Source organism: Micromonospora sp. LOL_023 (genome assembly GCF_048060115.1).
Taxonomy (GTDB): Bacteria; Actinomycetota; Actinomycetes; order Mycobacteriales; family Micromonosporaceae; genus Micromonospora_E.
On sequence record NZ_JBHMIM010000018.1, the window covers coordinates 1 to 56,391 of the forward strand.

49 protein-coding genes, 3 pseudogenes and 3 riboswitches (1 of these 55 only partly in view) are annotated in these 56,391 nt (G+C 68.8%); of the genes and pseudogenes, 22 read left to right on the forward strand and 30 right to left on the reverse strand.

What is annotated here, in order from left to right:
* Positions 1 to 147 precede the first annotated feature (147 nt).
* Both ACFHVL_RS12065 and ACFHVL_RS12070 read left to right on the forward strand, forming a co-directional pair.
* Positions 148 to 465 (forward strand): hypothetical protein, encoded by a 318-nt coding sequence (locus tag ACFHVL_RS12065; protein WP_416627728.1) that lies wholly within the window; start codon positions 148 to 150, stop codon positions 463 to 465.
* Positions 466 to 479: 14 nt separating this feature from the next.
* A complete protein-coding gene (locus ACFHVL_RS12070) occupies positions 480 to 1,574 on the forward strand; it encodes a hypothetical protein (RefSeq protein WP_416627729.1) in 1,095 nt (364 codons plus the stop codon).
* Here ACFHVL_RS12070 and ACFHVL_RS12075 read toward each other — a convergent pair.
* Entirely contained in the window at positions 1,571 to 2,608 is a 1,038-nt protein-coding gene (locus ACFHVL_RS12075) for a hypothetical protein (RefSeq protein ID WP_416627730.1), read from the reverse strand. The genes ACFHVL_RS12070 and ACFHVL_RS12075 overlap by 4 nt on opposite strands.
* Positions 2,609 to 3,256: 648 nt before the next feature.
* Between ACFHVL_RS12075 and ACFHVL_RS12080 the strand changes: the two genes are divergently transcribed.
* The 3 genes from ACFHVL_RS12080 to ACFHVL_RS12090 are packed head-to-tail and all read left to right on the forward strand — an operon-like array spanning position 3,257 to position 5,284.
* Positions 3,257 to 4,489, forward strand: a complete 1,233-nt coding sequence (locus ACFHVL_RS12080; protein WP_416627731.1) for an ISAs1 family transposase — start codon at positions 3,257 to 3,259, stop codon at positions 4,487 to 4,489.
* A 38-nt stretch (positions 4,490 to 4,527) separates the two neighbouring features.
* On the forward strand, positions 4,528 to 4,689 hold the full coding sequence (locus ACFHVL_RS12085; RefSeq protein WP_416627732.1) for a hypothetical protein: 162 nt from the start codon (positions 4,528 to 4,530) through the stop codon (positions 4,687 to 4,689).
* Positions 4,682 to 5,284 carry a DUF5984 family protein gene (locus ACFHVL_RS12090; RefSeq protein ID WP_416627733.1) on the forward strand — a complete coding sequence of 201 codons (603 nt, stop codon included), beginning with the start codon at positions 4,682 to 4,684 and terminating at the stop codon, positions 5,282 to 5,284. Before ACFHVL_RS12085 ends, ACFHVL_RS12090 begins: the two co-directional genes overlap by 8 nt.
* Positions 5,285 to 5,480: 196 nt before the next feature.
* On the opposite strand, the gene ACFHVL_RS12095 is transcribed toward ACFHVL_RS12090, so the two are convergent.
* Both ACFHVL_RS12095 and ACFHVL_RS12100 read right to left on the reverse strand, forming a co-directional pair.
* Positions 5,481 to 5,957, reverse strand: a complete 477-nt coding sequence (locus ACFHVL_RS12095) for a hypothetical protein (protein WP_416627734.1) — start codon at positions 5,955 to 5,957, stop codon at positions 5,481 to 5,483.
* 36 nt (positions 5,958 to 5,993) lie between these two features.
* A complete protein-coding gene (locus tag ACFHVL_RS12100) occupies positions 5,994 to 7,034 on the reverse strand; it encodes a prenyltransferase/squalene oxidase repeat-containing protein (protein WP_416627735.1) in 1,041 nt (346 codons plus the stop codon).
* Positions 7,035 to 7,119: 85 nt separating this feature from the next.
* A riboswitch (cobalamin riboswitch) is annotated at positions 7,120 to 7,262 on the reverse strand.
* A gap of 151 nt (positions 7,263 to 7,413) precedes the next feature.
* Positions 7,414 to 7,569: riboswitch (cobalamin riboswitch) on the forward strand.
* A 92-nt stretch (positions 7,570 to 7,661) separates the two neighbouring features.
* Here ACFHVL_RS12100 and ACFHVL_RS12105 point away from each other — a divergent pair.
* The 5 genes from ACFHVL_RS12105 to ACFHVL_RS12125 are packed head-to-tail and all read left to right on the forward strand — an operon-like array spanning position 7,662 to position 13,682.
* The gene (locus ACFHVL_RS12105) at positions 7,662 to 9,110 is read left to right on the forward strand and encodes an LPXTG cell wall anchor domain-containing protein (RefSeq protein WP_416627736.1); all 1,449 of its coding nucleotides are present in this window, start codon (positions 7,662 to 7,664) and stop codon (positions 9,108 to 9,110) included.
* Entirely contained in the window at positions 9,107 to 10,087 is a 981-nt protein-coding gene (locus ACFHVL_RS12110) for a hypothetical protein (protein ID WP_416627737.1), read from the forward strand. The genes ACFHVL_RS12105 and ACFHVL_RS12110 overlap by 4 nt, the downstream gene beginning before the upstream one ends.
* On the forward strand, positions 10,088 to 11,233 hold the full coding sequence (locus tag ACFHVL_RS12115) for an energy-coupling factor transporter transmembrane component T (RefSeq protein ID WP_416627738.1): 1,146 nt from the start codon (positions 10,088 to 10,090) through the stop codon (positions 11,231 to 11,233).
* Positions 11,230 to 12,843, forward strand: coding sequence for an ABC transporter ATP-binding protein (locus tag ACFHVL_RS12120; protein WP_416627739.1), 1,614 nt, complete (start codon positions 11,230 to 11,232; stop codon positions 12,841 to 12,843). Before ACFHVL_RS12115 ends, ACFHVL_RS12120 begins: the two co-directional genes overlap by 4 nt.
* On the forward strand, positions 12,840 to 13,682 hold the full coding sequence (locus tag ACFHVL_RS12125; protein WP_416627740.1) for an ECF transporter S component: 843 nt from the start codon (positions 12,840 to 12,842) through the stop codon (positions 13,680 to 13,682). The genes ACFHVL_RS12120 and ACFHVL_RS12125 overlap by 4 nt, the downstream gene beginning before the upstream one ends.
* 167 nt (positions 13,683 to 13,849) lie before the next feature.
* Here the strand turns inward: ACFHVL_RS12125 and ACFHVL_RS12130 are convergent.
* Positions 13,850 to 14,200 (reverse strand): annotated as a pseudogene (locus tag ACFHVL_RS12130) (alanine--tRNA ligase-related protein); the annotation flags it as partial.
* Between the two features lie 244 nt (positions 14,201 to 14,444).
* On the opposite strand from ACFHVL_RS12130, the gene def reads away from it, so the two are divergent.
* On the forward strand, positions 14,445 to 15,014 hold the full coding sequence (gene def, locus ACFHVL_RS12135) for a peptide deformylase (protein WP_416627741.1): 570 nt from the start codon (positions 14,445 to 14,447) through the stop codon (positions 15,012 to 15,014).
* A 3-nt stretch (positions 15,015 to 15,017) separates the two neighbouring features.
* Positions 15,018 to 16,070: a tRNA (adenosine(37)-N6)-threonylcarbamoyltransferase complex transferase subunit TsaD gene (gene tsaD / locus ACFHVL_RS12140; protein WP_416627742.1), complete on the forward strand. Its 1,053-nt coding sequence runs from the start codon at positions 15,018 to 15,020 to the stop codon at positions 16,068 to 16,070.
* A gap of 160 nt (positions 16,071 to 16,230) precedes the next feature.
* On the opposite strand, the gene metE is transcribed toward tsaD, so the two are convergent.
* The 4 genes from metE to ACFHVL_RS12160 form a co-directional block, all read right to left on the reverse strand.
* Positions 16,231 to 18,468, reverse strand: coding sequence for a 5-methyltetrahydropteroyltriglutamate--homocysteine S-methyltransferase (gene metE, locus ACFHVL_RS12145; protein WP_416627743.1), 2,238 nt, complete (start codon positions 18,466 to 18,468; stop codon positions 16,231 to 16,233).
* 117 nt (positions 18,469 to 18,585) lie between these two features.
* A riboswitch (cobalamin riboswitch) is annotated at positions 18,586 to 18,801 on the reverse strand.
* A gap of 742 nt (positions 18,802 to 19,543) precedes the next feature.
* Positions 19,544 to 19,948 (reverse strand): recombinase family protein, encoded by a 405-nt coding sequence (locus ACFHVL_RS12150; RefSeq protein WP_416627744.1) that lies wholly within the window; start codon positions 19,946 to 19,948, stop codon positions 19,544 to 19,546.
* A gap of 6 nt (positions 19,949 to 19,954) precedes the next feature.
* Entirely contained in the window at positions 19,955 to 20,494 is a 540-nt protein-coding gene (locus tag ACFHVL_RS12155) for a recombinase family protein (RefSeq protein ID WP_416627745.1), read from the reverse strand.
* A 215-nt stretch (positions 20,495 to 20,709) separates the two neighbouring features.
* On the reverse strand, positions 20,710 to 20,892 hold the full coding sequence (locus tag ACFHVL_RS12160; protein ID WP_416627746.1) for a hypothetical protein: 183 nt from the start codon (positions 20,890 to 20,892) through the stop codon (positions 20,710 to 20,712).
* Between the two features lie 84 nt (positions 20,893 to 20,976).
* Here ACFHVL_RS12160 and ACFHVL_RS12165 point away from each other — a divergent pair, with 84 nt between their 5' ends.
* Positions 20,977 to 21,102: a hypothetical protein gene (locus ACFHVL_RS12165; RefSeq protein ID WP_416627747.1), complete on the forward strand. Its 126-nt coding sequence runs from the start codon at positions 20,977 to 20,979 to the stop codon at positions 21,100 to 21,102.
* A gap of 202 nt (positions 21,103 to 21,304) precedes the next feature.
* On the opposite strand, the gene ACFHVL_RS12170 is transcribed toward ACFHVL_RS12165, so the two are convergent.
* Genes ACFHVL_RS12170 through ACFHVL_RS12190 form a run of 5 tightly spaced genes read right to left on the reverse strand, consistent with a single transcriptional unit; the run spans position 21,305 to position 27,772 of the window.
* A complete protein-coding gene (locus tag ACFHVL_RS12170; RefSeq protein ID WP_416627748.1) occupies positions 21,305 to 22,756 on the reverse strand; it encodes an ABC transporter ATP-binding protein in 1,452 nt (483 codons plus the stop codon).
* Positions 22,753 to 23,490, reverse strand: coding sequence for an energy-coupling factor transporter transmembrane component T (locus ACFHVL_RS12175; RefSeq protein WP_416627749.1), 738 nt, complete (start codon positions 23,488 to 23,490; stop codon positions 22,753 to 22,755). Before ACFHVL_RS12175 ends, ACFHVL_RS12170 begins: the two co-directional genes overlap by 4 nt.
* Before the next feature lie 36 nt (positions 23,491 to 23,526).
* Entirely contained in the window at positions 23,527 to 24,180 is a 654-nt protein-coding gene (locus tag ACFHVL_RS12180) for an MptD family putative ECF transporter S component (protein WP_416627750.1), read from the reverse strand.
* Positions 24,177 to 25,946, reverse strand: coding sequence for an ABC transporter ATP-binding protein (locus ACFHVL_RS12185; protein WP_416627751.1), 1,770 nt, complete (start codon positions 25,944 to 25,946; stop codon positions 24,177 to 24,179). The genes ACFHVL_RS12180 and ACFHVL_RS12185 overlap by 4 nt, the downstream gene beginning before the upstream one ends.
* Positions 25,946 to 27,772 (reverse strand): ABC transporter ATP-binding protein, encoded by a 1,827-nt coding sequence (locus ACFHVL_RS12190; RefSeq protein WP_416627752.1) that lies wholly within the window; start codon positions 27,770 to 27,772, stop codon positions 25,946 to 25,948. The genes ACFHVL_RS12185 and ACFHVL_RS12190 overlap by 1 nt, the downstream gene beginning before the upstream one ends.
* A 190-nt stretch (positions 27,773 to 27,962) precedes the next feature.
* On the opposite strand from ACFHVL_RS12190, the gene ACFHVL_RS12195 reads away from it, so the two are divergent.
* Positions 27,963 to 28,652 carry a TetR/AcrR family transcriptional regulator gene (locus ACFHVL_RS12195; RefSeq protein ID WP_416627753.1) on the forward strand — a complete coding sequence of 230 codons (690 nt, stop codon included), beginning with the start codon at positions 27,963 to 27,965 and terminating at the stop codon, positions 28,650 to 28,652.
* A gap of 259 nt (positions 28,653 to 28,911) precedes the next feature.
* On the opposite strand, the gene ACFHVL_RS12200 is transcribed toward ACFHVL_RS12195, so the two are convergent.
* The 4 genes from ACFHVL_RS12200 to ACFHVL_RS12215 all read right to left on the reverse strand — a co-directional run bounded on the left by ACFHVL_RS12200 (position 28,912) and on the right by ACFHVL_RS12215 (position 33,436).
* Entirely contained in the window at positions 28,912 to 30,138 is a 1,227-nt protein-coding gene (locus ACFHVL_RS12200) for an MFS transporter (RefSeq protein WP_416627754.1), read from the reverse strand.
* Positions 30,139 to 30,412: 274 nt separating this feature from the next.
* The gene (locus ACFHVL_RS12205) at positions 30,413 to 31,222 is read right to left on the reverse strand and encodes an ABC transporter ATP-binding protein (RefSeq protein ID WP_416627755.1); all 810 of its coding nucleotides are present in this window, start codon (positions 31,220 to 31,222) and stop codon (positions 30,413 to 30,415) included.
* Positions 31,222 to 32,313 (reverse strand): FecCD family ABC transporter permease, encoded by a 1,092-nt coding sequence (locus ACFHVL_RS12210; RefSeq protein WP_416627756.1) that lies wholly within the window; start codon positions 32,311 to 32,313, stop codon positions 31,222 to 31,224. Before ACFHVL_RS12210 ends, ACFHVL_RS12205 begins: the two co-directional genes overlap by 1 nt.
* Before the next feature lie 19 nt (positions 32,314 to 32,332).
* Positions 32,333 to 33,436, reverse strand: coding sequence for an ABC transporter substrate-binding protein (locus ACFHVL_RS12215; RefSeq protein WP_416627757.1), 1,104 nt, complete (start codon positions 33,434 to 33,436; stop codon positions 32,333 to 32,335).
* A gap of 109 nt (positions 33,437 to 33,545) precedes the next feature.
* On the opposite strand from ACFHVL_RS12215, the gene ACFHVL_RS12220 reads away from it, so the two are divergent.
* The 7 genes from ACFHVL_RS12220 (at position 33,546) to ACFHVL_RS12250 (ending at position 43,194) form a co-directional block, all read left to right on the forward strand.
* Positions 33,546 to 34,910, forward strand: a complete 1,365-nt coding sequence (locus ACFHVL_RS12220; protein ID WP_416627758.1) for an alanine racemase — start codon at positions 33,546 to 33,548, stop codon at positions 34,908 to 34,910.
* A 30-nt stretch (positions 34,911 to 34,940) separates the two neighbouring features.
* Positions 34,941 to 35,918, forward strand: a complete 978-nt coding sequence (locus ACFHVL_RS12225) for a hypothetical protein (protein ID WP_416627759.1) — start codon at positions 34,941 to 34,943, stop codon at positions 35,916 to 35,918.
* A gap of 43 nt (positions 35,919 to 35,961) precedes the next feature.
* Positions 35,962 to 37,098 (forward strand): histidinol-phosphate transaminase, encoded by a 1,137-nt coding sequence (gene hisC / locus ACFHVL_RS12230; protein ID WP_416627760.1) that lies wholly within the window; start codon positions 35,962 to 35,964, stop codon positions 37,096 to 37,098.
* 2 nt (positions 37,099 to 37,100) lie between these two features.
* Positions 37,101 to 38,129, forward strand: a complete 1,029-nt coding sequence (locus ACFHVL_RS12235; RefSeq protein ID WP_416627761.1) for a PLP-dependent cysteine synthase family protein — start codon at positions 37,101 to 37,103, stop codon at positions 38,127 to 38,129.
* Between the two features lie 173 nt (positions 38,130 to 38,302).
* Positions 38,303 to 40,039, forward strand: coding sequence for an ABC transporter ATP-binding protein (locus ACFHVL_RS12240; RefSeq protein ID WP_416627762.1), 1,737 nt, complete (start codon positions 38,303 to 38,305; stop codon positions 40,037 to 40,039).
* A gap of 113 nt (positions 40,040 to 40,152) precedes the next feature.
* Positions 40,153 to 41,856, forward strand: a complete 1,704-nt coding sequence (locus ACFHVL_RS12245; protein WP_416627811.1) for an ABC transporter ATP-binding protein — start codon at positions 40,153 to 40,155, stop codon at positions 41,854 to 41,856.
* A 168-nt stretch (positions 41,857 to 42,024) separates the two neighbouring features.
* Positions 42,025 to 43,194 carry an ATP-grasp domain-containing protein gene (locus tag ACFHVL_RS12250; protein ID WP_416627763.1) on the forward strand — a complete coding sequence of 390 codons (1,170 nt, stop codon included), beginning with the start codon at positions 42,025 to 42,027 and terminating at the stop codon, positions 43,192 to 43,194.
* A gap of 16 nt (positions 43,195 to 43,210) precedes the next feature.
* Here the strand turns inward: ACFHVL_RS12250 and ACFHVL_RS12255 are convergent.
* The 5 genes and pseudogenes from ACFHVL_RS12255 to ACFHVL_RS12275 all read right to left on the reverse strand — a co-directional run.
* Positions 43,211 to 43,474 (reverse strand): annotated as a pseudogene (locus tag ACFHVL_RS12255) (IS701 family transposase); the annotation flags it as partial.
* Positions 43,475 to 43,630: 156 nt separating this feature from the next.
* Positions 43,631 to 44,707: an integrase core domain-containing protein gene (locus ACFHVL_RS12260; protein ID WP_416627764.1), complete on the reverse strand. Its 1,077-nt coding sequence runs from the start codon at positions 44,705 to 44,707 to the stop codon at positions 43,631 to 43,633.
* 802 nt (positions 44,708 to 45,509) lie between these two features.
* On the reverse strand, positions 45,510 to 45,779 hold the full coding sequence (locus tag ACFHVL_RS12265) for an IS3 family transposase (protein WP_416627812.1): 270 nt from the start codon (positions 45,777 to 45,779) through the stop codon (positions 45,510 to 45,512).
* A 142-nt stretch (positions 45,780 to 45,921) separates the two neighbouring features.
* Positions 45,922 to 46,008: pseudogene (locus tag ACFHVL_RS12270) on the reverse strand (hypothetical protein); the annotation flags it as partial.
* A 267-nt stretch (positions 46,009 to 46,275) separates the two neighbouring features.
* The gene (locus ACFHVL_RS12275) at positions 46,276 to 47,769 is read right to left on the reverse strand and encodes a fibronectin type III domain-containing protein (RefSeq protein WP_416627765.1); all 1,494 of its coding nucleotides are present in this window, start codon (positions 47,767 to 47,769) and stop codon (positions 46,276 to 46,278) included.
* A 416-nt stretch (positions 47,770 to 48,185) separates the two neighbouring features.
* Here ACFHVL_RS12275 and ACFHVL_RS12280 point away from each other — a divergent pair, with 416 nt between their 5' ends.
* Positions 48,186 to 48,572 (forward strand): nuclear transport factor 2 family protein, encoded by a 387-nt coding sequence (locus tag ACFHVL_RS12280; RefSeq protein WP_416627766.1) that lies wholly within the window; start codon positions 48,186 to 48,188, stop codon positions 48,570 to 48,572.
* 60 nt (positions 48,573 to 48,632) lie between these two features.
* Here the strand turns inward: ACFHVL_RS12280 and ACFHVL_RS12285 are convergent, their stop codons facing one another.
* The 8 genes from ACFHVL_RS12285 to ACFHVL_RS12320 all read right to left on the reverse strand — a co-directional run.
* Entirely contained in the window at positions 48,633 to 49,892 is a 1,260-nt protein-coding gene (locus tag ACFHVL_RS12285; RefSeq protein WP_416627767.1) for an MFS transporter, read from the reverse strand.
* A 9-nt stretch (positions 49,893 to 49,901) separates the two neighbouring features.
* Positions 49,902 to 51,014, reverse strand: a complete 1,113-nt coding sequence (locus ACFHVL_RS12290) for a 4'-phosphopantetheinyl transferase family protein (protein WP_416627768.1) — start codon at positions 51,012 to 51,014, stop codon at positions 49,902 to 49,904.
* Positions 50,998 to 52,152, reverse strand: coding sequence for an acyl-CoA dehydrogenase family protein (locus ACFHVL_RS12295; RefSeq protein ID WP_416627769.1), 1,155 nt, complete (start codon positions 52,150 to 52,152; stop codon positions 50,998 to 51,000). Before ACFHVL_RS12295 ends, ACFHVL_RS12290 begins: the two co-directional genes overlap by 17 nt.
* Positions 52,149 to 52,793, reverse strand: coding sequence for a hypothetical protein (locus ACFHVL_RS12300; protein ID WP_416627770.1), 645 nt, complete (start codon positions 52,791 to 52,793; stop codon positions 52,149 to 52,151). The genes ACFHVL_RS12295 and ACFHVL_RS12300 overlap by 4 nt, the downstream gene beginning before the upstream one ends.
* Positions 52,790 to 53,731 (reverse strand): hypothetical protein, encoded by a 942-nt coding sequence (locus tag ACFHVL_RS12305; protein WP_416627771.1) that lies wholly within the window; start codon positions 53,729 to 53,731, stop codon positions 52,790 to 52,792. The genes ACFHVL_RS12300 and ACFHVL_RS12305 overlap by 4 nt, the downstream gene beginning before the upstream one ends.
* Before the next feature lie 3 nt (positions 53,732 to 53,734).
* Positions 53,735 to 54,001: an acyl carrier protein gene (locus ACFHVL_RS12310; protein WP_416627772.1), complete on the reverse strand. Its 267-nt coding sequence runs from the start codon at positions 53,999 to 54,001 to the stop codon at positions 53,735 to 53,737.
* Positions 54,002 to 54,078: 77 nt separating this feature from the next.
* A complete protein-coding gene (locus ACFHVL_RS12315; RefSeq protein WP_416627773.1) occupies positions 54,079 to 55,350 on the reverse strand; it encodes an alanine racemase in 1,272 nt (423 codons plus the stop codon).
* Between the two features lie 57 nt (positions 55,351 to 55,407).
* On the reverse strand, positions 55,408 to 56,391 hold the 3' portion of the coding sequence (locus ACFHVL_RS12320; protein WP_416627774.1) for an ATP-grasp domain-containing protein. Its footprint extends 393 nt past the window's final position; only the last 984 of its 1,377 coding nucleotides appear in the window; its start codon lies off the right edge, out of view — the gene reads right to left on this strand; the stop codon is at positions 55,408 to 55,410.

The window sequence follows — 56,391 nt, forward strand, 5'->3', positions numbered from 1 at the left end:
GATGAACTTCGAGGCTAGTCACCCGAAAGATCATCAGGAGTCGCGCTCGTTCCGCAACTCGCCTCGTGTCCGGTTCTCAACACGGACAGAACCTCTCAAGCCGGAACAACGCCGGGGCCGTGACTCGGGGATCGCCTTCCGGATCGGATGGTCCAGGACTGGACGGTCGAACTGAACTGCGGCCATCTGGGTGCCGATCACTTCATCCCCGTCGAGTGTCGCGATGGCCCGGCGGCGTACCGGGCGGCACATCCCACACGCCACGGGCTGCGGTGCATCGATGAGGTGTGCCACCAGCGTCAGGTGCACGGCGTACGGCGGCTCGGCGTGCTGGGGAAGATCCGGATACCGGCGCAGTCGTCACCACCGCCCCACCCTGTCGCCATGGCCGCACGGGACCTACGGCGCCGGCTGAGCAAGCAGGAGCGGCAGGACCTCATCCGTCAACTACAAGAGGACGAATAGCAGGACATGCCACCGTGGAGATCACACCAGAAGAGGTCATCAAACGGGTACGCGCCGCAGGTGGCCGGCTCTCGTTAGACGGTGTCGACGAGGAAGAACTCGCTGCGTGGCGACACGCCTCGAAGGTCGCCTATCTACGGCTGCTACGAGCAGGCCATGAACGGCTACATCGGTCGAGCGGACCGGGCTCGGTGCACCTGTACCTGGAGCAGATCGACGAGGAACCCCCAGAGCCGGATCCGGAGGAACTTGCCGCCCGGATGCGCGAATCGGCGCCCGAACCGGTGCTGCCGCGCACAGCCGAGTTCCTCGGTCGGACGGTGCCTGTGCCGTCGAAGGTAACCAACCCACACCCTCTGGTGGAACAACTGGTCAACGGGCTACATGCCTCCGACCGCCGAATCTACGGCCCGGACTACTCGTGGCGCGTCCCGCGCCGACGGTACCCGCTACTCAAGATGCGCCGCATCTGGCAGGCCCTCATCAACGAAGCCCAGTTCCGCGGCTACTCCGTCCACTTCGAGCCGGAGCGCGACTACTACGACAACGGCAAGCTCGTTGTGCGCATCGGCTGGGACGACTTCCCCCTCGCGCTGTACGGAGAACGCGGTAAGCCGCTGACCTTGCGGATGGCCGAACGACATCCTCACCGTCGACGCGGATACGAGACCTGGACCGACTCCGACAACGATCCGTTGCACAAGAATCTCGGCGAGGTGTTCACCTTCATCGAACGGTGGGCAGACCTGCTCCTCCAGCGGCGCGAGGCCGAACGCCGCAGCGAGATGGAGGCCCTCCGCCGCCGGGAACAAGCCGAGGCCGAAGCCCGCCGCGAGTTCGCCGAAGACCGCCGACGGCAGGTGATCGCGCAGCGGCTGGCGGAGGTCCAGTTCGCCGAGGACGCTCGCGCGTACGGCGCAGCCCTGCAGGCCGCAGCCGACCAACTCGACCATCCCCGCGCCGAACAGGTACGCGCCTGGGCGCAATGGGTTTCCGAGCACGCCGACCGCATCGACCCACGCCGGACCCTGGCAGGCATGCCCAAGACGCCCAAGCCGACGCACGACGAACTGCGGCAGTACCTGCCCAAGGGAGGCTACTGGTACTAGCCGTGGTACCAGCGCCGATTCGGATGCCATGGCATCGGCGACGCCTGCAAGGGCTCGGGAGCCCGATGCGTCAGGGTCGCCCGTGGGCCGTCGCGGTCGTCCTCGTCGGGAGAGGGTTGAGGGGGTAGGCCCGGCGGGTCGGCGAGCGGATCGATGTCCGCCGCATACTCGCGCGCCCATACCAGCCACGGGTCCCCAGCCGGCATACCCGCCGTCTCCAATTGGTCACAGTGGCCACGGATGTCCCGTGCAAGCCGCCATGCGGCGACCTCGGCGCGCAGCGCCTTGTCGCGTCGCTTGGTGATCCGCCGTAGCCGCTTGTCCTCCAGACGCTGCCGCTCCGCGCGCTGCTGAGCTTCCCGCTCGACGCGTATGGCTGCAGCGCGGAGCTCGATCTCCGCCAGCACGGCAGGTAGCTCGTCCTCAACCCGGCGCCGGGCGTGGTCGGTCCACCGTGCCGGTTCGCCGCCGGCGGCTTCGATCTGCAGGACCAGGCGCAGTGACCACCTTGCGCCGGTTTCCTCCGCGATCCGCACGCCGTATCCCTCGCCGTCCACCTCGACGATGGCCAGCACGTCCTCAAGGCCGGACTTCACCCGATGGCCTCTTGCTTGGGCCGCGTCCACGAGCGCTTGGATGATTGTCAGCGTACGGGTTCGGTTCCCTGGGGATGCGGGTAGCCGGTGCGGCATGTCGCGGAGCCGGTTCACCACCGGATGTGGATCGATCAGCTCTTCAGGGACCTGAATGGGCGATGGCTGCGCGATGCCCTGGTACTGGCGGAAGGGGTGCTCACCACGACGCAGCTCCATGGTCAGATCGCCGCTGTCCCGACCTCGATGGAGCAGGTGCCAGCCGGACGGGACCTCACCGGATTGCTTGACGGCGTGCAGAAACCGGCGCCATGCCGACCGCACCGTGTCCGATGGGTCAGCGACCTGGACTGATCCGCCGCCCTGTTCTAAAAGATCAAGGAACTCGGCACCGGTGGCCGGTGGCTTCTGGGTAGCGGGCAGTCGCAGCACTTCGGCCATCGTCACGAACCTGGGACCCGACGTCAAGACCTTCTCGGCAACTATCATTCGAGCGGAGCCACACGCAGCGCCGCGGGCGCCACCCTGCGAAGGCATAGGAACCAAGGTCCTGGCAGAGCCAGCCAGGCATCGGCCGCCAAGAATATCCTCGGTACTTCACCGGCACGGAGCACGCAGTGCTGCTGACGAACGATCTGGCCCGTAAGCCCGTCCGGCTCTGCTGGCCAGTCAACGGTCCCAATCGGCCTCCCCCGAACGATCTGCGACAGCCGGCGAGCAGCGTTGCGCACTCATCCCATTGTCTCGGCTGTCGCGACACGCTGACCGTCGAGTTCGTCAGGTACAGCGGTACCTGGTACCAACGTGGAGCCTGGGTACGGACTGCCGCCCGACCGCCGCGCGGTGCCGTGCCCCCCGTCTCACGCCATCAACGGCGGTTACTCTGGGGAGTGGCTTGTGACCGAGCAGGATCATCTGCCGACGGACAAACCGTCATCCCCAGGGCTGTTGCGTAGTCGGTTGAGGGGCTCTTGAGCTGGGGTTTTCGATGGGATTCGGCGAGTTCCGGGGTCCGTGTAGGACGGGTGCGGCCCGCTGGTGATCATGAGTTTGCGAAGACCATGACCCAGAAGAGGACCGCACCCGCTGATGTCATCATCACTGACCGAGATCGTGTTGCCACATCGACCCCCCAACCTGCCGTCACCAGTCGTGGTGACCGATCGTGACCGCCGTAGCTTGTTCGTGGCCCTGGAGGCCATCAACGACCCACGGGATCCACGAGGCCGGAGATACCCGCTGGTCAGCGTGCTTGCGGCGGCGGTGTGCGCGGTACTGGCCGGGGCGTGCACGTTCGCCGCCGTCCACGACTGGGTGCGTTTCCAGGACCGTCCCGTGTGGGTTCGACTCGGGTTCACCGGACGGGTACCCGCCGCCACGACGGTGTGGCGGCTGTTGATCCGGCTCGACGCCGAGGTGTTGTCACAGGTTCTGGCCCGCTGGCTGCGTGACCGGGCGGGGCCGGTCGTGATCGGCGGGCGCCGGTGGCGCCTGGTGATCGCCGTGGACGGCAAGGTCGCCCGGGGCGCCCGACTACCCGACGGGCGGCAGGTCCACCTGCTCTCGGCGTACGACGTCAGCACCGGGATCGTGCTCGCCCAGGTCCAGATCGCGGCGAAGTCGAACGAGATCCCGGCGTTCACCCCGCTGCTACGCCTGGTCGCGGCCGTGCTGGGATCGTTGAGGGACGTCCTCGTGGTCGCGGACGCGTTGCACGCACAGACCGGGCACGCCGAGTTGCTCGCCGCCGACGGCGGACATCTGATGACCGCGGTCAAGGCCAACCAGCCCACCTTGTTCGCCCAGCTCAAGGCCCTTCCCTGGGCTGAGGTCCCGGTCGGGTCCCAGACCCGCGAGACCGGTCACGGACGCAAGGAGACCCGCACCGTCAAGGTCCTCACCGTGTCCACCCCGGGCGGCCTGGGCTTCCCCTACGCGCGGCAGGCCGTTCGGATCACCCGGACCCGCACGATCAAGGGCAGGATCACCCGTGAGACGGCGTACCTGACCGTCTCGCTGCCCGCCGACCAGGCCCAGCCCGCTGATCTGGGCACCTGGGCGCGGTCGGAATGGCATATCGAGAATCGGCTCCATCACGTACGGGATGTCACGTTCCGTGAGGATGCCCATAGCGCCCGAACGGGTAGCGGGCCCGCCGTGTTCGCCACGCTCCGCAACACCGCGATCGGGGACCACCACGTTGATGGTGCTACCAACATCGCCGAAGCCACCCGACGTGCCAGCCACCGCCCGCACGACCTCATCGACGCCGTAACCACAGGAAACCCTGCCGTGACCAGGGGTAACCCGATTTTGCAATAGCCCTGGGGTGCGGGGTGTTCCGCAACGATCCCGCGACCGTGGCCGACGCGTTCGCCCAAGCGTTGGACGTGGTCGCTCACTTCGATCACGTCGTCTTCGCCATCCGCGACAACCTGCCCGGAACACCGGTCCACGCGGCATTCGCCCAACATGTCAGCCCCACGGCCGACGAAGGCACCAGCGGCAACCATCGTGGCTGACCAGCACCCGGTACGCCGAACACCACCGGCAATCCGCTTCCAGTTCCAGCTACGCCCGCTGGACCAGGTACACCCCCGGGGTCGGGACAAACAGACGCTGCACTGGTTCGGACTCACCGAAGGCTGGTACTGGCTCGACCTCAACGGACATCAACTGCTGCGCTACTCCGCCGAGACGGTGCGCCGCCGGCAAGCAGACGGCCACGACGATCCACCGTACGCCGACTACTACGTCGTACGGCTGTGGGAAGACCTGCTGCAGCTACTCCCTACGATTCTGGAACCGGTGCCCGCCGATCTGCTGCCCTTCATCGCAGCGGACGCCACGACCTGGACCACCCGAGACAACGATGTCGGTGCAGATTTCACCGCCGAGCAGTGGTACGGCGACCACTACCTGGACTTCGGCTACCTGCGTAACGGCCCGAAGGTTCGCTGCTGGCGCACCATCAGCACCGACGACGACACGGTAACAATCGACTGGTGGAACCAGCGACCCGACCCGAACGACGACATCATCTTCACCGGCCCAGCACGCGGACGTACGGCTTCCTGCACTCAGCAGCTCACCGACGCGGTGCGTGATCATGGCTGATCGACGGCTGGCCGTTCGACTTGACGCCCATCACGTTGCGCTGTCCGGAGTCTGCGCCAACTGCGCGCCGCCCAGCGTCGACCGAGCCGGTCAGACTCAGGCTGACCAATCAGAAAGTGCCACGATGGATAGTGCGGCCGGCCAGGCCTGACATCCAGCAGGCCTGGCCGGTCCAGATGGTCGCCGCGCCGAGCGATCAGGGTGGGGTGATGGAGGGTGCCTGGCCGGATCCGAATCGCCAGCCCTCGACCGTGCCGATAGCCGGGTTGTAGCTGCTGGCGCCGAGGGTGCTGTAGGTCCAGGTGCCGCCGGGCGTCGAATGCCAGTACGACCAGTAGGCGCTGGCCGGTGGGGTGTTGACGCAGGGCTCAGCCGCAGGCGTCGGCAGGCCGTCGATGCGGCAGATGAAGGCGAGTCCCCAACGCAGGGTGCCGGTGGGGGTGAAACCGGCGCCCTGCAGGGCTGCGAGGCCAGTCGGCGGGTCGCCGGGATAGCAGTTGGTCTGTACGCCGAGTCCGAAGGCGGTGAAGTCGACGACGACGGTGACGCCGGTGCCGGGTGCACAGGCGGCGGCGTGCGCCGGGCGGGTCAGCGGGTCGACCGCGACCAGTCCTGCTGCCAGCACGACGATCGCGGCGAGTGCCGCCAGTCGGCGGCGGATCGATGTTGCCATGATTCCTCCGTGGGCTAGCTACGCGGGACTGAACGGCTAGGCGCAGGCCAGGGTCGGCGCGTCCGGTCGGGAGCCGTTGGCAGACAGGGTGACCAGGCTGGCTGCGGCCAGGCCGGGTACGGCCTGCGCGGTGGCGCGGGGTGCGGTGGCGGGGTCGAATCCGGTGGTGGTGTAGGCGATCGCGCCCCGGTCGGCGATGGCACCGGTGCAGCCGACCTGCAGGTTCAGCAGGAACTGACGGGCCTGCCACCAGGCCAGCACCCGGCCGGTCGCCACCAGCGCCTGGGCGGCCAGGCCGGTGCTGTTGGCGTTGGCGACCCCGCCGGCGGTGAACGAGCCGTCGGTGGCCTGTACGGAGATCAGCCACTGCGCGGCCGTCTGGGCCTGGTGCCATTCGCCGGCCGCGACCAGTGCCTGGATCGCCATCGCGGTGGCGTCGACGTCGCTGATGCAGGTGGCCTGGGCGAACTGGAGCGGGAACCCGCCGTCCGGGCACTGGCTGGCGGTCAGGAAGGACACGGCCTGCGCTGGCGCGCCGCCGGCCCGGTCCAGGGCGATGACGGCGAACGACTGGCTGAACATGTTGCTGTAGTCGCCGAACGCGGACTGGTCGGAGAAGCGGCCGGAGGGTGTCATCAGTCCGGTGAGCCGGGTGAGCAGATCGATGCCACCGAACGATGTGGGGTCGAGGCCACGGACCTGCACGCCGAGCGCGAGCTTGGCGGTGGCGCCGGCGTACGCCTCGGTGCCGCCGCCGATGTAGCCGGTGATCACCGCCGGTTCGGCGAGCCAGGTGATCGCGTTGGTCGCGTAGCTGTCGGCTTCCTTGGCTGCGGCGAAAGTGAAGATCGCGTCGATGGTGAGGCCCTGATCGGGGTAGGCGATGCCGCCGAAGACGACTTCGAAGCGTTCTCCGTCGACCATCTGCCGGGCGAGCCAGCCAGCGGCGGCGTCGACGCGGTTGTGGGTCTGAGGTGGAGTGGCTGCGGCCGGCGCGGCCGCGGTCACGGTGAGCGCGAGAGCGGCGAGTACACCGGTGGTGACGAGTCGGAGACGGTGACGGCGGTGGGTGGCCATCGGGCGGCGCCTTTCCGGCCCATACGTCGATGCGACCCGGGTGGACCGGGTGGCTCCGACCCGTGGGCCACGACGGGTGGGACATCCTTAGCAGCGGTACGTCGACGGGTACTCGGGCTCGCGGCATGGTGTTCGCCGCCTACCGTTGCGGGCCAGCGCCGGCTTCCGACCGGACTTCCCCCATCGATGCACAGGTGCGGAACTGCTGCGGACAGTGTGGGCATGACTCCTCTCGGTCGTCAACGGCTCGGCCCTGATCGGGCCGGTGGCTTCGCCGGTCATACTCGGCACGGTGGCTGTCAACCGCTGAGCAGATCCGCTATTCGATCCGATCGGCCGCCGCCCGTGACGTCCGGTGAGGACGCCCGCGGTTGCCGATCTGACATACTCGGTAGCGGCTCGTCACAACTGAATGTGCTCCCAGGCGGGGGAAGCCGGTGCGAGGCCGGCGCTGACCCGCAGCCGTATGCGCGCCGGTGTGCCTGTGAGCACCGGTACGCGAGCCGGAATGCCCGACTGTGGAGTGAGCGGCTCAACACGTCGTGGTCTACGGATCGAGCCCGGATCGGCCTTGGTCGCGTGCGACCGGCGGATGCGGTTTCGGTCACCGCTCCGAAAGGTCCCTCCATGGTTCGTGGCTTTCTCAGTCGGGTCCTGCCGGCGCTTGCCGCCCTCGCGGTGGTCGCCGCCAGTGCTGGGGTCACTCTCGCCCGTCCCGCCGGGTCTCCGACTCTGCGATTGGCCGCCACTCCCGCAGCGGCGCAGGCCGGATCACACTGGCTTTCCGGTCAACTGGTCGACGGTGGTCTGCCGGGCTTCGTCGGCAGTGACTGGGGACTGACGATCGACGCGCTGTTCGCGCTGCGGGCCACCGGCACCGAGCTGGCCGCTGTCGCCGCCATCACCGAGGCGCTCGCGGCCAACGCCGACGGCTACGCCGCCATCCGGACCGAGATGGGCGATTTCGTCACCGGCGGATCGACGGCGAAGGTGCTCCTGGCCGCCGTCGCCGCCGGTGTCGATCCGACCGATTTCGGTGGACACGACTGGCGTCAGCGCACACTGGACCTGATCTACGGCACCGACCACGGCACCAGGACGGGTTGGCTGTACGACCGCAATCTCGACACCACCGCCGGGTCGAACCTGTTCGGTCAGTCGCTGGCCGTCATAGGACTGGCCCGCTCCGGAGGTGTACCGCAGCCGGTGGTCGACTTTCTCGTCAAGCAGCAGTGCCCAGGCGGCGGGTTCCGCCTGTATCCCAGCGCGGCCGGCAACGCCTGCTCGGCGGACCCTGCGACGGAGCAAAGCATGGAGGTGGACGCGACGGCGATGGCGGTGCAGGCTCTGCTGGCAGCCGCCGACGCCGGAGCGAGCGGCACCGCCGAGCCGCTGGCTGCGGCCACATCGTGGCTGCTGTCGGTGCAGGCGGCTGACGGATCCTTCAACGGCTCCGGCTTCACCAACTATCCCAACACCAACAGCACTGGTCTGGCCGGGCAGGCACTGGCCGCCGCCGGCGAGCACACCGCCGCCGGACAGGCCGCCGGGTTCGTCGCCGCGCAACAGCTCACCACCGCCAACGCTGGTGCGGCGTCGGCACACGTCGGCGCGATCGCCTATACCCCGGACTCGCTCGCCACAGCCGTCACCGACGGAATCGGCGAGTCCGAACTGGACCAGTGGCGCCGGGCCACCGCCCAGGCGGTCCTCGGCTTGGCGCAGGTGCCGCTGGGTCAGATCGGCACCGGCGACCCGGCACCCACCCCGACCTTGACGCCGACACCGAGCCCCAGTGCGACGCCCACCCCGAGCGCCACGCCGAGTCCCACCCCGGAGCCGAGTCCCACCCCGACGCCCACCAGCAGCCCGAGCACACCGTCGCCGACACCCACCTCGACGGTCACCGCCAGCCCGACCCCGACCGGCACACCGGCCACGACTCCACCTCCGGGCGGACGCCTGCCTAAAACCGGTGCCCCGGTCGCCGCCTACGGTCTGCTTGGCGGCGCGACGATCGTCGCCGGGGTCGGCCTGCTCCTGGTGACCCGCCGCCGCAGGGAAACACTGCAATGACGACCGGCACAGTAGCCGGGGTGGACAGCGCGACGCGACGCGCGACGCTGTCGATCCGTGCGGCGCGGCTGCTCATCGCCGTGGTTGTCGCCGCCGGTGCCGCCCTAGCGCCGGCCGGCCCAGCCGCAGCGGCCGGGCTGGCCGGCTACTGTCCGGATGGCAACGGAGTCACCGTCATCGTCGACTTTCAGGAACTGGGCGGGCCGACGATCATCCGGTGCGCCGTCGGCGACCAGGTCACCGGCCACGCCGCGTTGAAGAACGCCGGCGTTTCGATCACCGGTACCACCCGTTGGGGCGAATCGTTCATCTGCCGGATCGAGGGCAGACCGACCGCCGCCGAGGAAGCGTGCGTCGACACGCCCCCGGCGAGCGCGTACTGGTCCTACTGGCACGCCCCCGACGGCGGACCCTGGACGTACAGCCAGCATGGCGTGCTTGCGCGTAAGCCTCCGCTCGGCAGTTTCGAAGGCTGGTCGTTCGCCAAGAACCGGACGGCGTCGACCAGCCCGCCACCCCGCATCGCCCCGGTACGTCCCGCGCCACCGCCGCCGGTCACCCCGCCGTCTGCCGCCCCGCCGCCAGCAACGCCGCAGCTGCCCAGGGCCACGCCCCCGACCGACCCGAAACCGCCAACGGATCCGGCACCGCCGGGCGGGGCGCCCACCCGCCAACCACCGGCCACCTCCACCACGCCCGCAGGCGTACGGACGTCAGGCCCGTCGTCGCCGGAATCGACCACCGCAGGCACCCCTGTCGTTTCGACCGCACCGTCGGCCAGCCCTGCGGGTGAGGCTTCCGCACCAGTGCAGACCGGAGACCCCGCTGCCCGGACCGAGGCGTGGACCGGGGACGTCGACCGGACGTCCACGCAGCGCACCGGGGTGCCGGTCATGACAGTGCTCGGTGCCGGCCTGCTGTTCGTGGTCACCGTCGCCGCGGTGGTCACCGCGCGCCGCCGACGCCGGAACGGATAGATGCCCACGCCAGGCGCCCGGGCGCCCAGGGCGGTGCACCCGGGCGCCTGGTGGCTCTGGGCGCTCGGGCTGGCCACCGCCGCCACCCGTACCACGAATCCGCTGCTGCTCGCGCTGATCATCGGAGTGGCCGGTTACGTGGTCGCCGCCCGCCGTACAGACGCGCCGTGGGCCCTCGGTTTCCGGCTCTACCTGTGGCTCGGAGCGATCATCGTCTGCTCCCGGATTCTGTTCCGGGTCGTCTTCGGCGGGGGCCAGGGCGACCATGTCCTGTTCACCCTTCCGCAGATCCCACTGCCCGAGTGGGCGGCCGGGATCCGACTACTCGGGCCGGTCTCCCTGGAACAACTACTCGGCGGCGGATACGACGGGCTGCGGCTGGCCACGATGGTGATCTGCCTCGGCGCGGCCAACGCGCTTGCCAACCCGAAACGGCTGCTACGGGCCGTACCCAGCGCGCTCTACGAGGTCGGAACAGCCGCCGTGGTGGCGCTGTCCGTCGCGCCGCAGCTCGTGGAGAGCGTGCTGCGGGTACGCCGGGCCCGGCGGTTGCGCGGTGCCCGACGCAACGGCATGCGTGCACTGCGTGGCATCGTCATCCCGGTACTCACCGACGCCCTCGACCGGTCGCTGGCCCTCGCCGCCGCGATGGACTCCCGCGGCTACGGCCGCCGCGGACCTCAGCCGACCTCGGTGCACGCGATGACCGGTGCCCTGATGATCGGCGGTCTGTGTGGGGTCTGCGTCGGAATGTACGGACTGATGGACGCCACCACCCCCCGCTTTCTGGGACTGCCGATGCTGGCTGCCGGGATAGGCGTCGCCGCCGCAGGGCTGGCGGTCAGCGGCCGGAGAGTGCTCCGCAGCACGTACCGTCCGGACCGGTTCGCCGGCACAGAGCTGCTGGTTGCGGCCTGCGGGCTGGTCGCGGCTGCCGGGCTCTACCTGACCACCCGGGTCGACCCCGCCAACCTCTACCCGTCGCTGAGCCCGCTGGAGTGGCCGCAGATCGCACCGCTGCCGGCCGCCGCGATCCTGGTCGCCGCGCTGCCCGCGTGGCTGGCACCGCCGCCACCGAGTGAAACGGACACAGCCGGCGCTCCCACCGCGCGGGGCGAGCGTCAGCAGGAGGTGGCACACGGATGATCGAGTTCGACGCGGTCACGGTCACCTACTCCGGGGCTGCAGCGCCCGCGCTGGTCGACGCGACGCTGAGCATCGCCGAGGGCGAGCTGTGTCTGGTCGCCGGCCGTACCGGTGCCGGAAAGTCCACTCTGCTCCGTGCGATCAACGGACTCGTCCCGCACTTCACCGGGGGCCGACTCAGTGGCCGGGTCACCGTCGCCGGGCGCAGCACCCGGGACCATCCACCCCGCGAATTCGCCGACCTGGTCGGCGTCGTCGGACAGGACCCACTGGCCGGGTTCACCACCGACACCGTCGAGGAGGAACTCGCCTACGGCATGGAACAGCTCGCCGTCCCCGCAGCCGTGATGCGCAAACGGGTGGAGGAAACCCTCGACCTGCTGGGCATCGCCGAGCTGCGCCGCCGCCCGCTGCGTACCCTCTCCGGCGGGCAGCAGCAACGGGTCGCGATCGGAGCCGCGCTCACCGCGCACCCCAAGGTGCTCGTCCTCGACGAGCCCACCTCGTCGCTCGACCCCACGGCCGCAGAGGACGTGCTCGCGGCGATCACCCGACTCGTCCATGACCTCGGCGTCACCGTCGTCGTGGCCGAGCATCGACTGGAGCGGGTCGTCCAGTACGCCGACTACCTCGTCTACCTGCCCGGCGACGGTACCGTGCGGTCCGGGACACCGGGCGAGATCCTGGCCACCGCCGACGTCGCCCCACCCGTCGTCGAGCTGGGCCGCCTCGTCGGCTGGCAGCCGCTACCACTGTCGGTACGAGACGCCCGCCGGCACGCCGCCGACCTGCGTACCCGGCTGGCCGCCGCCGGCCCGCCGCCGACCCGCGCCCTCGCCGCCGGGCCGCTCCTGCTGCGGGCCCGACAGATCGTCGTCCGCTACGGTCCGGTCGTCGCGGTGCGCGGCGTCGACGTTGACCTGACGGCAGGTACCGTGACCGCGCTGATGGGACGCAACGGTTCCGGCAAGTCCTCGCTGTTGTGGGCGCTGCAGGGATCCGGGCCGCGGCAGGGCGGGCGGGTCGACGTCGGCGGGGTCGACCCCCGCAGTCGGCCGGCGCACCAGGCCCGCGCGCTCGTCGGCCTCGTCCCGCAGACCGCCAGCGACCTGCTCTACCTCGACAGCGTCGAGCAGGAGTGCGATCAGGCCGACCGGGAGTCCGGCTCCTCGGCCGGCACCTGCCGGGCACTGCTTGACGGGCTCGTACCCGGCATCGGGGACCAGCAGCACCCTCGGGATCTGTCCGAAGGGCAGAAACTGGCCCTCGTCCTCGCCGTACAGCTGACCGCCGCACCCACCACCGTCCTGCTGGACGAACCCACCCGCGGCCTCGACTACCCCGGCAAGAGGCACTTCGCGACGATGATCCGCCGCCTCGCCGACGACGGACGGACAGTCGTCGTCGCCACCCACGACGTCGAGTTCGTGGCCGCCGTCGCCGACCGCGTCCTGGTGATGGCCGACGGCGATATCGTCGCCGACGGATCCGCCACCGACGTGCTCGCCGCCTCTCCGGCCTTCGCGCCACAGGTAGCGAAGGTCCTCGCGCCGCAGCCCTGGCTCACCGTCGACCAGGTTGCCGCCGCGCTCGCTGACGGACCGAGATGAGCCCGGGAACAGCCGACGAACCGGTGCCGCCGCGCCGGGCACTGCTGCGGATACCGGCACGCGGTGCCCTGGTCCTCGGCCTCGTGTCGGCCGCGGGTCTGGCCATGTTCTTCTGGCCGCTGTTCGCCGCCCCTGACCCGGCGGCGATCGCGCATACCACCGACGCCCCGCTGATGTTCGTGCTGATCCTGCCGCTGCTCATCGCCATCGTGCTCAGCGAACTCACCTCGGGCAGGATCGACTCGAAGACGTTGGCGATGCTCGGCGTACTGTCGGCGGTCAACGCCGCGCTCCGGCCACTCGGTGCCGGCACCGCCGGCATCGAAACAGTCTTCTTTCTTCTCGTACTCGCCGGACGGGTGTTCGGCCCCGGTTTCGGATTCGTGCTCGGCTGCACCAGCCTGTTCGCCTCGGCGCTGCTGACCGCCGGCGTCGGTCCGTGGCTGCCTTTCCAGATGGTCGCCGCCGCCTGGGTCGGCCTCGGCGCCGGGTTGCTCCCCCGCCGGTCTCGCGGCAAGGCCGAGATCGCCGTCCTCACCCTGTACGGGATCCTCGCCGCCTACGGTTACGGCTTCCTGATGAACATGTGGTTCTGGCCGTACCTGGCGCAGGGCACCCAGCTCGGCTTCGTCCCTGGCGACCCCGTCCTGGACAACCTGCACCGGTTCGCCCTGTTCACCGTCACCACCTCCACCCTCGGCTGGGACACCGGCCGTGCCCTGACCAACGGCATCGCGATCCTGCTCGCCGGACCGGCGGTACTCGCCGTGCTCCGCCGCGCAGCCCGCCGCGCCGCCTTCGACGCACCCGTGGAGTTCGGGCCGGCTACTCTGCGATGACGCGTGCGGCTGACGTGACGACGCGGTAGTGAGGTATGCCAGGTAAGGTCATGCCGCGGCGGCGAGGTAGCGCAGTCGCGCCAGCAGTTCAGCTGGATCTCCGGTGGCCTTGCCCTGGGCGAGCACAGCATTGCCGCCACCGCGGCCGGCGAGCAGCTGTTTGATCAGCCGCCCTGCTCGGCCGGCTTGGTCGACAGCTCCCAGGCAAGGCGGACCGCACCGGCCTTGAAGTAGTCGCCGAACGAGAAGTTGCCGTTCATCTGGAAGAACGTGCCGTGCCGGCTGGTCTTGCCGACCTCGTCGATGTCCGGCGTCCGGATGCACTTCTGCACCGAAGCTGCGGTCGGGTAGGGCGCAGGCCGCTGGCCGAGGAAGAACGGGACGAACTGCACCATCCCGGCGTTGATGAACAGGAGGTTGGGATCCGAGATCGCTGGCAGCGGAGCCGACGGGACCACCGTGTGCCCGTTCGCCGCGAAGTGGGCCAGGAACCGCTGCTTGATCTCCGCCGTGCGCACCAACGCCCCCTTGTTGCAATTAACTTGCAACTGCATCGTATGTGTGACAGGAGGAGGTGGGTCGGGGCGCCCCCTGTACCCGCTGCCGCGGCTCGCACCCAGACCGGCGGGGTAACGGCAGATCCAGGTGCAACACACGACGGCGTCGTCACCTACGCGCGCGATGCACCGGACGCCGAGCCACCGCAAACCGAGGCCATGACCACAAACCCACGGGAGCTTCTTGCAAAAATATTGCAGTTGCATGGAAAATGCAGTTGTGCAGACCTCGACCGGCACCCCGCGCCCCATCACCAGACACGGCTCCCCCGTCCTGCACCACCCTTGTGCCGAGGTGACCGTCTTCGACGACGCCCTCGCCGGGCTCGTGGCCGACATGTTCGCCAGCATGTACGCCGCGCACGGTGTGGGGCTGGCGGCCAACCAGATCGGCGTCGACGCCCGGATCTTCGTCGTCGACTGCCCTGACGCGACCGGCGCCCACACTGTCGCCGCGATCGTCAACCCGGTCCTGCACCTGCCCGATCAGCGGGGACTGGCGACCGACGTCGAAGGATGCCTGTCCGTGCCCGGCCGGCACGCCGACCTAGCCCGCTGTGCCACCGCCACCGTCACCGGGTTCGACATGTACGGGACGGAGATCCGGCTCGACGGCACCGGCACCCTAGCCCGGTGCTTCCAGCACGAGGTCGACCATCTCGACGGCCTCGTCTACGTCGACCGGATCCCGGCCAAACTCCGCAGGAGAATCGTCACCGCCAGCGCCGAGCATCCCGGCGTCGGCGCAGGCGTCGACACGACTCCGGGCGACTGACCGATGCCCATCGTCCTCGGCATCGAGACCTCCTGCGACGAGACCGGCGTCGGAGTCGTCGCCGACGGGGTCCTCCTCAGTGACGCGCTCGCCACCAGCATGGACGAACACGCCCGCTTCGGCGGCGTCGTCCCCGAGATCGCCGCCCGCGCACACCTGCACGCCATCACCCCGATGGTCCGCCACGCCCTCGACCGCGCCGGCATCGGCATCGGCCAGATCGACGCCGTCGCCGCCACCGCCGGCCCCGGCCTCGCCACCGCCGTGCAGGTAGGCCTCGCCGCCGGCAAGGCTTACGCCCTCAGCCTCGGCGTGCCGTTCTACGGCGTTCACCACCTCGCCGGCCACGCCGCCGTCGACGTCCTCGAACACGGCCCGCTGCCTGCCCGTAGCGTCGCGTTGATCGTCTCCGGCGGGCACACCTCCCTGCTACTGATCGGTGACCTCGCGACCGAGCCAGTCATCCACCTCGGCGACACCCTCGACGACGCCGCAGGAGAGGCGTTCGACAAGGTCGCCCGCCTGCTTGGTCTGCCCTACCCTGGCGGTCCAGCCATCGACCGCGTGGCCCGCGACGGCGACCCTGGCGCGATCGCTTTCCCCCGCCCGATGACCGGGCCGGCTGACCCGCCCTACCAGTTTTCCTTCTCCGGCCTCAAGACTGCGGTAGCCCGCTGGGTCGAGAAACACCACGAACACCCCCTGCCGATAGCCGACATCGCCGCGTCATTCCAGGAGTCCGTAGCTGACACTCTCACCCGCAAGGCCCTGGCCGCCTGCCGGGACCACCAGGTCGACACGCTCCTGCTCGTCGGTGGCGTCGCCGCGAACAGCCGCGTCCGCGCCCTCGCCGAACACCGTTGCGCCACCGCCGGCGTCCGGCTCCGCGTGCCCTCGGTACGGCTCTGCACCGACAACGGTGCCATGATCGCAGCACTCGGTGACCTGCTCGTGCGTGCCGGCGTCACCCCCGACCGGCTCGATCTTGGCGCCGACCCGTCCGCCGTCCTGGACGGCGCGCTGCTGAACGGACACCGCCAGAAGCGAGCACGGTGAGCAGTTCGGCGTAGCGTGACTCCATGGCTTGTAGATCAGCGCCCGCCGATAGATCAGCGCCCGCCGAATCCGTAGGCCAGGCGAAGAACTCACCGTTCATGACCTACCGGGTCCGGCCCGGGCGGACACCTACGTGGTGTCCGCCCAGGCGCCAGCCTCGTCAGTTCCCGCGCAGCTGCGCAGCGGCGACGACCAGATGCCGCAGCGACGCCTCGACCTCAGCGTAGCCGCGGGTCTTCAGACCACAGTCCGGATTGACCCACAACCGCCCGGCCGGCATGGCCGCAGCTGCCCTACGGAGGGCCTCGACCACCTCGTCGCGGGACGGCACCCGGGGCGAATGGATGTCCCACACCCCGGGGCCGACACCGCGCCGGTAGCCGATCGCAGCCAGATCGTCGAGGACCTCCATCTTCGAGCGTGACGCCTCGATGCTGGTCACATCGGCGTCCAGCGCGTCGATCGCGGCGATGACCTCACCGAACTCCGAGTAGCACAGGTGGGTGTGGATCTGAGTGTCATCGGCGACGCCGCTGGTCGCCAGCCGGAACGCGCCGACCGCCCAGTCCAGGTACGCCTGCTGGCCTGCCCTGCGCAGCGGCAGGGTCTCCCGCAGGGCCGGTTCGTCGACCTGGATCACCCGGATTCCGGCCGCCTCCAGATCACGGCATTCGTCGCGCAGGGCGAGTGCGACCTGGTCGGCGGTGTCGGCCAGCGGCTGGTCGGTACGGACGAACGACCAGGCCAGGATCGTGACCGGCCCCGTGAGCATGCCCTTGATCGGCTTGCTGGTGAGCGACTGGGCGTAGGTGGACCAGTCGACCGTCATCGGGGCCACGCGGGCCACGTCGCCGTAGATGATCGGCGGACGCACGCAGCGGGAGCCGTACGACTGGACCCAACCATGCTCCGTAGCCGCGAAACCGTCCAACTGTTCGCCGAAGTACTGCACCATGTCGTTGCGTTCCGGTTCGCCGTGCACCAGCACATCCAGGCCCAGCTTCTCCTGCAGTCGGATGACATGCTCGACCTCAGCGCGCATCCGCTCGACGTAGCCGTCGTGGTCGAGCCGACCAGCCCGGTACGCGGCGCGGGCCCTACGCAACTCGTCGGTCTGCGGGAACGACCCGATCGTGGTCGTCGGCAACTCCGGCAGCCCCAGCCGCTGCTGCTGCGCGGCCGCCCGATCCGGGTAGTCGCCACGCTGCCGGTCGGCGGGGCCGAGGGCTGCCAGCCGGACACGCACGTCGCCGCGCCGCCACCCGACCGGAGCGACCGGCAGCGGTGCGGGCAGGTTGGCGATGCCGTCGCGCAGCGCCCTGCCGAGCAGGACCACCTCATCGACCTTCTGCCGGGCGAACGCCAGCCGGGCGGACAGCTCCGGGTCGAGTCCGCCTTCGACCGCGAGGTCGACCGGGACGTGCATCAGCGAACAGGAAGTGGCGACGGCGACATGGTCGGCCAGCCCGGCGATGTTCGCTCCGACCGAGACGGCGGCATGCAGGTCCGTACGCCAGATGTTGCGGCCGTCCACCAGCCCGGCGACGATCGTCCGGCCACGCAGCGGCCCGGCGGCGGCGAGCCGGTTCAGATTTCCCGGCCCGGCCGCCAGGTCCAGACCGATCGCCTCCACCGACGTGCCCAGCAGCGCGGGCAGAGCGTCACCGAATTCGCCGAAGTAGGTGGCTACGAAGATCCTCGGCCGCTGAGTGACCTCCGCGAGGCGGGCGTAGGCGCCGCGCAGGGCGTCGATCTCGGCCGGGGTGCGGTCGGCGACGTAGGCCGGCTCGTCCAACTGCACCCAGTCCACCCCTGCAGCCGCCAGCGCGGCGAGGATATCGACGTACACCTCGACCAGCTCGTCCAGCCGGGAGAACGGGTCGTCGCCCTTGGCCAGCAGCAGGAACGTGGCCGGCCCGACGAACACCGGTCGAGTGGTGATACCCAGCTCACGGGCTTCGGCGTACTCACCCAACGCCTTCGCCGGGTTCGGACGGAAGACGAGGCCCGGGTCGATCTCCGGGACCAGGTAGTGGTAGTTCGTGTCGAACCATTTGGTCAGCTCCAGCGCCGGCTCGGCGTCGACGCCTCGGGCCATCGCGAAGTAGGTGTCCAACTCGCCGAGGCCGAGCCGGGCGAACCGGCCAGGGATCGCACCAACGGCGACGGCGGTGTCGAGCATGTGATCGTAGTAGGAGAATGTGTTCGACGGGATCGCGTCGAGCCGGGCGTCGGCTAGCGTCCGCCAGACCTCGGACCGCAGCTCAGCGGCGATCCTCTCCAATTCCTCGGCGTCGATGCCGCCCGCCCAGTAGGCCTCGAGGACCTTCTTCAGCTCACGGTCGGCACCGATGCGCGGATAGCCGAGCACGGTGCTCTGCCCGAATGCGGTAGTCACCAATGGGTCCTTCCCTCGAAGTGCCCGACGGACACGGGAGGGGAGGAAGGCAGGGCACGGCGTGGCACCCGGCTTTCCGCCCTAGCCCTCCCGAGAGGCCGCCGGCGGCGCACACCAGGCGGTGTACGCAGCGCTGGCAGGTCTTCGGACTCGCGGGCGTGACACGTTGGTCGCCTACTGGCCGTCGCTTCCCAGACCTTGCGGTCCAGTGCTTCGTTGACGGCGGTCGTTCCCACTCACCGCTGCGGGGCAGTCCCGGACTCGCACCGGGTTCCCTCTTACGACGCCCCGCCCAACTCGCGGACGGGACGAACCAGCACCGCCCGCCATCGTACGGGCCGCGCCGTCGCGCCGGCGCCAGGGTCCGCCGCACGGGACACCGCAGAGCCCAATACCGGTCAACGAATCGGGGATGCCCGCCTGGGGCCATAGGGGTCTGGAGTAGCTATTCGCTACGTGAGCACCAGTTCATCACGCAGAACGATCATGTAGTTGGAGATCAACTCCGGCTCGGACACGTTATTTCCGCACGAAGGGTGATACCTACTCGCTTTACTGGTGATCCCCGTCCCGCTGGACGGGGATCTTCGCTGTGGTGGTGGCGGGGAAGCTCCCTGCCGGATCGAGCAGGTATGTCGCGGTCGCGGTGTCGACAACTCGGGCGAAGTAGTCACACGACGATCATGTCGTTGTCACGAAGGTAGGCGGCAACCCTGCCCAGGTCCACGCAGCGCAACGCGGGATGGTGACGGTGCAGCCCGCGGTCGTAGCGGAGTGCGTCGAGGAGATGATCTTCCCGGACGTAGAGGGTCCTCGGCCAGGGCGAGACCGTCGTACGGCTACTCGTGTGGCCGTGGCGGCAACGGTAACCGGGACGGCCATGCACCCAATGGGAGTCCATGCACCGGCCACAGACCTCCCAACACACCAACCCCGCCAGGAGATACCGGCGAGAAACGCCATCCGCAGGGACGGGCGCGGTACGCATCGCCTGGACCGCGACGAACCGCTCCTCACTCACCAACGACGGATGAACGACCTGACCGGAAACGACCCACTGCGGAGCCCCGTTGCGTCACTGCACCTCGCGGCCTCGAGCAACAGGGCCCTCAGGCTCGACACCGTCGCGGTCGGCACGCTGCCGGTTCCACACCTGACGGCCGGTGTAACAGGGATTGGCCAGGATCGCCGCGACCGTCGTCAGCATCCAACCCCGGCCACTGCGGTGCCGGTTACGTCCCGGATCAACGGCGGACGGGCAGGCAACACCGGCGTCGTTGAGAGCACGAGCGATACGGGCCACACTGCGACCGGCAAGCCGCTGGGCAAAGATCCACCGCACGCGCGGCGCAGTGACCGGATCAGGCTCCAGACGATGCAGACGCCGATCCCAGGCGGCGTGACCACGATTCGGATGCGGACCCGCGTCAACCAGCCGATAGCCGTACGGCGGCCGGCCGCCGAGATACCGGCCCTGCACCTCGGCCTAGGCGCGCATCGCCGCCATCGTACGATACCGCGCCCGCGACACCTCCCGCTGCGAATGCACACCAAGCAGGTCCAGCAACGCCAACTGCCGGGGATTGTCGAAGTCCACCGGCCCGTACGTCTCCGGCAACCACAACTGCACACCATGCCCGACAAGGATCAGGGTCAACTGCTCAAGCTGCTGACCATGGAAGGCACGCTCGTACTCGCCCACGACGATCGCGTCGAACCCCCGCGCCGGGTCCCCCAAAGCGGCGAGCAGCCGCGCCGTCTGCGGCCGATCCGGCCACGCCACCCGACGGGAGACACCCTCGTCGATGAACTCGGCCACGATCCGACCATGACCAGCCACCAGATCCTCGGCGCAGTCGCGCTGCCACCGACACGACGACACCCGATCCTGAAAGTCGACCGTCGACATTCGACCGTAGCACGCGAACCTCAGCCCATCAACGGACGACACAGACCGCCGTGACCGTGGCACACGCCGGCCGGCCGCCCACGACGAGCGGATGCCCCGTTCCGGTGCTGTCGTCATGGGCCCCACGATCGGCGCGTCTCCCCCGTCCCGGATTCCCGTCCAGGGCAGGAGAAACAGCTGATCTACGCAGGTCAAACACCTAATCCGTTCTGTCGCGGCGACAGAGGCACCCGGAGCAGACGCCGACGATCTTCGCGTGGGTCGCTCACACCGACTGCTGGCGGACCCTGCGCCGGCCTCGAGGTACGGACCTGGCGCGCAGCGCAGGACGTTCACATCCACCAATGGAAGGTCATGCCGGTGCTGGGCGGCCCGTGCACCAGCATCAGCACCTGCTCGGCATGCAGCCGGCCCAGCATCTCGATGTCGGTGCCACCAGCCAGCTCGTGCAGCAGTACAGCTCCCGTTTGGCTGGGTGACGGGCTTGCGCCGGCCGGACCGGCTGGCGCGGCCACCGCTGGACATGCCGGGCGGCGACGCCGGCCGGGGCGACCTGGAAGCGGCGCGGATCGGTGTGGTGGGTGGCGTAGCGGGGGGCCATGTTCCTGAGCTCCTCGAACACCCGCCCGGACGAGGTCGCGCCGATCGCCCGGGTGATCTGGCCAGCCTTCAGTGGGCTGTCAGGGTTGTCGACCCTGGTGCGTGGCGACAGCCGATACAAGTGACCCCATCCGGCGACCGGGGGACCAGCGGTCGGTGTCGGTGTGAGGGTTCGCGCCAGGGCTGGCCGGTTGCGGTGACGTCGGGTTCAGGGATCCGGTGATGAACCAGGATGAAGCCGGACGCCGTGAGGATGCCGACGATGGATCTGGCGACCATGGTAATGCCCTGCACGGTGCTGACAGCGCGCAGTTGGGCGAAGGCCCGTCATCGCTGTGCGTCGTTCGCGGTGCGGGCTGCGGGGGTGAGCGTGAGCTGCCGGTCAGCGGTGAGGGCGATCAGGTCTTCGTCGTGGCTGATCAGCAAGACGACCGAGCCGTCTGCGGCAATCTGCCGGATCTGGTCCGAGATGGACTGGAGATGTCGCCGGTCGACACCGGAGCTGGGTTCGTCGAAGACGACGATGCGTCGATCGCAGACTCGCGCCGCAGCGACGACGAGGCGCTGCTGCTGGCCGCCGGACAGGGACAGCGGGTGACGGTCGGCGAGGTGGGCTAGGTCGAGCGTGGCGAGCATCTTGGATGCGGTGGGAGCGCCGGCGACGCCGTTGGCGGCGAGTTCGATCTCGGTCTCGACGCGGTCGGTGAAGAGTTGGCGCTGCACGTCCTGCATGACGATCGCGCTGGCGCGGCGTCGTGCGCGGGGCTTGACGGGTTTCCCGTCAAGGAGCACGGTGCCGGGACAACTCTGGAGTCCAGTGACGACCCGGGCGAGGGTGGACTTGCCCGCGCCGTTGACGCCGTGGATCGCCGTCACCTCGCCGGCGGCGAACGCGACGCATTCGAGGTCGAGGACCGTGCGTCCGCCGAGCCGGCAGTGGACGCCGGCAAGCTCGAGCGCCGCTGAGGGCACGTCGTCGGATGGGACCGGGTTTGCGGCACTTGCCCCCGAGGCCGCCACAGCGGGCAGTTCGGCGGCGCGGACGGTCCCGCGCAGTCCTTCCCTAGCGAGCATGTCATCGGGCACTGTGTGGAACTGGGCTGCCGACCACTCGATGTCGACGGTTCCGTCGCGCATGACGACGACGCGGTCGACAAGGTCCTGAAGATAGCGCAGGCGGTGCTCGGCGATGACGATCGTGACACCTTTGCCCTTGAGGTCGGCGAGGGTGGCGGTCAGCCGCCGGACGGCGTCAGCCGAGAGGTTCGAGCTGGGCTCGTCAAGCAGCAGGATACGAGGGCGGTGAGCCATCGCGGCGGCGATCGCGACCTGCTGCTGCTGGCCGCCGGACAGGTACTGGAGGCGTTGGTCGGTCGGCACCCCGACGGCAAGCTCGGCGATCGTCGTCGTCACCTGGGTGCGGATCGCCTCGGGTGGGAACCCGAAGTTCTCCATCGCGAAGGCAATCTCCTCCCTGACCGTGTCGGTGAAGAACTGCCGGCGTGGGTGCTGAAGGACGGTGCCGGTACGCAGGCCGATCTCGTCGGGTTCGACGACGTCCGTGGACAGGCCGCTGACGGTTACGGTGCCGGTGAGGTTCCCTCCCTCGTGGAAGTGCGGGATGAGGCCGTTCATGAGGCGCAGCGCGGTGGACTTGCCGCAACCGCTCGCGCCGCAGAGGACGACGAACTCACCGGGGGCGACGGCGAGGCTGAGCTCTCGCAGGCTCGGTGCGTCGGCGTACGGATAGGTCCAGGTGACCTGGTCGATGCGGATCATGCCAGTGGTGCGGGCAGGAGGACGGCGGCGGTGGCCACGCCGGCGGTGAGGAGGGTCATGACGAGGTCGGTCCGTCCGAGGCGTGGTGGATGCATCGCGGTCGGTGTGCGGTGCGAGCCGAGTCCGCGGAGGATCGCGGAGGCCGACAGGTCTTCGCTGGCCCGCAGGCTCGAGGCGATCATGGGAACGGCGAATCGTTCTAGGCTCAGGACGGGGTGGCGCAGGAACCCGCCGGCGCCGGTGAGACCGCGCAGTCGCATGGCGTCGCGGACCGCGGCGGACTCGGCGACGACGACCGGGAAGAAGCGCAGCATGACCGCCAGAGTCACCGAGATCGCCCGCGGTGCCTTCGCGGCGCGCAGGGCCGCGGCGAGTTCGGTCGGCGATGTCGTGGCGATCAGGTGGGCCCCGACCCCGATCGCCACGACGAACCGGATCAGGTATGTGCAGACCAGCGACACGATCGCGGTGACCGGGTTCGGCCACCACAGTGGCAGCAGCCAGCCGAGCACCCACATCGCCGCGACCGTGATGGGGAGGACCAGCGCACGATGCCGTGCGCCTTCCCAGAGCGCGAGACCCACCGCGATCAGCAGCGCGGCAGGCACGAAGCGGAGGCCTCCCGGGCTTGTCACGGCCGTGCTGACGAGGACGACGAGCAGGATCTTGGTGCGCGGGTCGAGTCCCGGCGACCGGATAATGCCTGCCGGCGTCCGCACCTCAAGCAGGTTCATGTTCGCGTGCGGCTCCCGTGAGTTCGAGGATGCGGGCTAGGCCAGGCCGGCTCTGGTGAAGTGCTTCTTGAGCAGGTAGGCGCCGAGCAGCCCGCCCAGCAGGCCGCAGACGAACGTCGAGGCGTTGTAGATCCACAAGACGGTGACGGACACCGTCTGGTCGAAGGCGTCGACGTAGTCCTGACCCATGGCCTGCATGCCGGGAGAATTCAGGTACTCGGCGCGGTTCATCAGCAGCGGAAGCATTGGCCCGATGTACCAGAGGGAGAACACCGCGTACGCCACGATCGCGCTCCAGCGCGACCGGTACCTTCCCGCCCACAAGATGACCTCCGCGACGAGCGCGGCGCCGATCGTGACGAGGGTGCTGATCCACGGATGTCCGATGATCAGGTAGAGCCCGCCGACGGCGATCGCGAACAGGGTCACCGGCCCGGCGTGCTTCACTCTGGTGAGAAAGAGCATGTACGGCACGCCGGCGGCGATGATGCTCAGCGGCAGGGTCAGCAGCATGACCGGCGGGCTGATGACGCCGAGCATGGCGATCGCGAAGACGATCACGAAGTAGATCACCGCGAAGATCGCCACGTTGAGCAGGTCGCGGGCGCTGAACGTCAGCGTAAACCCGGGGCTTCGCGTCGGCGTGGCGGTGGTCGTATCCGTCGCGATGGATCGGGTGTCGTCGCTCATGAGGGGTCCTTCCGGGAGTAGGAGGGGTGGGTCGTTCGCGCGGAGGCGAGCTGCCAGCCGGTGGCGTCGACGCGTTCCTGCCAGTAGTGGGCGTAGGCGCCGCCGATGGCGAGGAGTTCGGCGTGGGTGCCGGCCTCCTGGATGCCGCCATTGCCGTCGAGCATGAGGATCTGGTCGGCGGTCATGATCGTCGAGAGTCGGTGGGCGACAACGATCATGGTGCGGTCGGAACGGAGGGCGTCGAGGGCCTCACCGATGGCGATCTCGTTGCCGATGTCGAGCGCGGCGGTGGCCTCGTCGAGCAGGACGATCGGCGCGTCCTTCAGCAGTGCCCGGGCGATGGAGACGCGCTGCCGTTCGCCGCCGGACAGGTTGGAGCCTCCTTCGCCGACTCGGGCGTCCCAGCCCTGCGGCAGGCGCGCGACAATCTCGTCCACGCGGGCGCGGGTGGCCGCAGTAATGACCTGCTCTCGGCTGAGGTCGGGATTGCCGATCCACACGTTGTTCAGGATCGTGTCGTCGAAGAGATAGACGTCCTGGAAGACGGGGGCGACTGCGGCTTCGACCACGTCGGTGCCGAGCTGAGGGGCCGGGACACCGCCGATCGACACGGTCCCACTCTCCGGATCGTAGAAGCGCGCCATCAACTTGATGATCGTCGTCTTACCGGAGCCGGACGGTCCGGCGATCGCCGTCATCCGTCCCGCCGCAGCGGTGAACGATAGGTGCCGCAGGACCGGGTCGCCGCCGTAGCCGAACGTGACATCGTCGAATGCGATCCCCCAGTCCGCGGGGGTGCCCCGGGTCGCGGGCTCGGGCAGCGCAGTGACAGCGGAGAGGTCGTCGAGTTGGTTCAGGGTGGTGGTCGCGACCGCGACGCCACCGCCGAGCGCCCCCGAGTTCGAGATCGGTTCGGTGAACCGGACGCCGAGCACGAGCAGGGCGATGAGCGTGGCGGGCTCGAGCGAGCCGCCGAGGGCGAGGTAGGCGCCGAGCACGATGACGATGGTCAGGGCGAGTTGCACCATCCCGGCGAAGGTCGCGATACCAGCGCCTCCGGTGAAGAGGAGTTTGCGGTATGCCCGGTGCTGGTGCTGCAGCGTCTCCTCGACCAGCCGGTCCGCGACGGAGTGTGCGCCTGCCGTACGGAGCGCCGGTTGGACGCGCGCGAACTCGATCACTCGGTTCGATGCCTCGGCGACCGACGCCGAATGCTCGACGTCGTCGCGCTTCATGCTTGTGCGCAGCCACCGGAAGACGAACCACAGCAGCGGCACCGTCGCCGCCATCGCCGCCGCGAGGCGCCAGTCGAAGAAGACCATGCCGACGAGCACCGTGCCCGGCGTGATGAACCCGGTGAGAATGAGCCGCACGATCGAGTACGGCGTCGAGGACACGAACATCGCCCCGCGGGTGGCGATGTCGGCGATCAGCCCTGAGCGATCCACGCCGAACCACGCGATCGGCAGTTCCACCAGCCGGTCGCCCAGGCGCTCCAGCAGCGAGGACAGCAGGGCGGTGCTGGCCTTCATACCAGTCTGGCTGGCGAACCAGAACGTCACCGCGTAGGCGGCTCCGACCGCGGTGAGTGCGATCAGCCAGGACCGGACGGTCGCCATGTCCTCGAGGAACAATGCGCGCAGCAACGGCACGAGCATGACGAAGGCGACGCCTTGGAGCACCGCCGAGGCGGCGATGAACCCCAGCTCTGCGAGGAGCAGGCGGCGTGCCCGCGAGGACGAATACTGCAGCAGACGCCGAATCATCAGTCGACCTCTTCCGGAAGGGAGCGTGCATGATTCGCCTGGTAGTCGGCCCACATCCGCCCGTACCGCCCGTCGGCGGCCACGAGTTGCGCATGGGTGCCACGTTCGACGATCCGTCCGTCGTCGAGGACGAGGATCTGGTCGACGCCGACGATGGTGTGCAGGCGGTGGGCGATGACGAGAACGCTGCGGTTCGCGGTGAGCTCGCCGAGCGCGGCCTGGATCGCTGCCTCCGAGTCCGGGTCGGCGAACGCGGTCGCCTCGTCGAGTACGAGAAATGGTGCGTCGGCGAGAAGAGCACGGGCGATTGTCACCCGCTGCGCCTCGCCGCCGGACAGGTTCGCGTCCTCGCCGACGACGGCGTCGTAGCCGCGCTCGAAGCGCAGGATCCGGTCGTGGATCTGCGCCGCCCGGGCCACGCGCTGGACCTCCTCGTCCGTGGCGTCGGGACGGGTGAGTCTGATGTTGTCGCGTAGGCTGACCCGGAGAAGTTGCACGTCCTGGAACACGAACCCGACGGCGCGGTACAGCTGGTCGGACGGGATTTCCCGGACGTCCGCGGCGCCGATCGTCACCCGCCCTTGCGTGACGTCGTAGAACCGCGGCGCCAGCTTGGCCAGGGTGGACTTGCCCGAACCGGAGGCACCGACCAACGCAGTCACCGTGCCGGGTGCACAGGTCGCGGCGATGTCGTGCAGCACCTGGTGCTGCCCGTCGTAGCTGAACGAGACACGCTCGAAGCCGACGCCATGGCCCTGCGGCATCACGGGTGTGTCAGCCTGGGTAACCGGCGGCAGTGCGAAGAACGCGGCGAGAGACTCCTGTGCCTTGGCTGCATCGCGGAGGAACTGTGCCGAGGAGCCGAGCTTCATCAGCGGGCCGGTCAAGCCCAGACCGAGCAGCAGGCCCGGCAACACGTCGATAGGGTCGGCGGCGCCGGTCGACACGAGGCCGGTGCTGACGGCGAGCAGATAGACGAGCACGACCACCGGGGAGGTGACGACTTCGGTGACGCTCTGCAGCGCTGCAGTTTCCCGGGTCCACTGCCCGATGAAGTCGACGTACTGGCGCATCTGGTCGCGGTAGCGGCGGTGGCTGCGCCCGACCTGCCCGAACCGCTTCACCACGGCGATGCCTTGGACGAACTCGACCGACGCTCCCGAGAGGCGTTCGGTCGCCGCGTCGTACTGCGCGAACTTCTCCGCGCCGCCCCGCATCATCAGCGCGTACAGGATGACCGACAGCACGACCGGGACCAGCGCGGCCAGAGCGAGCTGCCACTGCACGGCAAAGAGGTAGATGATGCCGATGGCGGGGACCGTGATCGCGGTGACGACGTCCTGGATCGCGTGGGCGAGGAGCTGATGCAGCGCGATGACGTCGTTCTCGACCATCTTGCGCACCGTTCCGGAGGTGCGCGCGTCGAACCAGCCCAGCGGGAGACGCTGGAGGTGCCGGATGATCCGCTGGCGCAGCGACAGTTGCAGCTCCGCGTCGGCCAGGTGGCTCACCATCCCGGACGCGAACGCGGTGCCGAAGCTGACGAACAACGCCACCACCGCCACGGCCACGACGGTCCAGACCCGGGAGTCGTCCACGTCGCCCCCGGACAGGGCCGGCAGCAGGGCGCGCGCGAGCTCGACGATGGCGATGAACGGGATCACACTGGTCACGGCACCGACCAGGCTGAGCACGACGATGCCCGCGAGACTGCCCCTGACTGGTGCGAAGAAACCCTCGGGCAACCCGGGTGCCCCGCCGCCATCGGTGCCCGGGTGGTGCGTTCGGCCTGCCGGGACTCGTCGTCCTTGCCGCATCGCCGCCATCGAGGCTCCTCCTGGCTCGGGTCCGCGTCCATGAGGATGTGCCGGACCCGCCGACCACCTCTCATGACAATAATTTTCAAGAGCGTACACTGAACACCGTTCTAATCAAGCGAAGCCTAGACCGTTAGGCAAGGCTTGCCTAACTGGCCGTTCGGATGATGTTTCGCACCGAGTCTGGGAAGATACCGAGGTGCCCGAGACGTCCTCAGCCCCGTTCCATGTGGGCCTCACCCCCGAGCGCATCGTCGATGTCGCACTCGGGCTCACCCGCGAGTCCCACCTCTTCGGCTGGTCGATTCGCGATCTCGGCCGCCGGCTCAACGTCGCGCCGTCCGTGATCTACCACCACATCGGCGGGAAGGACCGCATCGCACGCCACGTCGTCGAGCGCGTGCTCGCCACGCTCATCACGCCCCCGGTCGAACTCGAATGGCAGGCATGGTTCCGCGAACTGCTCAACTCCAGCTACCCGGCCGTCTCCGCGCACCCCGGAGTCGCCAAATGGCTCCTCATGCACGGACCGACGTTCCCCTCGGTCGTCCCCATCATCGACGCGGGGGTCAGGGTGCTCCACCGCGCCGGATTCGGCGACCGCGCTGGCCTGGCCTACGCCGCGTTGCTCAACAATGCCATGCTCACCATCTCGATCGGGGACGAGCGCCTCGTCCACGAGGACGACGGTCCCCGAGACCATGCCTCGATGATGGAAGAGTTTCGCCGCGCCGCCGCCGACAGCCCTGGGGTGGCCGTGCTGGCCGAGGCGTTCATCACCCCGTTCACCCAGGGCGGCGAGTCCGCCGCCCGACAGCGCGAGGACTACTACCGCTTCGTCAACCAAACCACCATCGCGGGGTTGTCCACCATGCTCTCCGAGTCCTGATCCTCGACCGGTGAAGCCTTCGCGCAACGTACTGGCCTACAGCGGTTTGGCAGCAAGACCGGCATACCCGGGAAGGCACCTCCACCTGGCAGCCGCCCTTGTGACCGTACGCCGGCTCATTCCGCGCCTGAACCGTCTACCGGCGGGACGCCCCACCCGACGTCCCAAGTGACACAAACGCCGGGGGCTCTCACCGTGTGACCGAACGCTATACGAGCCTGATGTAAGGCACGACTGTGGCAGCCATGGGCGTGCCTCATCAGCGCACCGTGAAGCCGCGGGACGAGGGCACCGCTGCTGCGGCGGCCGGCGCGGCGAAGCACACCATCGCGCAGACCGCGAGGACCGCGGTCGCGCCGAACTGATCGATCGCTGGTGCGATGAGCGCGAGACCGACGGGCGCGAGACCGTAGGAGAGCAGGAAGTCCAGAGAGGAGACCCGGGCGAGTTTGGTAGGCTCGACCTCGCGCTGAGTGGCGGTGAACCAGGGAACGTTGAACAGCTCGATGCCGATGCCGGCGAGCACGTATGCGGCGAGGATCAGTCCGGGGTGCATCGGCAGGAACAGGCTCAGCGGCACGAGCCCGTAGAGCGAGAGCCCGGCGAGCGCGGACCAGCCCTGGGCCCGAGGCCGCCATCTCGCGATGATCATGGCTCCGGCGAGCGCACCGATTGTGTAGGTGGTCATCGCGGCGGCCAGCAGGGCCTCGCTGCCATAGCGGTCCCGGCTGGCCAACGGCAGGACAACGAAGGTGGCCGAGTATCCGGTGGCGATCACCGCGGTCAGCGCGGCCAGGCCGGCGACAAACCAGGGGTGTCTGCGGGCCTCACGCACTCCGTCGGCGAAGTCGGCCAGAATGTTCGGCCTGGTGGCGGAAGGAACGGGTGAGCCGGCTCCGGCGGGCGGAGCCAGCGCGGCCACCAGCCACAGTGCACCGATGCCCCATAACAGCACCGGGATGGAGACGACCACGGCCAGCAGGGCGGTGAGAGTCGGTGCCACCAGGGTGGTGACCCGGACCGCGAGGGTGATCGCGGCGTTTGCCTGCTGCCGCTGCGGTTCGGCGACCACCTCTGCGGTCAGTGCCTGGAAGGCCGGGCGGCACGCGCCCTGCCCGGCACCCATCACGAACGCCGCGGCCGCAGCCAGCAGCAGTGACCGATCCAGGCTCATCGCCATCACGGGCGCGACGAAGGCGGCCATCAGCCCGGACCAGAGCACCGTCTTCCTCCGGGAGTACCGGTCGGCCAGCACCCCGCTGACCGGTACGGCGGCGAGAAAGCCCACTGTGCGCGTGGCCAGGAGGACTCCGAGCTGGACCCCGGTCAGCGACCGGTCGAGCACCGCCAGACCGAGGATGAAGGGCAGTGCCCACGTCGCGACGCCGGAGGCCATCGTGCCGGTCCACAACCGGACGAAGGGCGAGCTTCGCAGCAGGGGGGTCGACGTGGAGTGGATCTCGACAGCATCATCGTGCGTACGCATTGGTCTCCAGTCATGGAAGCGACGTCAGCTGCCGTCATGCTCATGGCGGGGTGAGCCGCCACGGACTGCGACACGACCCGGCCGCCTCGGCACCACTCTCGTCCGCCGACAGTCGCGGTTGGCAAGTGGCGGTCGCCGTGCCGCCTCAGCGGACGGTCGCACTGTGCCAGTTCCTTCACCGAGACCTGCCGGATCTGGGCGGGCAGGTGTGCAGGCTGCGCCTGCCGTGGCTGGGTCGTCTGGGCTCCCGTTTGCCTGCCTGGCAGCACCCGGTTCATCTCCAACCTGCTGACTTCGCGTCAGCCGTTCTCAAGGCGGTGGCAGCCAGATAGGTGACTCGGAGGACATCGGTGGAGGGTTCGCGGTCGACGAGCACCTCTACGCCGTAGACCGACTCGATCAGTTCGGGGGTCAGTACGGTCTCTGGGGAGCCGGCGGCGACCACCTGCCCGTAGTCGAGTATGACGACGTGGTCGCAGTAGCGGGCAGCGAGGTTGAGGTCGTGCAGGGCGACGACGCAGGTGACCTCCAGTGATCCCAGCAGGTCGAGGAGTTCGAGCTGGTAACGGATGTCGAGGTGGTTGGTGGGTTCGTCGAGCAGGATCTCCCGAGGCTCCTGGGCGAGAGCACGGGCGAGTTGCGTGCGTTGCTTCTCCCCTCCCGAGAGGGTGTGCCAGCTCTGGCGCTGCTTGTCGGCGATGCCGACCCGTTCGAGCGCCGCATCGATGATCCGGTGATCGTGCTCGGTCAGCCCGTCAAAGCGACCCCGGAACGGTGTGCGGCCGAGCTCCACGACCTGGCGGACGCTGACATGGTTGTGGGCGGTCACGTCCTGCTCGACGACGGCGAGTCGCCGGGCGAGGACACGGCGGCTCAGGTCGCGCAGGCTGGTGTCGTCGTATCGGACGACGCCGGTGTCGGGGCGGCGCAATCCGGCGAGCAGGCGCAGCAGTGTCGACTTGCCCGAGCCGTTGGGGCCGAGGAGGCCGACGATCGTCCCGTCGTGAGCCGCCATCTCGATGTTGTCCAGCAGCCGATGGCCCTTGACCGACCAGGAGAGCTCGGTGGCGTTGATGCGGCCCATCAGGACTCCAGACGCTTCAGGATCAGCGCGAAGGCCGGCGCGCCGAGGAGCGCGGTGATGACGCCGGCGGGAAGCTCGTGAGGCGTGAACGCGGTCCGGGCGAACGTGTCCACCCAGATGAGGAGGATGGCACCGGCAATCGCGGACAGGGGAAGCAGTGAGCGGTGCATCGGGCTTACCAGGATGCGGACGGCGTGCGGGACAAGCAGACCGATGAAGCCGATCGCGCCGCAGGCCGCCACGGCGGCCGCCGTGATGAGCGAGGTCAGCACCATCAGCCAGATGCGGACCGCGTTGACGTTGACACCCAAGGCGGCGGCGGAGTCCCAGCCGAACGTGAAGGCGTCCAGGGACGGCGCGAAGAGCTGGATAGCGAGCACCCCGACAAGAATGATGACGACCGTGGAAGTCACCCCCTCCCACCTCGCGCCCGAGAGAGTCCCGAGCAGCCAGTAGGTGAATCCGCGGGTGGAGTTCGCGTCTCCGCTGATCATGAGGATGAGCGAGGTGACAGCGGCGAAGAACTGGGACACGAGCACGCCGGTGAGCACCACGCGGGTAGGGCTGGCGACACGCCCTCCACCGAGCAATACCAGCAGTAGGCCGAAAGCGACCAGGCCACCGGCGAAAGCTCCGGTCGAGAGGGAGATGCCTCCGCCGATACCGAGCAGGAGAACGGCTACCGCGCCGGTCGAGGCGCCGGAGGAAATCCCCAGCAGGTAAGGGTCGGCCAGGGGGTTTCTGGTGATGGCTTGCAGCACCGCCCCCGAGACCGCCAGTGCCGCGCCGACTGCGGCGGACAGCAGCACGCGCGGGAAGCGTGACTCCCAGATCAGGGCGTCCAGCAATCTCGGCAGCGGCGGGGTCGGGGCGAACTCGCCCAGGCCGATATGCCGCAGGATCGTGGAGACGACATCGAGGTGGTCGACGTTCGCGCTCCCGAACAGGGATGCTGCGATGATCGACACCAGCAGCCCGGCTGCGGCCAGGAGGGAGATGACCGCAGCCGAGGCACGCCGCAGACGCGGCGGAGCTGTCCCATGGCCCATGATCGAGTTCGTGGTGCGCCCGGCGGTCGTGCGTAGTTTCATTCTCATGTTTGTCGGCTGCTCACCGGAACTTATTCAGGCCTTCGACGAGGGCGGGAACGATGTACACGCTGCCGTAGGAGGGATCCATCTGGGCACCGGGGATGGTGATGAACCGGTCGTCTGTCACCGCACTGAGATTGCTCGTGAGCGGGTCCTTCTTGAGTAGATCGATCTTCTCCGCCGCGGTGTCGTTGGGTTCGCCCCTGGTCAGATCGGCGAGGATGATGACGTCGGGATCGCGGGCGGCGACCTCGTCCCAGCTCACCTCGGCCCATTTGGTCGACGCGTCATCGAAGATGTTCTTAACCCCGGCGAGGTCGGAGATGTGCTGCGGGAGACCGCCGGGACCGGCTGCCCAGGGAGTGCCGGCGTAGGTGGAGTAGAACCACAACACCTTCAGCGGGGTGTTCCGATTCTCGACGGCGTCCAGCGCCTTCTCCACCAGGGCCTGCTGTTCGGTCGCCAGCTTCTCCCCCGCGGCCGGAACGTCGAAGATCCTGGCCAGATCGCGGTACTCCTGATACAGCATGTCGAAGTTCGCGTCCGCCACGCTGGCGTGCAGGGTGCAGTCGAGTTCGGTGATGTAGGTCGGCACACCCAGGTCATGTAGCTGCTCCCGGTCGCCGGCCTGCGCCGCGGTGAGAAAGCTCCCGAAGTTGGTGTAAACGAACTCCGGCTGTGCTTCCAGCAGCTTCTCGTGCTTGATCGGCTGTCCGGGCGCGGACAGCAGCGGGATCTTCTCGTACTGCTCGGCCATGTCGGCCGGCGGCTTGTAGATCTCGTATCCTGATCCGACGACCCGGTCGCCCACCCCCAGCTTGATGAGGATCTCGGCTGCCGTCTGGTTCAGCGTGACGACCCGCTGCGGCGCAGCCTCGAAAGTCACGTCGGCACCGCAGTTCTTCATGGTGAACGGATAGGTCGTCGTGCCCCCACCCGCGGTCGCTTCCCGGCCGACTGCGCCGGAAGACTCGCCACCCGCACAACCCGTGAGCACAAGCATCGCTACGGCGGCCGTGACTTTGGTACCCGTTACCGTTTTCATCAGAGGCAGGCTAGCAGCTCGCGCGTGGACAGTGAAGAGCTGGCGGACGGCGGTTACATCGACGGTTATCAGCTTCATGATCACCACCCTACGCCGTCGCAGTGATCAACATCGATCGCCTATTGCAAATGATCATCGTTTCCAGTAGACATGATGTGTGCCCCCACTTCAATCAGGACACGGAACCTTGCTGCCCGGAGTCCAGTCCGTCCCGCTCACCGCCCTTCGGCATCCCACTGTTTCCACGCTTCTCGACGATCACCGGGCCCTGCTGGCCGAGCTTCTGGACGGCCTGGGGTCACCGCTGCACATCGTGCTGCCGGAGGTCTTCGAGGAGAACATCACCGCCCTTCGGCAGGCGTTCGCCGAGACGGGCGCCGACGTCGACATCCTGTTCGCCAAGAAGGCGAACAAGGCCGACTGCTTCGTCCGGTCGGCAGCCGCCCTCGGTGTCGGAATCGACGCCGCCAGCACTGCCGAACTGGTCAAAGCCCTGGCCGGCGGAGTGCCCGGACACCGGATCGGCATCTCCGGCCCGGAGAAGGACGACACCCTTCACGCCCTCGCTGTCCAGCACGACTGCCTGGTCGCCGTTGACTCGATCAGCGAACTCCGCCGGCTGGCCGCGACCGCGCGGCTCGCGCACCGGCAGGTCAGGGTGCTGCTGCGGGCTCGGACCACGATCCAGCCGGGAAGTCGGTTCGGGATGGCCGCCGCCGAGCGTTCCGCAGCCGTCACCCTGTGTCTGAAACTCGCCGACCACGTGAGCTGCCGCGGATTCTCGTTCCACCTCAACGGCTACTCGCCCGAGGAGCGGGCGATGGCGGCGAACGAGATGATCGAGCACTGCCTCGACGCCAGGCGGCGGGGCGCCCTGTCTGCCGAGCTGGTCGACATCGGCGGGGGGCTACCCATGCGCTACGTCGATCCGCAGCTCTGGGAGGGATTCATCCAGCAGAACGAGCCTGCCCACTACCACGGGAACAAAACTTCCAGTGGCTTCTACTTCTATCCATACGGAGGAATGCCTCCCACCCAGGCCGCACGCACGATCATGAACCACCCGGTCGATGGCGAGGAGAGCCTGTCAGCGAAGGCTGCCCGCAACGGCATCCGCTTCATCGTTGAACCCGGCCGGTCGCTGCTGGACCAGGCCGGCTTCACCCTGTTCCGCGTGCAGCAGGTCGAAGACCGGCGGGACACCGACGGGTACGCGATTGTCACAGTCGCGGGCAACAGCCTGAGTCTTTGCGAACAGTGGTTCAACACCGACTACCTCCCGGATCCCCTGCTGATGTCTGCCCAGTCAGTTGCCGACGAGGTGTTCCCTGCCTGCGTCGCGGGCTCCACCTGCCTCGAGAACGACATGGTGACCTGGCGGAAAATCCGATTCCCTCAGCCCATTCGGCCCGGTGACCACCTCGTCTACCTCAACACCGCCGGCTACCACTCGGACTTCCTCGAATCACGGTTTCACGACACCGCGCTGCCGTTGAAAGCTGTTCTCCGGCTCGGTGACGCAGCACCGCGCTGGCGACTGGACGGAATCTGACTCCGTCTCGAAACGAAGGAGAAATCTCGCATGTCACAGAGCTACGCCGCGCCTGGCCAGTTGTGGTTGTTGCCGCAGTCGGAGCAGGAAGGGCTCCATTTCGACTACCGGCAGGTCCTCAATGTCGTCGAGGGCGCCTACCGCGCTCTGCGGGAGAAGGGTTCCAACAATCCGGTCAAGACGGTCATCGAGGATCCGGACGATCACTCGCTCAGCTACTCGATGGTGGCCAGGGACGGCGGCACCAACACAGTGTGCTTCAAGGCCGTCTACGAGTTCGATCCGAGCCGCCGACGTGATGACTACCGGTTCCATTCGTTCATCTTCATCGCCGATGACACCACCGGGTCGCCTATCGCGCTGATGGACGTGGTGAAACTCGGGCCGTTGCGGTCCTCGGCCAGCAGCGCGTTGTTCGCCCGCGCAGCCTGCCCGGACGCTCGCACCGCCCTGGTCATCGGCACTGGTGTCCAAGGGCAGATGGCCCTGCCGATGCTGGTCGCGGCACTTCCGAGTCTGGAACGGTTGCAGGTGTTCGGCACCTATCCCGACGGTCTGCGAGCCGTTCAGGACAGTGTCGACGGTCGCGAGGTCGAGATCGCGACAGACCTCCAAAAAGCTGCCAGCGAAGCGGACATCCTGATCGGCGCCTCCGGTCTGTCCGTGACAAAGGTGGTACAGCGCGACTGGGTGAAACCCGGATCGATCTCCGTGCTGCTCGGCTACGGCGTGCACGACGTATTCCACGGCGCGGACTACCGGATCGCCACGGACATCACGCAGATGCATGTCACCTGCGGCAAACTACGGGGCCCGGACGGCAGCCTGCCCCCAATCGACGGCGAACTGCCGGACATCCTGCTCGGCCGGACACCGGCCAGGCGTGATCCCGGCGATGTGGTCTTCGCCTACAACAGCGGTATGGCGGTCACTGACGCCGCGCTGGGCCGGTACATCGCCGATCTCGCGCTGGCGGCCGGGCGCGGGCAAAGGGTCGATTTCTGGTGAGCACTGTCCCGCTGACCACACTGTCGTTCTGGAAGACCGTTCCATGAGCCGCGCCCTCGAACCAGCGACCTCGGCGTCCTTGGTGCGTTGGGTGGTGGCGGGCCTGCCAGCCTACGATCCCGGCGCCGACCCGGACGAGGTGGCCGCCCTTAGTGGAGCCGCCCGAGTGATCAAACTCTCCAACAACGAGAGCCCGTTCGGCACATCCCCGGCGGCTACCGAAGCCGTACGCCAGCGCTTGGCCGCCAGCGTCTCCCGTTATCCCGACCCCACGGGCAGACGGCTGGCGGAGGCCATCGGGGAGCGCCTGGCGGTGCCTGCCGAACGCGTCGTTCTCGGCAACGGTTCGGAGAACATCCTGGAGTTGCTGTGCCAGGCGGTACTCGATCCGGGCGATCTGGTGATCACCCAGGCACCTGGATTCAGCCTGCACGAGATCTTTCCACGCATGGTGAGCGCCCAGGTCAAGAAGGTGCCGGTCACCGTCGACTTCGGGTTCGACGCGTCCGCCTGGCGTGACGCACTGGCCGCGGGACCGAAACTGGTTTTCCTCGCCAATCCCTGCAATCCGACCGGCGCGATACTCAACGTCGCCGAGTTGGAGCGCATCGTGGCCGACATCCCTGAGTCGGCCCTGCTGGTGCTCGACGAGGCATACTGCGAGTTCGCCCGCCCTAACCCGGACTACCCCGACGGGCTGGCGGTTCTGCGCGGGCAGCCGCGACCGTGGATGGTGTTGCGCACCTTCTCCAAGGCCTACGGCCTGGCGGGTATCAGGGTGGGGTATGGCATCGCCTCCGACACCGCTCTGGTCCAGGCGCTGGACCGGGTTCGCGCTCCCTACAACGTCAACCAGCTGGCTCAGGACGCCGCAATCGCCGCACTGGGTGACCGCGCACACCTGACCGAAACTGTCCGCCGGACCGGCCTTGAGATCACCCGGGTCACGGACAGGTTGCGCGCAGCGGGTTTCCGCGTAGCACCGTCCTCGGCAAACTTCGTATTCATCGACACGGGGCGCCGCTCCGACCAGGTGGCCCAGGCGTTGCACCGCGCCGGGATCATCGTCAAGGCCTGGCGCGAGCCGGGTTACGAGAGCTTCATCCGAGCCTCACTTTCGCTTCCCGAAGACAACGACTGCTTCATGCGCCGTCTGATGGAAATCTGCGCGAAGGGCTAGCAATGATCAGAGACAAGGTATCCGACCTGATCGGGCGGACGCCGCTGCTCAGACTGTCGGTACCGGACGGGGCAGCAACCGTGCTGCTCAAGATGGAGCAGTACAATCCCACCGGCACCGCGAAGATCCGGATGGCCAGGAACATGGTGGATGAGGCCGAAGAACAAGGGCTGCTCGCCCCTGGTGGGTGGCTGGTCGAGGCCACCTCCGGCAACACCGGGCTCGGCTTGGCGCTCATCGCCGCAGAACGCGGATACAAGTTCACAGCCGTGGTGGACAACCATTCCAGTATCGACAAGCTTCGTGGGATGCTCGCCTACGGTGCCGAGCTACTCAACGTCGGCAGAGATGAGGAAGGGCTGGCTACCGCCGAGCGTTACGCCACTGCTCGTCGACTCGCGGCCGAGCAGGGTGCGTACTGCACCACACAGGACAGCAATCCGGGGAATCCAAACGGCTACCAGCCACTCGCCCGTGAGCTGCACGACGACTTGGGCGAGGGCATTCACTACCTGTACGGGGCAGTCGGCACCGGCGGGTCGCTCTGCGGCACCGGCCGCGTTCTACGGGAACGCATCCCGGATCTGAAGATCGTCGGCGTCGAGCCGGTGGGGTCCGTCAACTTCGGCGGCGAAGAGGCCCCCTACCACCAGTCCGGCACCGGGACGCCAGTGACCTCGGAGATCTGCGACACCCTCGACTACCGCCTCATCGACGAAGGAATCAAGGTCAGCGACTCGGAGGCCTTCGAGACCTGTCGCTACCTGGCCAGAAATTTCGGCATCCTGATCGGCGGCTCGGCCGGTGGCGTCGTTTATAAGGCACTGGAGCGAGCGCAGAGCCTTGGGCCCGAGACCACCATCGTCGCACTGGTCTGCGACGGCGGTGAGAAGTACCTCGACACCGTGTTCAACGACGAGTGGATGGCAGTCAACGGCTTGTTCGACGGGCGGGTCGTCGACCGGCTCGCTTCGATGCTGCGTCACACCCGAACCGGCCGGGTCGGGAAGACACCTGACCAAGTCCGATGAGCCGCTGCCAGCGCTCCAACCTACGGGCGCGTCGCCCGCCCTCTCTTGCTTGCTAGAGCAAGATCGTTGTCATAAGCGACAACACGATCGAGCACGCGGTTGCGTTGACCAAGCGGCGCCACTCGGCCCGTTTTCCCTAATTCAGCAGATCTATCCGTTGTGGAGGTGTCGGCGTGTGGTCGGCGGTAAAAATGTTCCTTGGCCTGCGTCCGCGAGCTTGGGTGGAGGTAGCTGGTCTTGTCGGGCTGATGCTGCTGGTGACGGCGACATATGTCGGTCAGGGTCTGATGATCGCCGACTTGCTCTCCAGGGTGTTCTCGACAACTGACATTGAAGGCCTGCTGGCGCCTCTGGTCGTAATCGGCGTACTGCAGTTGCTTCGGATCGTGCTGCTTGTGGTGCGGGACTCGTGGGCCCCACGGGTGTCGGCGCGGGTGAAGGAGGCAGTGCGCGAAAGGCTGACGCTGAAGTTGATGGAGATTGGACCCGGGCAGGCGCAGCGAATGCGTACCGGTGACCTGCAGTCGACGCTGGTGGACTCAGTGGAGTCGCTTGACCCGCTGGTGGGTCGATTCGTGCCGACTGTGCTGGCGTCGGTGCTCGGCTCTTGTCTCGCTTCGGCGTACGTGATTTCGGTCGACCCGGTGGTAGGTTTGATCGTGCTCGCATGTGCGCTGCTGGCACCCTTGTCCAAACTGGCGGGGGAAAAGTCGATCAGGGAACGTGGTAACCGCTGGATGATGTCCTACCGGGGCATGTACTCCGAGAGCTTGGATGCCGTGCAGGGGATGGCGACGCTCAAGGCGTTCAATGCCAGTGGCAGGCGCGGCCGGGAGTTGGTCGAGCGCGGTGAGGCGTTCTGCCGAGACTCCATCGGGCTGATGGTGGCGTGGTGTGGCACATCGAGTGTCGGTGCGCTGATGGTGCCGATCGGCACGGCGGCCGCAGTCGGCCTAGGCGCCTGGCACGCGGCCACTGGCGCGGTGAGCGTGGCAGGGCTGTTCACGATCCTGATGCTGACCCGCGAGACCTTCCGGCCGATGAACGAACTGGAGGCGGCATACCATTCGGCGTACTACGCCATTCCGGCCGGACGCGCGGTCGCCGACGTGCTGCGCCTGGAACCACATGTCAAGGACGCGGCGACCACGGCACCGACGCTGCGGTGCGACCCCCCAGGCCTGGAGTTCCGCGATCTCCGGTTCTGCTATCCGACCCGGCGTGCGCCGGCGCTGGACGGGTTCAACCTGGCAATCGCGCCGGGTGAGCGGGTCGCCATCGTGGGCCGTTCCGGAGCGGGTAAGAGCACCATGATCGGGCTGCTGATGCGCTACTTTGACGCCGATGCGGGTTCCATCCACATCGACGGACGCGACATTCGCGAATTCCCGCTAGCCAACCTGCGGTCACTGATTGGCGTCGTGGCACAGGACACCTATCTGTTCCACGGCACGGTCCGCGAGAACCTACTGCTCGCCAAACCGGACGCCACCGATGAGGAGATCCGTCGCGCGGTGACCGCGGCGCAGGCAGCCAACTTCATCGCCCGCCTGCCCCAAGGTTTCGAGACGGTCGTCGGCGAACGCGGCCTGAAACTGTCCGGAGGCGAGCGTCAGCGCATCGCGATCGCGCGTGCGCTTCTCAAGGACGCTCCCGTGCTTGTGCTCGACGAGCCAACATCGAGCATCGATGCCGCCAATGAGGCGGAGATCACCCAGGCTCTCGGGGACCTGACACGGGGCCGGACGACGGTCATCATCGCGCACCGGCTGTCCACGGTGCGCGACGCTGACCGGATCGTCGTGATGGAGTCCGGCCGAGTGGTCGAGTTCGGCAGTCACCCAGACCTGGTGGCGCGCAAGGGCCTCTACGCCGAACTCGTCGCGACACAAACTGGAGCGCCCGCATGACCTCGACCCCCCACGCCCACCTCCACACCCACGGCCACGGCCACGAGCACGGCGTCGGCCAGGATGACGCGCCGGTATCCGGCCGGTCGCTGATCATCAGGCTGAGGAGTCTGATGCCCCTCCTGGGCGAGCACCGCCGACTCATCACGGTGGCCTATCTGGCCGGTGTACTGCACCAGCTTCTCCTACTCGCCTCATCAGGAATAGGCGCGTACGTGGTGGCACGGGCCGCTACGGGAGCCGCGATGGACCAGCTCACCGGATGGTTGATCGCGCTCGGTGGCCTGATCGTGCCGCTGGTTGTCCTTAGCATCGCCGACAGCACCTACGCCCACATCGCCGCCTTCCGCGCACTGGCCGACACCCGGGCGAAGGTGTACACCGCCTTCGAACGGCTCTCGCCCGGCTACATGCTCGAACGACGTTCCGGCGACCTCGGCTCCGCTGCGGTCGCCGACGTCGAACAGATCGAGCTGTTCTTCGCCCACACCCTCAGCCCGCTGGCCGTCGCGTCGACCATCCCGGTGGCCACCACCGTCGCGCTGGGATGGTTCCACTGGTCGCTGGCCTGCGTCTTGTTTCCGGTGCTGCTGCTGCTCGCCTCAGTCCCGGCGTGGCTGCGCCGCCAGGCCGAACGACACGGACACAAGCTACGCGATTCTCTCAGCCAGATGAGCGCCGACAACACCGACACCTTCCAGGGGCTGCGCGAGCTGGTGAACTTCGGTGCACACTCCCAGCGGCTCGGGCTGCTGCGCAAACAGAGCGTCCGGCTGGCCGAAGCGAAGTCCGCGCACGGACGCCGTAGCGGCATCGAGTATGCCGCCACGGACAGCATCGCCCTCCTGGGAATACTGGTGGTGCTGGTCCTCGGCGGGTGGCTCGTCCTCGCGGGCGAGCTCGACCGCGCACTCTTCCCAGTCGCTGTCGTGCTCGCCGCGATGGCGATGCTGCCGGTGCTGAAGGTGACCGAGGTCGCGCGCGAGCTTTCCGTAGTCGCGTCCTCAGCTGATCGCATCAACAAGTTGCTCGAGGCACCTGCCCCGGTCTCGGACCTAGTCAGCAAGCCGCCTGAGGGCCCGATCGTGCCGCATATCCGCTTCGATGCCGTCACCTTCGCCTACCGCAGCGACCTGGCGCCCGCTGTGCGGGATGTCAGCTTCGAGATCGGTCCTGGCGATACGGTCGCACTGGTGGGACATTCCGGCGCGGGGAAGTCGACCTGCGCCAACCTGCTGCTGAGATTCTGGGACGTCACCGCCGGATCGGTGTCCGTAGGTGGACACGACGTCCGCGACTTTCCACAGGAAGACCTCCGCCGCCTCATGACATTGGTGCCGCAGGACACCTTCCTGTTCAACACCAGCCTGCGGGAGAATATCCGCCTCGGCCGGGCCGACGCCTCCGACGAAGAGGTTGAGGCCGCCGCGCGGGCTGCCCAAGCCCACGAGTTCATCTCGACACTGCCGGACGGCTACGACACCGTCGCGGGCGAACTTGGCGCGCTCATGTCCGGCGGTCAGCGGCAACGGATCGCGATCGCACGGGCCCTGCTCAAGAATGCCCCCATCCTGGTCATGGACGAGGCGGTGTCAAACCTCGATGCAGCGAGTGAGGAAGCGGTCAACCAGGCAATGAGCGAAGCCCGACACGGACGCACGACCCTGATCATCGCCCACCGGCTCTCCACCATCAGGACCGCCGACCGGGTTGTCGTCCTGTCTGGCGGGCGGGTGGTCGAGAGCGGAACCCACGAAGAACTCGTAGCCGCTGGCGGGGCATACGTCGACCTACTTGCTTCGCAACTCGAAGGATGAGGCAGTAGCGTGCCACAACCCGCCGCTCGTCGAGGTTGTGGACATGTCCCGGGACTGGACGCGGTGGTCGGCGCCTCGCCCCACTACCTCGTGCACCCGGCGCAGATCGACCCCGTCGTCCGGGCGATCGCCAGCATCACCCGGAAGCCCTCAACGTAAGGATGAGCCATGGCCAAGATCCTGATCCTCGGCAGCGGATGCGCCGCATACCGCGAGCACCTGCTCGCATCAGTGGCCGCCGAGCACCACGTGGTGCTGGCCCAGGAGGCCCCGGCGACCTGGCAGAACCGCCATGTCAGCATCGTGCACCGGATCGCAGTCGGCGACCTGCAGGCCGTGCTGCGGCTGGCTCGCGACGAATCGGTCGAAGCGGTGCTGACCTGGGTGGAGTCCTGGATCGAGACCGCTGCCGCCGCCACCAGTGCCCTGCGGCTGCCCGGTCACCCCCTACCGTCGGCCCGCGCATGCCGCGACAAACACCGGATGCGCCAGGTGTGGGCCGCCGCAGGTGTGCCGTCGGCCCGGTCATTCCTGGTTACCGACGAGGCGCAGGCCTGCCGCGCCGCCGCCGATCTGGGCTATCCGGTCGTGGTCAAGCCACGGGCACTAGTCGGCGGTGCCGGGGTACGGCTGGCCCGGGAGCCGGCGGAGCTGGCCCGCGCCTACGCCACGGCGGCCCGTGCGGACGGTGCCCTGGTGGAGGAGTACCTTAACGGCCCGCAAATCAGCGTCGAGTCGGTTCTCGTACGCGGTGGCCGGTTACATATCGTCGCGGTGGGTAACCGGCGCGCTGGCACTCCGCCAGGGCTCGCGACCGCCAGCCGCCTGATCCCGGTCACCCAGGCTGAGCAACTGGCACCGGTGCGCCGTGCCGTCGATGCCGCCCACGCCGCGCTTGGGCTATGCGAAGGCGTCACCCACGCCGAGGTGCGACTGACAGCCCGCGGCCCTCGGCTGGTAGGGCTGAACGCCCAACTGGGTGGCGACCTGATTCCCCGGCTAGTGGCCCTGGCCACCGGTGTCAACCTGGCTGCAGCTGCAGTCGACGCCGCACTCGGTGAACAGCCGCGGCTACTGCATACTCGGCGGCGCAGCGCCGGAATCGTCTTCCGCTACAGTGACGCCGCTAGTGAAGCGCTGCCCGCGAACCCGCCCCTGCCGCTGCCCGACGGCGTCGAGCTGCTGTGGACAACGCCGGACGCCCGGGCGACTGGACCTGGCGGTCGGCTCGGGCACGCCGTCGTGGTGGCCGACGATGACGCCACCTGCCAGGATCGGCTTGAGAAGGCGTACGCGGCACTGCTACAGGACTGCGGGCCAGTGCTCCTGCATCAGTAGTGCTCTGTTGGACGGCGAGGGCGACGTGGCGGTGCCAGCCGGTCCAGGAACGGCCTTCGAAGTGGTCGAGTCCGAGGGCGGTCTTGAGTCCGCGGTAGTCGTGCTCGACGCGCCAGCGGCTCTTAGTCAGGCGGACCAGCTCGACCAGAGGCATGTCGGCGGGCAGGTCGGGCAGCCGGTAGTTGCTGGGTTCGTCGCGGCCGGGAGGTCATTGCACAAGCAGCCTGGATCCGGGCAGTACCCCGTCATCGCCGCACTGGGGTCCGCGTTGGATCGCCCGAACGCGAGCCTCTTGCAAATGGTTGTCATTACCGAAGAAGGGGTGCGAACGTCGCGTGAAGAGCCAGGGCCCCCTGGCCAGCCTCGGGACTATCCGCTCGCCTGTGCCGTGCCAAAATTCGTTTACCGGCGGTGACCTGGTGTTTTGATGATCAGTTCAGGCTGCTCGGTGATACTCGTTGATCACTCCGCTGAGGCGTCTTCGGCGGCGTATGGGCTTGTCGATGGGGATGACGACGGACGGGTCATGGTTGGGTGGCTGCTGCTGGCGCCCTTGGTGCGGCCGGTGGTTGTTGAAGTGGTCGACGTACTCGCCGACCACGGCGTGCGCGTGGCGCTCGTTGTAGATCAGGATGTGGTCGGTGCACTCGTCGCGGAGGCTGCGTCCCCAGCGTTCGATGAAGCAGTTGGCCTGTGGGGTCCGGGGTGGGGTCTTGACCACGGTAATGCCCTGGGCGGTGAAGACGTGATCGAAGGCGGTGGTGTACTTGGCGTCGCGGTCGCGGATGAGGAATCGGAACCGGTTGGCGCGCTCGCCCAGGTCGTAGGCGAGGTTGCGGGCCTGCTGGGTCACCCACTGCCCGGTGGGGTGCGCCGTGACGCCGAGGAGGTGGACCCGCCGGGTGGCTACCTCCATGACGACCAGCGCGTAGAGGCGTCGTAGCAGGATCGTGTCTATGTGGAAGAAGTCGATGGCCAACAGGCCAGCGGCCTGGTTACGCAGGAAGATCCGCCAGCTGGTGTCGGGCTGGCGAGGCGCGGGGCCGACACGTCGACGGGCGAGGATCCGTCGGATCGTGCCGGCGCCGATCTGATGGCCGAGTCGCTGTAGCTCGCCTTGGATTCGGCGGTGTCCCCATCGCGGGTTCTCCCGGGCCAGCCGAAGTACGACGTCCCGGAGTTCGTCGCTGACGCGTGGGCGGCCGGGTCGGTTCGGGTAGGTCCAGTGGCGTCGTACCAGCCGGCGGTGCCAGGCCAGCAACGTGGCCGGCGTGACGATCCGGTGTACCCGTAGCCGACGCGGCAGCAGGCGGGCCAGCACGGACAGGATCGCCCGGTCCGGCCACGACAGCCGCGGCCGGCCACGGACCTGGCGACGGAGCACCGCTACCTCATGCCGCAGCACGAGGACCTCGATCAGCAACGCCCTGTCGCTGCGGATCAACAACCCCAGACCGTTGAACAGGCGGATCATCCCCAGGTACAGCAACCGCACGACCATACCGACGATCATCGAACCAAGCCGAGAACTCCCGGCTCACAACATGTGCGACGAGTTTTGGCATGGTCCAGGCCGCGCCGCGGCAGAAGTTCTGGAGTAGACATAGCGGCCGGGATCCTGTAGATCATCTTTTCTGAGGAAGTTGATCGAGGGCCAGCCGCTGCGCTGTGAAAGTATGACAGGACTTCCCGCTGACCGGCTCGCTGACCTGATCGGCAGGGTTCGTGAGATCGTCGGCGACGTGAGGTCCCCTCCTCGTGGAGCGGTGGTTACCTGACGCCGGTCGGCGCCGGGATGCTTACGTTCGAGTCTGGCTGATCGATGCGTGTCGACACCCGCGCGGTCTCGTACTCGTCCGGGCTGAGGCAGCCGAGGTCACGCTGGCAGCTGGATCCGGACGAGGGTTGTACCACCCGTCGATGTAGGTGAAGAGCACGTTCTCGGCCTCGTCGCGGGTCCACCACGACGTCCGGTACACCAACCCGGTCTTCGACGTCGAGAAGAAGTTCTCTATCAGAGCGATGTCATAACTGTCCCAGCGGAGCCCGTCGACGGCAGGATCCCGTCGTCCGCCAACCGTTGCCCGAACCGGAACGACGTATGGTTCGACCGGTTCGAGAACGCGTCCCGGACCGCCGCCAGCCAGAACACGCCCTGACCGCACGGGATCCGGGTCGCGTCGGCAACCCACAACCGGATCGGCGCCGACGCGGTGAAGCCCTCGGTCGACCAGGTCCGGTGCCGGAGTGTGTCGCGGGTCCTGCTTCGTGGACCCGCCCCGCCAGCCACGTCGCAGGAACGCGCCCTGCCAACCCTAGCCGGCCATCAGTCGCTCCACCCGCCTACGGCCGACCCCGATACCGTCCCGCCCCAACCGCCGACGCACCCGGTCCGCGCCACAGGTGTGCCCCGACACGACCCAGATCTCGTGGGTGTCGGACAACAACGCCCGGTCGACCTCAGCCCGGCCACACGGCCGGACCGTCCTGTCCCGCCGGCCGTAGTACGTCGACGCGGCGATGTTCAGGACCCGTAGCAGGAGCGCGACCGCGCAACGGCCACGATGTCCGTCAACGAACCTCATGACCGACGCCGGGTTGGGCCGAGCTCCTGAGCGAATACACCGACGCGGCCTTCAAGATCTCGTTCGCCCGACGCAACCCGATGTTCTCCCGCCGCAACCGCCGGTTCTCCCCAACCATGTCCGTCGTCGGCCGACCACCGCGCTGACCCTGGTCGGCCCCGTCCTGACCGATCCAGTTCCACAGCGCCTCGTGATGAACGCCGAGCTGGTCAGCCAGCCGACGGATCACCGGCTTCGGATCCGACTCCCGATACAACCGGACAGCACGAGCACGCAGCTCATCGGGCTACTACTTCGGTGCTGGCACGAATGCCTCCTCCCATGGCCATCAGACCATGATCAGGAGCTCCGTGAATACGGGGAGGCCTCAATGAAGGATCACGCCATGCTCGCGGCCTGTGCCAGTTGCGCCGCCGGCCTTTCCAGCACAGGCCACCGGCGTCATTGATCCCTGCAACCCGAAGCTGCTCTACCAGCCGTGCGGGCGTCGCCTGATCTACGGCGGTGGAAAGAACATGCCCTGTGCGGTCACCGGCGGGCTGGCCGCCGACTCGTTGCCGGCGGCGTCGACGGCGACCACCGTGTACGTGTGCCAGGTCGCCCCGCCCACCGCCAGCGTCAGCACGGTGCCGTCGGTCGCTCCGGCGACGGTCGCGCCCTCGTACACCCGGTAGCTGACGGCGGGCTCGCCTCCGGTGGAGGCGGACCACGCCAGGGTGAGCCGGGCGTCGGTGGGCCAGTTGCCGGGGGTGTTGCCGGTGACCTCGAGCGACGCTGGTGCCGCTGGCCGGGCGGCGGGGCCGGGTGTGGTGGTGACCCGTGCCTGGGCGGAGCGTGGGGTCTCGCCGCAGGTCTGGGGGAGGGTCGCGCTGACCCGGTAGGCGTGTCGGGACGCGGACGGCAGACCGGAGACGACGGTCTGCGGGTAGTGGGAGGTGGCGACAGCCGTGTCACCGTCCCAGATGGTGTACGAGGTGGCGGTGGCGTCGAAGGTCCAGCCGAGCCGCACCGACGATGGGGAGAGCGCGGTCGCCGTCAGCCCGACCGGCTGGGGCGGGCTGCTCAGGCAGGTCTCGGTGCTGGCCGACACCGCTGGGCTGTGCGTCGACTCGTTGCCGGCGGAGTCGAGCGCGGCGATGGTGAAGCGGTGCCAGGTGGCGTGGAAGAGCCGCTGGACGGTGGCGGTGGTGCCGACGGTGACGGCGACTCGGGTGCCGCCCTCGTAGACCGCGTACCGGTCCGGCGGCGGTCCGGCCGGCGCGGTCCAGGCCAGGCTGATGGTGGTGTCGGTGCGCCCGGTGACGGTGAGCCCGGCAGGCGGGGCGGGCCGCGCGGGATCGCCGGCGGTGGTCGTGGCGCTGGTCGAGCCGACCGCTTCGGTGGATCCGGGACCGCACTGGTTGAGCCGGTAGAGCTCGATCCGGTGATCGGTGGCGGGTGCCAGACCGCCGACCCGGGCGCTGGTCAGCGACGTCCAGCCCAGGCTGATGCCGTCCACCCGCAGTTCCAGTTCGCCGCCGAGCGGGTGCCGGGGCCAGGAGAGCGAGACCGCCGACGCGGTGGCGGCGGTGACGGTGATCGGCAGGGTCGGGGTCGGCAGGCACTCCGGGTTGACCCCGGAGAGCCAGGATCGGCCGGTCACCGGGTCGGTCGGTGCCGACTCCTGCCCGTGCCGGTCGACGGCGGTGACGGTGTACGCGTGCGACGAGCCGAAGGGCACGTTCATCGTCGTCGACGTGGTGGTGGTGCGGGCGACCACTTCTCCGTCCTCGTACACCCGGAAGGAGCGGACCTGCGGCCCGGTGGGCGGTTGCTGCCAGGTCAGGCTGATCGCGGTGCCGTTGGTGCTGGCCCAGAGCGCGGTCGGGGTCGCCGGGCCGGCCGGTCCGCCGTACCGCGCGGCGGCGGGGGATGCGTCGAGCGCGATGACGGCGATGAGTGCAGCGGTGGTCAGCGCGGCGGCGCCGCGCCAGCGCGGTGGGGTACGCACGGCTGTCCCTCCATTGACAACGACCGGTGATCGACCTCGATCGATCACTCCAAGCAAACTGGTGCGTCGACTCCGTGTCAAGCGCGGGCGGTCCTGTGATGAATCTGCCCTGCCAGGGCGGCCCGGTCCGTTTCGCCGGTTCCCGTCCGTCGGACGGGTGATGCCCGGCCGGACCGGCAAACCGACCCGGCTGCGACGCTGACGACGTCGCTGGGTCCGACCCGACCGCCTTCGCCGTGCAGCGCCCCTCCCGCTCGCTGATCTCGGGCACCGAGAGGTGCGGCCGTGTCCTCGGCAGCACCGCCAGCGGTGGACGTGGCGCTCGGCGGTCGCCGCGATAGAACCGTGATAACGCGCCGATGCGATCGCGTCGGAGAGTGAACCTCGGCCCCCGTCCAACCCCGAGGAGAACCGCGATGATCAGACCCGACGGGAGCCCTTCGCTGCCCGCGACGACGGCCGCGACGTCGGCCGGCATCGACCACGCTCGCCTGTCGTACGCCTATCTCGACACTGGCGACCTTGACGGCTACGGCTCGCTGCTGGACGAGCGGGCCCAGGTACGTCGTCCGGACGCACCGCAGGGCCGGGGCAGGGCACAGATGCTTCGCGTCCACGCCGGCATCGCGGGACCGCCCGCCCGGCACGAACTGCACCGCATCGTCGCCAACGGCGACAGTGTCGCGGTCTTCGGCCGCTACGTCCGTCCGCCGCTGGACCTGGAGTTCGCCGACATCTTCACGCTGACCGAGCTTGGTTTGCTCCTCGGGTACCAGCGGTTCTACTTCGTTGCACCGGAGTGACGTGCGGCGCGTCCCACCAGGCGACGGCCCGGTGGGACGCGGGTCACGCACATCGGTTCGTCACGATACCGCCAGCGCCGGCTCCTGCGGCTCAGTCTCCGCCGGCTCCCGCGCCACGACAACCGGCACCTGCCTGCGACGCAACGCCCGCATCGCGGCGAACGGCCCGGCGAGGGCGATCAACCCGCACAGCACCCAGGTCGTCTCTACCCCGACCAGGAAACTGAGGGCGCTGAAGGCCGCGATCGAGACTGGTGCGGTACCGACGGCGCTGAGCGCCAGCGTGGCCATCGCAGTACCCATGCGCGCCGGTGGCGATGCCTGCTGGTAGGCCGTGACCACGGCCGGGCTGTTGAGCCCACACATCGCGCCGACGACCAACGCGACCGAGGCGAGCGCGACGACCGACGGCATCAGCGCCATCACCGCTATGCCGAGGGCGATGACCACGCCGCTGGCCACCAGCCTGGCCCGCAGCGGGATGCGGTGTGCCACCAGCGCGCCGAGCGCGCCGGCCGCCATCGCGCCGGCGCTGAAGGCCGCCACCACGACGCCGACCGCACCGACGCCCCAGGACCGGCTGTCCGCGAGCAGCGGTAGTGCGACCTCCAGCGGCCAGGCGAACGCCAGGTCCAGGCAGAACGCGGAGACGAACAGCCACCGCAGTCGGTGGTCCTCGGCCAGCAGCCGGAATCCCGCGCTGGAGCGGCGGATCAGGTTCTCCTCACCGGTGCGTTCCGGGCGGACCATGCCACTGGTCACGTAGAGCAGCCCGGCGAAGACCACCACGCACACCACCGCGACCACCAGCATCGCGTGCCAGAGTTCCCAGGTGGCGATGAGCCAGGCACCGATCGGCGCGCCGACTATCGGGGCGACACGTAGTACCGTGCCGTACAGGGAGTTGGCCCGTACCAGCTGATCGCTGGTGGCGAGCGTGGTGATCATCGCACCAGAGGCGGGGCTGGTGAGCCCGAGCAGCGAACCTTCCAGTACGGCGATGACCACCAGCGGCCAGAGCGAGTCGGTGGTCAGCACGACCGCGGCGCCGGCCGTCAGCACCACGACCCGTGCGGCCGTGGCCCGCAACACCAGGAACCGTGGTCCGCGCCCGTCGGCGACCGCGCCACCGAAGATGAGCATCAGTGCCCTGGGTATGGTCAGCGCCAGCACCAGCGTGGTGACCGCGCCCGCGCCGCCGATCTGCAACGCCGTCCAGCCGAGCGCGACGAGCAGAACGAAGTCCCCGGCCAGGGACAGCGCGTTGCCCGCCACAAGTACGGCGACTCGCCGCCAGTCGATGAACGATGATTCCTGCACTGCTACCGCCTACCTATCTGTATTCGACGGACGTTGCCGCAACGCGGTCTCCACGGCCCGGGCGGCAGCGAGGTACTCGCTGGCGGCCGAGGTGCGCGGCGCTGACCCCGGTGGGCTCCATTTGACTTCCAGGTGGCCGCCGAGGTGCGAGCGGCCGTGCGCGTTCAACGTGCGGACCGCAGCGTGGATGGCGGCCGCGCGGTGTGGTGGAGCGAATGTCAGGACCGGCATGTCGGAAGGAGTGAACCTTGCGTAGACGGTGTTGCCGTCGCGTTCGACGGACTGGACGCCTACCCATCCCCGGGTCGGGTCTCGGTCTGGGCCCTGCGCCGTACCCTCGTCCTGCGCTTCCCGCTGCGGTTGGTGCCACTGCCATTCGAAGAGTCTGAGCCGGTCGATCGCCTTGCCGACGGTCGCCAGCGTCGCGACGAAGCCGGGCGGTGCCGGCAGGTCCTGCAGCTGCCAGCGGTCGGTAGCCGTCGGGCCGGTGCCGGTCACGCTGCCCGGGCTGAGCACCCGAATCCGCAGCCCGTCCAGGAGCCTGCCGCCGCTGCACTTCACGCACGCCTCCTTGCGGGAGAGCAGCCGGTGGTAGAGCTGTCGCGCCTCGCCGGGGTCGGACTTCGCCGCGACCGCCGCCGCCTCGCTCTCGTGCAGGAACCGGATCGCCAGCGCCACGGCCGGGGTATGGTCCCCGACCGCCTCGATGTCCACCCCGACTGGTTCGGTGAGCCGGACGGCGAGCAACGCGTGTCCGCCGGACCTGCTGAGGCTCCACTGCCAGTGGCTCCACGTGCCGTCGAAGGTGGGCTTGCCGTGCCGTCCGGCCGACCAGTCGACCGCGTCTGGCGACAGGTCCAGGTACCGGCCGAGGATGGACCGGGTGGCGCCGTGCGCGACCACGTACCGACGGGCGGCCAGCGCATCGCGGATTCGGTTGGCCCGCTGCCGTTCGTGCCGGTCGAGCAGGTCCGCGACCCGGTCGACGGTTTCGGCGTCGACGTCGAGACCGACGTGCCAGACGTCAACGCCCGGCGGCTGCAGTCGCGGCCGCTCGGCCGCTGATGGCCCGGTGGGAAGTTGCCCGCCGTCCGGTGCGGGCAGGTCAGGCGGCCCGGTCATCGTCGAGCCTCCCCGACAGGTACGCCTGGGCCAGGTTCAGCCGCTGGATCGTGCCGGTCCCCTCCATGAACTCGAACGCGCGGGCGTCCCGCACGTACTTGTCGAGCGGAGGGTGGTCCCACCGTGCCCCGGGGCCGAAGCACTCCACCGCTTCCAACGTCAACTCTTCGGCGAGCCGGGTGGCCCGGATCTTCGCCGCCGACGCGAGCGTGCCGTCGGCTGGGTCCCGGTCGGCGGCCCTGGCGGCTGCCAGGACCAGCGCTCGGGTGCCCCGCAGCCGGCCCTCGAAGCCGGCGAGCCGGTCGATGGTCCGTCGGGAGCAGTGCGCGACCGTGTAGTCGTAGGCGGCCTGCGCCACCCCGAGCGCGAGGGATGAAACCACTGGGCGGTACCGGTTGAACGTCCGTACCGCGGCCCACATGCCCTGCCGGGTGGCCGAGCGGTCCCGGCCGAGAAGGTCGTCGTCGGTCAGCGGGACGTCCCGCATCCGCAGCTCGCTCAGCTGCAACCCGCGCAGGCCGATCGTCTCCAGCGGTACGCCGGTGAAGCCGGGCCGGTCGGTCTCCAGCAGCACCGCGCAGACGCCGAGCGGTCCGGACCGCCGGCGGGCGAACACCACGCCCACGGCGGCGCGGGCCCCGTTGCCCACGAACCGCTTCGTACCGGTGAGGCGGTAGCCGCCGGCACCATCGGGCCGCACCGTGGTCGACATGCTCGCCGGGTCCGAGCCGTGACCCGGTTCGGTCATCCCGAAGAACGTCCACGTCGGGCTCTCAGCGAGCCGACCGAAGTACCGCTCGCGTTGCGCGCGGTCACCCAGTTCACTGACGACGAAGCCCGACATCGACGGTCCGGGCAGCGCCAGCACCGCCCCGGCGTCGACACGGGCCAGCTCCTCCAGGACGGTGACCTGCTCGACGGCCTTGTCGAGGTACACGGACCGGCCACCAACCCGCAGCGGATCGGGGTTGTACTCGGCCGGCAGGCCCATCAGCTGCCGCCACGGCAGGCCGCTGTCCAGCAGCATCCGCGCCTGGCCCGGATCCCGGTCGACGGTCAGCGCGGTCGGACTCAGCATGTCGCCGAACTCGCGGGCCAACCCGCGCAACTCGGTGAGAAACTCCTCATCGGCGGTCATGACTGTCCTTCCGTGGCCGGCGGACCATAGGTTTCGCCGAGCAGCTCGGCGGCGCGGATCTCGCTGCCCGGCCCGTCGGCCAGGAACCCGGTCGCGCCGAACAGGTGCAGGGACACCCGCCCCGCCTCGTCCAACGCCCGGTGTAGCCGATACAGCGCCGTCGCGTCCGGTCCGCCGGCCAGCAGCGCATGCGCCTCGGCCAGGCCGGCCGCCGCGTCGGCGAGCAGCACCCGCACCGGGGGCAGGTTCAGCGTCACGGTCTGCTGGACCCGTCGCCCGCGCAGGTGTTCGGCGGCCTGGGTGAGGAACCGCTCCGCCAGGCCGAGCCTGACCCAGCCGAGCCCGATCGACCAGGTGTCCGGGCGGTCGTCGCCGACCGGCCCGGCGCCCGGCACGTACAGTGCGACCATGGTGTCCGGCCCGAGTCGCACCTCGGCCAGCCGCCGCTCGGTGCCGAACGCGTCGCAGCGCCGCGCCACTGTCTCTGGGACGAAGGCGTGCCCGCTCGGCCCGGCCGGGAGCAGCGCACCGCCCAGCTCGGCGTGCAGGAACGTGAGCGCTGCCACGATTCCGGCTTCGCGGGCGACCGCACGGCCGCGGGCCAGATCCGTCGGGGCGGCGAGGATCCCGGTGGCGTTCATCCAGCCAGCTCCGACTCTCGCTGCGCGGGCCGGGCCGTCAGCTCGGGCATGGCGACGACCGGCAGCGTCAGGTCCACGCTGCACAGGTACGGCAGCACCGGGTCCTGGTCGACGACGAGCACCCGCCCGCCGGGGGTGCCGCCGTTGTCGGCGAGCAGCCGGGCCAGCGCCAGCCAGACGCCGGCGCAGGCGTGTCCCGGCGCACCCCGGGTCACGGTGACGCCGGGGCCGGGGACGAGGTCGGCCAGGTTGTGGCCGACGACCAGCGCCGCGGCGTCGTTGCCGGGCGACGCCGGATCGACCGGCTCACCGATCGTCGCGACCGGGGTGTCCAACCCGGCCCGGCCGGTGACCGTGAGGACCGGCCGGCCGATCGGGACCGGGCCGTCCGGGCCGAGGACGATCGCTACCGCCACGTCGTGCGCCGGCCGGATCGCGGTCGCGTCGGGTGGTAGCGTCGACTGCTCCATCACCAGCACCAACGCGCGGTGGGACAGCCCGCGCGTCAGCCGGTCCACGGCCATCCGCAGGGCCAGGAACGGTCCGGCCACGCCCTGCTCCGAGATACCGAACATGAACGGGTCGCCGGATAGCAGGTCGGTCAGCCGGCAGCCTGGGAAGCTCTGCTGGCGGCAGTCCGGGCTTGCCTGCACGGTGACCACCAGGTCGACGCCGTCCAGGGCCGGACCGAGCGCCCGGAACACCGTATCGGCCATGTCGTGGTAGCTGACCAGGGCACCGCCGTCCAGCCAGGACAGGTCGTCGAACTCCCCGTACAGCGTCTGCATCAGGTCGAGGTAGGTATCCCGTTGCTCAGGCTGGTACGCGCCGTCCCCGGCGGCGAACCAGAACGGGATGACACGCTCGAGGGTCGTTGCGGGTGCGCCTGTCAGCGCACCCGCAACCGGCTGCTCCCCCGACCGCCACTGGGTCGGCATCGGTCACCGGCTCTCGGCGATGAAGCCAGCCAGCGCGCCGACGGTCTCCAGGTGGCGCTGTTCGAGGTTCTCCGGGTCGACCTGCATGTCCAGCGCGTCCTCCAGTGCCATCAGCAGGCCCAGCACGCTGGTCGAGTCGAGGCTGAGGTCGTCGAAGAGCCGGGTCTGCTCGGTGACGCCGGTGAGCTCCTGACGCAGCACGTCGGACAGGGCGGCGACGATCGCGTCGAGGATCTGCTGACGGTCGGTTGCCTCGGCGAGTGCAGTCATGACGGTGTCCTTCCGGGTGGGATCAGCTTCAAGGGTTGGGATCAGGTGCGGCTGGGGATGGTTGGGTGCAGGTGGGATCAGACGGTGAGGTCGTGCCTGATCTGGTTGGCGAGCATGCTGTCGGCGTCGTCGCGGGTGCGGATCAGCCGCGCCTGGCCGTCGTGGACGAGGACCTCGGCCGGGTAGCCGTGGCTGAGGAAGTGCACCGGTGAGGCGGTGGGGCCGTACGCGCCCGAGCGCTCCACCCCGACGACGTCGCCGGGGCGCAGGTCGACCGGCAGCTCGACGGCCTTACCGAGCGTGTCGTTGGGGGTGCAGAGAGGACCGGTGACGTTCCACGGCACCTGCTGCTCCCCGCCGGTCCGGTTGAGCAGCCGCATCGGGAAGTTGCGTTTGACGAACGAGCCGATGCCCACGGCCGCCATGTGGTGATTGGTGCCGCCGTCGGCGACCGCGAACCGCTCCCCCATGGACTCCTTGACATAGCGGACCTCGACCGCGTAGAGGCCGCTGTGGCCGACGAGATACCGACCGAGCTCCATCACCAGCCGGGTGTCGGGGTGCCGCTCGACGAACGCGGCGAAGACCGGGTTGAGCTTCACGGTCAGGTCGGCCACGTCCAGGTCCCGCTCGCCGGAGAAGTACGCCACGCCGAGGCCGCCACCGACGTCGACCACGTCGAGTGGGATCTGGAGGCGCTCGGCCAGCCGCTCGGCGAGGTCGAGGATGCGGGCGCTGTTCTCGACGACCACGTCCTCGCTGAGGATCCGGGTCCCCAGGTACGCCTGGATTCCGCAGAGCCGCACGGCCGCGTGCCGGCCGGCCAGGTCAGGCGCGGCGAGCAGCGCTTCCTCGTCGATGCCGAACTGGCGCGGTTTGCCGCCCATGGTCAGCCCGCCGCCCTTGACCGCGAAGCTCGGATTTACCCGCAGCACGACCCGGGCGGTCGTGCCCAGTTCGGCCGCGACCTCGTCGATGAGCGCCAGCTCGCCGAACGACTCGCAGATGAGCACCACGTCGTCCTTGACGCATGCGAGGATCTCGGTCCGGCTCTTGCCCGGCCCGAGGCACATGATCTGGTCGGCGGGCACGCCCGCGCGCTGTGCGGTGACGAGTTCGGTGAGCGAGGAGACCTCGGCCCGCGCGCCGAGTGAGTGCAGCAGCGCGCAGATGCTGATGTTCGGGTTGGCCTTCAGCGAGTAGAACATCTCCACCGCCGGGTGCAGCGATGCACGCAGACCGCGGTACTGCGCGGCGATCACGTCGGCGTCGTAGACGTACAGTGGGGTCCCGAACCGCTCCACCAGCTCGGTGATCGGGATTCCCTGGACGGTGTGACCTTCGGACATCGGAATGGACTCCCCTTCTACGGGCGCTCGGTGACGGCTATGGGGACGCGAGAACGGCTACAGGCACGCGGCGACGGCACGGTCGATGTCGGCGATCTCGGTCTCCGATCCGGCCAGCAGCAGCCCGTAGAGGCGGCCGCTGTAGTGGCGGCCCTGCTCCTGCTGGGCCGCGGCGGCGTTGACCGTCGCGAAGTTGTTGACCAGCAGGCCGCGCCCGGTGGTCGTGGTGTACAGCCGGTCGCCGAGCCGGTCGGCCACGGCGGCGAATCCGAGCTCACCGTCGAGCGACAGCTCGTACTGGCGGGCCATGCCGACCGTGCCGGTGGTCATGAACGCCTCCTGCAGGCCGGTCTGGTAGGTCGACATGTTGTTGCGGGCGTTGATTTCCAGCACGGGCAGCAGCCCGCCGTCGGTGGTGACGATCGCGTCCACCCCGACGACGCCGTGGAACCCGTCGACCGCCAGCCGGCCGCCCAGCGCCGCCGCGCACTGTTCGAGCTGCGCGTGCTGCGCGGCGGAGATCCGCGCCGGAATGCTATGTCCTTTATGGACGCCGTTTTCGGTGATCGCCTCCTTGACGAAGTCGAACCGGACGTCACCGTCGCGGCTCACGGTGAAGTGGTAGTTGAGGTCGACCGCCTTGCTGGCCCACTCCTCCACGACCAGGGCCAGCCGTTGGTCGCCACTGCGCTCGGCACGCCGGGCCACCATCCGTACCAGCTGGTCGAGCTTGCGCTCGTCGTCGACGACGACGATGCCCTTGCCGGAGACACCGAACGCGTCCTTGATCCCGAGTCGGCGGCCGGCGGCCAGCGCGGCACGGGCCTCGACCGCCGCCGCGGCGAAGTCCGCGACCGTCTCACATTCCCAGCCGGGTGCCTGTGGCAGCCCCAGCTCGGTGGCGACCCGCCGGCTGTACACCTTGCTGTTGACCGACTTGACCAGGCTCGCGGACGGCAGCGCCGAGGCCAGCGTGGTACGCGAACACAGCTCCTCCTCCAGTGCCGAGATGCCGTGCGGCAGCAGGTACGCCCCGCGCGC

Coding starts and splice junctions, on each gene's coding strand:
- def (WP_416627741.1), top strand. CDS start 14,445: ATGGAAAATGCAGTTGTGCAGACCTCGACCGGCACCCCGCGCCCCATC.
- ACFHVL_RS12110 (WP_416627737.1), top strand. CDS start 9,107: ATGACGACCGGCACAGTAGCCGGGGTGGACAGCGCGACGCGACGCGCG.
- ACFHVL_RS12180 (WP_416627750.1), bottom strand. CDS start 24,180: ATGAGCGACGACACCCGATCCATCGCGACGGATACGACCACCGCCACG.
- ACFHVL_RS12080 (WP_416627731.1), top strand. CDS start 3,257: ATGTCATCATCACTGACCGAGATCGTGTTGCCACATCGACCCCCCAAC.
- ACFHVL_RS12305 (WP_416627771.1), bottom strand. CDS start 53,731: ATGCCGACCCAGTGGCGGTCGGGGGAGCAGCCGGTTGCGGGTGCGCTG.
- ACFHVL_RS12235 (WP_416627761.1), top strand. CDS start 37,101: ATGATCAGAGACAAGGTATCCGACCTGATCGGGCGGACGCCGCTGCTC.
- ACFHVL_RS12310 (WP_416627772.1), bottom strand. CDS start 54,001: ATGACTGCACTCGCCGAGGCAACCGACCGTCAGCAGATCCTCGACGCG.
- ACFHVL_RS12225 (WP_416627759.1), top strand. CDS start 34,941: ATGTCACAGAGCTACGCCGCGCCTGGCCAGTTGTGGTTGTTGCCGCAG.
- ACFHVL_RS12155 (WP_416627745.1), bottom strand. CDS start 20,494: ATGACGACAGCACCGGAACGGGGCATCCGCTCGTCGTGGGCGGCCGGC.
- ACFHVL_RS12105 (WP_416627736.1), top strand. CDS start 7,662: ATGGTTCGTGGCTTTCTCAGTCGGGTCCTGCCGGCGCTTGCCGCCCTC.
- hisC (WP_416627760.1), top strand. CDS start 35,962: ATGAGCCGCGCCCTCGAACCAGCGACCTCGGCGTCCTTGGTGCGTTGG.
- ACFHVL_RS12290 (WP_416627768.1), bottom strand. CDS start 51,014: ATGACCGGGCCGCCTGACCTGCCCGCACCGGACGGCGGGCAACTTCCC.
- ACFHVL_RS12165 (WP_416627747.1), top strand. CDS start 20,977: ATGTTCCTGAGCTCCTCGAACACCCGCCCGGACGAGGTCGCGCCGATC.
- ACFHVL_RS12185 (WP_416627751.1), bottom strand. CDS start 25,946: ATGATTCGGCGTCTGCTGCAGTATTCGTCCTCGCGGGCACGCCGCCTG.
- ACFHVL_RS12115 (WP_416627738.1), top strand. CDS start 10,088: ATGCCCACGCCAGGCGCCCGGGCGCCCAGGGCGGTGCACCCGGGCGCC.
- ACFHVL_RS12215 (WP_416627757.1), bottom strand. CDS start 33,436: ATGAAGCTGATAACCGTCGATGTAACCGCCGTCCGCCAGCTCTTCACT.
- ACFHVL_RS12280 (WP_416627766.1), top strand. CDS start 48,186: ATGATCAGACCCGACGGGAGCCCTTCGCTGCCCGCGACGACGGCCGCG.
- ACFHVL_RS12120 (WP_416627739.1), top strand. CDS start 11,230: ATGATCGAGTTCGACGCGGTCACGGTCACCTACTCCGGGGCTGCAGCG.
- ACFHVL_RS12170 (WP_416627748.1), bottom strand. CDS start 22,756: ATGATCCGCATCGACCAGGTCACCTGGACCTATCCGTACGCCGACGCA.
- ACFHVL_RS12265 (WP_416627812.1), bottom strand. CDS start 45,779: ATGAGGTTCGTTGACGGACATCGTGGCCGTTGCGCGGTCGCGCTCCTG.
- ACFHVL_RS12075 (WP_416627730.1), bottom strand. CDS start 2,608: ATGGCCGAAGTGCTGCGACTGCCCGCTACCCAGAAGCCACCGGCCACC.
- ACFHVL_RS12205 (WP_416627755.1), bottom strand. CDS start 31,222: ATGGGCCGCATCAACGCCACCGAGCTCTCCTGGTCGGTCAAGGGCCAT.
- ACFHVL_RS12245 (WP_416627811.1), top strand. CDS start 40,153: ATGCCCCTCCTGGGCGAGCACCGCCGACTCATCACGGTGGCCTATCTG.
- ACFHVL_RS12200 (WP_416627754.1), bottom strand. CDS start 30,138: ATGCGTACGCACGATGATGCTGTCGAGATCCACTCCACGTCGACCCCC.
- tsaD (WP_416627742.1), top strand. CDS start 15,018: ATGCCCATCGTCCTCGGCATCGAGACCTCCTGCGACGAGACCGGCGTC.
- ACFHVL_RS12210 (WP_416627756.1), bottom strand. CDS start 32,313: ATGAAACTACGCACGACCGCCGGGCGCACCACGAACTCGATCATGGGC.
- ACFHVL_RS12260 (WP_416627764.1), bottom strand. CDS start 44,707: ATGATCGTCGGTATGGTCGTGCGGTTGCTGTACCTGGGGATGATCCGC.
- ACFHVL_RS12300 (WP_416627770.1), bottom strand. CDS start 52,793: ATGAACGCCACCGGGATCCTCGCCGCCCCGACGGATCTGGCCCGCGGC.
- ACFHVL_RS12315 (WP_416627773.1), bottom strand. CDS start 55,350: ATGTCCGAAGGTCACACCGTCCAGGGAATCCCGATCACCGAGCTGGTG.
- ACFHVL_RS12125 (WP_416627740.1), top strand. CDS start 12,840: ATGAGCCCGGGAACAGCCGACGAACCGGTGCCGCCGCGCCGGGCACTG.
- ACFHVL_RS12100 (WP_416627735.1), bottom strand. CDS start 7,034: ATGGCCACCCACCGCCGTCACCGTCTCCGACTCGTCACCACCGGTGTA.
- ACFHVL_RS12190 (WP_416627752.1), bottom strand. CDS start 27,772: ATGGCGGCGATGCGGCAAGGACGACGAGTCCCGGCAGGCCGAACGCAC.
- ACFHVL_RS12250 (WP_416627763.1), top strand. CDS start 42,025: ATGGCCAAGATCCTGATCCTCGGCAGCGGATGCGCCGCATACCGCGAG.
- ACFHVL_RS12175 (WP_416627749.1), bottom strand. CDS start 23,490: ATGAACCTGCTTGAGGTGCGGACGCCGGCAGGCATTATCCGGTCGCCG.
- ACFHVL_RS12295 (WP_416627769.1), bottom strand. CDS start 52,152: ATGACCGCCGATGAGGAGTTTCTCACCGAGTTGCGCGGGTTGGCCCGC.
- ACFHVL_RS12095 (WP_416627734.1), bottom strand. CDS start 5,957: ATGGCAACATCGATCCGCCGCCGACTGGCGGCACTCGCCGCGATCGTC.
- ACFHVL_RS12065 (WP_416627728.1), top strand. CDS start 148: ATGGTCCAGGACTGGACGGTCGAACTGAACTGCGGCCATCTGGGTGCC.